Raw genomic sequence first — 55169 nt, forward strand, 5'->3', positions numbered from 1 at the left:
ACCGGGGTCCGATCCGCCTTCCTCTCGCTCTGGCTGGCCGTCCTCGCGGTCGGCCTCACCGCGCAGGACACCACGGTGGTCCTGGTCCGGCACGCGGAACGCCAGTCCCTGTTCGACGGAGACTCTCCTCTGGCCGAGGCCGGCCTGCACCGGGCCCAGGCGCTGGCGCCCGTGCTGGCGGGCTTCCACCCGGCGGCGCTCTACACGTCGGAGCTGCGGCGCACGCAGCAGACCCTCGCCCCCACTGCGGCCAGGCTCGGCCTGACGCCCCTTGTCCGGCCGAAGGACGGCAGCGCGGCCCTGGCGGCGGAGATCCTCCGTTCCCAGCGGGGGCGCACCGTGATCGTGTGCTGGCATCACGACCTCATGAAGAAGCTCGTTCGTGCCCTGGGCGTGAAGGGGCCCGTACCCTACTGGTCGCTGGGCACCTACGACCGGATCTGGATCGTCACCATCCCCGCCGAAGGCGAGGCCCGACTGGTGGAGAAGGTGCAGGAGCTAACGCCAGCTCTCGCCGCGGCGTCCTGAGGCGGCCAGCACTTCCTCGGCGGCCCGCACGCCGTGGTCCTGGGCTTCTTCGAAGAGGGCCAGGCCGCTGAGCTCCGTGTGGGCGAAGTGGACGGCCCCGAAGGGCCGGGCAAGGCCCAGGAAGGCGGGGTCCCACATCTGGCCCGGCGCCGGCCGGACCATGGCATGCCCCCAGCGCATCACGTCCAGCCGCGCCACCAGGCCTTCGAGGTCCGGATGGGCCGGGCGGAGGTCATCCATCACCATGCGGGCGCAGGCGGGCCAGTCCATGGCGCGGAGCCTCGCCCGTTCTGCATCGCAGTCGGCACCGGCGAAGGGCCGGTACCAGGTGAGCACCGTGGGCCCGTAGTCCTTCAGGCTCTGGTGCGTGGCGGCCACGTAGCCCAGGGCCTCGCTGTCGCGGAGCACGTTGTCCCAGGCCAGGGGGAAGGTGGGTTCCTTGGGGCGGGCGCGCAGGGTGAGGTTGGCCACCATCCAGGGCGCGTTCCGGATGCGGGCCGCGGCCGGGCGTGCCTCCGCCAGGCCCGCGACCACATGGCGGGCCACGTGCTGCGGCCCCGCGAAGATCACGCGCCTCGCCTTCCAGCCCATCCGTCGCTGGTTCAGGTGGTCCCAGGCGGTGACCAGGACGCCGTCCTTCTCCTCGCGGATGGCCACGGCCAACACGCCGCAACGGAGCCGGTCGCCGAGGGGCCGACGCAGGTGGTCCACGAGGAAGCCGTTGCCTTCGGGCCAGGTGAGCAGGGGCCGGGAGTCCTCGCCGGGCCCCTGCTTCCGGGCCGCGAAGTAGAAGAGGCCCGCCCAGGCGCTGGTGGTGTCCAGTCGGGAGCCATAGTCGTCCCGGCAGGCGTAGTCCAGCAGCCAGCGCAGGCGCGGCGAGGAGAGACCGCGTGCATCGAGCCAGGCGGCGAAGGAGAGGCCATCCAGGGCCACCGCCTCCGGTGCGTCCGAGCAGCGGGAACGCGGGATGCTGAAGGCCGGACGCCCCTTCGCGTCGCGGAACGCCGCCCAGCGATCGACCTCGTGGAAGAAGGCATGGTACTGGCGCTCATCCTCGGCGCTGGCCCCCGCTCGCAGGTAGAGCCCTTCCCACCACTGGCCATAGGCGAAGATCCGCTCCTCGGGCGATCGCACCGTGGCCTCCTCGGCGAAGCGCGGGTCGCCCTTGGCATCGAAACCCTCCAGGACGCCGCACTCATCCAGCAGGCGCAGCACCGCGTGGTTCCCGCGGTCCGGCACGGGCAGGTAGTGGGCGGCCCAAGGGAAGGCGCTCACGTGGTTGCGCCCCGAGCGCGAGGTGCCGCCCGGATCCCGCTCCAACTCCAGCACGCGGAAGTCGTCCATGCCCGCGCCCGCCAGGCGCCAGGCGGCGCTGAGACCGGCCACGCCGCCGCCCACCACCAGTACGGAGACCGGTTCGAAGCGCTCCGGATCCGGAAACGCCCCGCCGCGGAGCCAGTGGCCCAGGGACAGATCCGGTCCCACCAGCTCGCCCTGGAATGGGAACTCCGGCTTCCGCCGGCAGGCCAGGGCAGCTGCGGACAGAGCTCCCGCCGCGAGGAAGTCACGGCGCTTCATGGCTGTGGCCTCACGACCACCGCCGCCACTCCCGGGCGTAGAGGTGGACGAGCACCTGGTTGTCGAGGCGGTTCACTTCGGTGGGCACACGGTCCATGTCCCTGGGGAAGGCGAACATGGCGGCCGTGGTCTCGTCGGAGAGGTGGCGCAGGCCCGGCAGCACGTGCGTGGGGATGGCGAAATCGCGCTTGGAGGCCAGGGCGAAGCCCCAGACACCGAAGGAGGGCACGGCGAGGTGGTAGGGATGCACCTTCAGGCCCGCGGCCTCCATGGTGGCGGCGATGCACCAGAAAGATTCCCGGGCCATGAGGGGCGAGGTGCTCTGCACGGCGATCATGGCGTCATCGGTGAGGCGGCGCTGGAGCAGGCGGTAGAAGCGGGAGGTGTAGAGCTTCCCCAGGGCGTAGGTGTTGGGGTCGGGGAAGTCCACCAGGGCCAGGTCGAAGGGTGGGCCTGGATTCTCCTGGAGCCAGACCATGGCGTCGGCGTTGATCACCTTCACGCGGGGGTCCTCCAGGGAAGCCCCGTTGAGCTGGCGCACCATGGGCTGGAACCGGGCCATGTCGGTCATGGCGGGGTCCAGGTCCACCAGCACGATCTCCTGGACGGAAGGGTGCTTCAGTACTTCGCGCACAGCCAGGCCGTCGCCGCCGCCGCAGATGAGCACCCGCTTCGCATCGGGCTTCACGCCGAAGGCCGGATGCACCAGGGCCTCGTGGTAGCGGTACTCGTCCGCGGAGGAGAACTGCAGGTTGCCGTTCAGGAAGAGCTGGAAGCTGCCCCGGCCCCGGGTGAGCACGATGCGCTGGTAGGGGCTGTCCTTGGCGTAGACGATCTCGTCGGCGAAGACCTCCTCCTCCAGCACCAGCGTGAACTTCCCGGCGAACGCCAGGCCCACCGCCAGCAGGGCCATGACCGCCAGGCAGCGCAGGCGGATCAGCCGCGTGGGTCCCAGCTGCGTGGCCAGCAGGTAGGTGCACCAGAGGCCCACGGTGGCGTTCAGCAGGCCGAAGAACAGGCTGGTGCGCACCAGGCCCATCTTGGGCATGAAGAGCAGGGGGAAGAGGATCGAGGCGAACAGCGCGCCCATGTAGTCGAGGGTGAGCACGCCCGCGATGAGGTCCTTGAAGCGCACCTGGTTCTTCAGGATGCGCATGAGGATGGGGATCTCCAGGCCCACCAGCGTGCCCACGACCATCACCACGCCGTAGAGCACCACCCGGAAGGCGTGGGTGTGGGCGAAAGCCTGGAAGAGGATGGGCGCGGAGAAGCCGCCCACCAGGGCCACGCCCAGCTCCAGGTCCACGAAGCGCCGCGCGAGGCCCCGCTGGATGAACTTCGAGAGATAGGACCCCAGCCCCATGGCGCTGAGGTACACCCCGATCACCGTGGAGAACTGCATCACCGAGTCGCCCAGCAGGTAGCTCGACAGGGTGCCGGCCACCAGCTCGTAGATCAGCCCGCAGCTGGCGATGAGCAGCACGCTGATGAACAGCAGCGGCGCCTTGAGCGTCGGTGTGGTCTGGGGGATCTCAGGAGAAGAATTAGCCACGGATGGACACAGATGAACACGGATGGGTCATAGAGAGATGCGCTTTACGCCGACTTTGGGATGGTGGAAGTTGAGAATCAAGGCCCTGCGCAGCCCCGTGGCGCGGAGGTAGTTGATGCATTGGGCCACATGTATGTCTTCGAGGTGTTTGACACACTTCAGCTCGACGAGGACGCACTCGGCCACGAGAAGATCTGCGACATAGTCACCAACTGCGACACCCTGGTACATCACTTTGATCGGAAGCTGCTGGGCGACCTGGAAGCCGCCGGCCCTCAGCTCATGAGCGAGGGCGTTTTCGTAGACCTTCTCGAGGAAGCCCGAGCCCAGCGTATTGCTGACTCGAAATGCGGCCCCGATGATGGCTTCGCACACGGCTTCCAATCCGTGTTTATCCGTGTTCATCTGTGGCAAATCACCCATGGATCGCGGCGGCGATGATGAGGCTGATGCCCAGGATAAGGCTGCCGAGGACGATGCCCAGGGCCACGTTCTGGTCGTCCTCCATCTCCTTGCGGAGGGAGAAGGGCAGGACCTTCACGAGGAGGAGCCAGACCACGCCGAGGATGACGAGGCCGAGGACGGAGAAGATGGCGGCGACAAGGAGCTGGTGGAGCAGTTGGTCCGTGATCATCACTTACCCCCGTGGAATCCGTTGTTGTGCAGGAAGGTGCGGTAGGCGCCGGGTGTCTGGCGCACGCTGGGCGGCAGGTCTGCGCGGCGGCGGTTCCCGAAGAACTCCCGGCCGAAGAAGCCGTTGGCCACCATGAGGCTGAACCCACCGCCGAGGAAGAGCAGGTAGAGGATCCTCATCAGTCGTCACTCCCGGAGGCGCCCGCGTTCGGCGCGTACATGCTCTCCTGCCAGCGCCGGCTCTCGAAGGCGACCAGGCGGAACACCATGAGCAGAGGCACGAGCAGGATGGCCAGCAGGGCCAGGCCCGGGTAGAGCCAGCGCATGACCCCCTGGCGCAACTTCACGTCGATCAGCCGGACCGGCGGCACCTTCCCGTCCCATTGGGGCGCGAGGCGCAGCACGTAGCTTCCCGGCGGCACGGCGCTGAGGAATACCGTGTCGGCGCGGCCCCCCTCGGACCAGGACTCGCCACCATCCACGCCGTGGTACCAGCTCGATTCCACCAGGAAGAGTTCCGCCACGCCCGTGGTCTCGCTCACCAGGGCTCCCTCCACGCCCACCCAGCTATTGTTCACGGGAGCGTTGAGGGTGACCGCGAGGTTCTGGTGGCCGTCCTTGATTTCGATGGGGTCGGAGAAGAACACCGGCTCCTGGGGTTCCGCCGGGGTCGCGGGTGTCGTTGGGGCCATGGGAACCGCTGGGGTCGGTGGTCTGCGCACGGGGATGCCCGGGCCGGCGGCGCCGGGGGCCCCGGTCTGGATCCGGGCCAGGTCGTACAGGTCCAGCTGCCGATGGAACAGCTCCTCATTGCGGTGCGTGATGGACTCCGCCATCACGAGCAGCAGCAGCAGGCCCAGGGCGCCCACCAGCCAGAGGGCGGACTTCGCGAGGGCGGCCTTGTGGGGGTTGGGCTGGAAGGACGCGATGCCGATGGGTTCCGGCGGGGCGCCCTGCAGCTTGAAGGCGGACCAGACCTCCGCCGGCGCCAGATAGGTGGAGAGGCTCCAGTTCACCTCACCGCCCCCGCCCTTGTGGGTCTGGCGTTCGCGGGTGAGGCTCTGGGGCGGGGCCACGAACTCGGCCACCTCGACCCGTTCGCCCTGCTCCACCTGCCAGTAGAACTCACCCCACACGCCTTCGACGATCGCTTCGACATCCTGGAAGCGCCGCCAGGTACGGCCCTGGGCGAAGAGGTTCTTCTGGCCGTCGCGGGCCTGGGGAATCTCGCCGGGCGCCACGGCCACGGCCAGGCTCCAGTGGCCCTCGCTCTGCACCAGCCACTGGAAGCCGTGGCGGTCATCCAGCAGCAGGTACTCGTTCCAGGGATAGGTCGTGCCCTCAATGGCGCAGCTCCGGCGCAGCTGGCCGATGCAAGTGACCGGCTGGCCACGCAGATTGCCCTCCGCACCCAGCGGAATGACCACATCCTGGCGGGACTGCTGCAGGCTCTTGAGGAAGGCGAGCTTTCCGTTTTCAGCCGAGAGCAGGCTGCCGCAGCTGGGACAGCCCACCCGCTGGGTCTGGTCCGGCGCGCGCAGCGCCAGGGCTCCGCCGCACTTGGGGCAGTTGAGGGCCTGGGTGCCGACCTTTGGAGGCTTCCGCGTGCCGCCCTGGATTCCCAGCTCCGCCAGCGACACCTCGCGGCCCAGGAAGAAGAGGGGCGGCTCCTCGCCGTAGTCCAGGGTGGCGAAGGCGCCGTTGCGGCCCGAGAGGTCGGCGTAGCGGTAGGTGGCGCCCGGCTCCACGGCCCAGGGGATCTCGCCTTCGGCGCTGTGGAAGGCGGCCTCGCTCACCTCGTCCACGGTCCAGAGACCGTCCGGTCCCAGATCCGCCAGGCCGCCCGGTTGCAGGTCTGCTGGTGCGGGCAGGGCCCCGTGGGGGGCCTGGGTGAAGGTGAGGTAGAAGTGGCCCTGGGCCTCCGCCAGCCATCCCCAGCGGCCGTCGTCGAGGGCCAGGTACCACTCGTCCCACACGCCGCCGAGGGGGTGCTTCAGCTGCACTCGGCCCGCCAGGGTGAACGAGCGCCCGGCATGCCGCCCCGTGGCGCCCAGGCCCAGGGGCGAGCCCGTGTCCACCAGGTCGGCCACCTTGCCGATGAGCTCGGGATCCCGGTCGCGCCGGGCCGCCAGGGCCTTGCAGTAGGAGCAGACGGCCACCATGGTTCCGGGCCGGAAGCTCAGGGGGGCACCGCAGCTGGGGCAGGAGGTGAGGGGGCTCATGGGGATCGCCGAATTATGTCAGAGGATCGGAAGGATCCGGTCGAGGCCTTCCCGGAAGCCCGTTTCCGGCGTGAGCAGGCTCAGCACCAGGTGGCCGTCCCCCGGCAGGTCGAAGAAGGAACCCGGATGCGCGAGCACCCCCGTCTGCTCAAGCAGGCGCAGGGCGCAGGCCTCATCAGCGTCCACGGCGGGGCGACGCAGCAGGACCGACCAGCCGCCTTCCACGGGAAGCCGGGTGAGGCGGGGGTGTCGGGCGAGCGCGGCGTCCAGGGTTGCCAGGTTGGCGGAGAGCCGGGCGCGCACCTGGGAACGGATCCCGGGCGCCAGGGCCAGAAGGGCCTGTGCCGCGGCCTGGACCGGCGCGGAAACGGAAAGATACTGGTCCGCCAGGAAGGCAAGAGCCTCCAGGTGCGCCTCGGCGCCGACGCCGCGCACGGCGATCCAGCCCAGCTTGAGCTGGGGCAGGGCGGCCACCTTGCTGAGCCCCGACAGCAGGAAGACCGGGCAGGGCGGTGCGGCATCGTCCAGGGCCGTGGGGAGCCGGTCCGCCGGAGCCTCCAGGGCGTAGTCCGCGAAGACCTCGTCCACCAGCAGGGCCAGACCCCGGCGGGCACAGAGGGCCGTGAGAGCGTCCCACTCGCCCTTGGACAGGAAGTGTCCCGTGGGGTTGTTGGGGTTCACGACCACGATGGCCCGGGTGCGGGGGCTCACCGCGTCCTCCAGGGCGCCCAGGTCGAGGTGCCAGCGGTCATGGAAGTAGGAGGGCACGGGACGGGCGTGCAGGCCTTCCAGACGCGCCAGCCACTCGAAGAGCGGGTAGCTGGGGCTGGGCACCAGGATCTCGTCGCCGGGATCGCCCAGCAGCTTGAAGAGCAGGCCATAGCCCTCGCTGGTGGAGGCTGTGAGCAGCAGGTCCTCCGCCCGCAGCCCGTGCCCGTGGTGGGCGGCCACGGCCTCTCGGGTGGTACGGGTTCCCAGCGGGTCCGGATCGTAGCGCAGCACGGCCGGTGTGGAGAGCGCCTTCCGGATCTCATCCTCCGGGTAATTGAATCCGCAGCGGGTGGGATTCGACACCGTGAGATCCAGGATCTCCCGCCCCTCCGCCCGCAGCCGCCCCAGCGCCGCCGACAGGGCGTTGGGCTCGAAACCGTGCGGGAGGCGCGACGACAAGTGCATGGGGCTAGGTTAATCGAACAGCTGGCTCACCGCAGAGAACGCTGAGAACGCGGAGGGAAGAAGGGTTTCTCTGCGCTCTCCGCGTTCTCTGCGGTTGGCGGTTTGTCTTTCGCGGGATAATCGACCCACAAATCAGGAGGCTCCCATGGCGAAGACCCCCAAGGTCGCAGTGCTGCTGGCCGGATGCGGCCACCTGGACGGCGCGGAGGTGCGCGAGGCGGTGCTGACGCTGCTGGCCCTGGACCAGCACGGGGCCGCCTTCCAGTGCATCGCCCCCAACGCCGACCAGCACCACGTCATCAACCACGTCACGGGCCAGCCCGTGCCCGGCGCCACCCGCAACATCCTGGAGGAATCCAGCCGCATCGCCCGCGTGGGCCAGTGCCTGGATCTCGCCCAGGCCAAGCCCGGCGACTACGACGCCCTGGTGATGCCCGGCGGCTACGGCGTGGCCAAGAACCACTGCAGCTTCGCCTTCAAGGGCGCCGAGGCCGACGTGCGGCCGGACGTGGCCGCGTTCGTGCGAGCCTTCTTCGACGCGAAGAAGCCCGTGGGCGCCATCTGCATCGCCCCGGCCCTGGTGGCCCTGGCGCTTTCCGGGAAGGCCTCCGCCGACCTCACGCTGGGCAACGACGCGGGCTGCGCCGCGGCCGTCACCAAGCTGGGCCATCGGCACAAGGACACGCCGGATTCCCGGCAGATCGTCATCGACGAGACCTGCAAGCTCGTCACCACACCGGCCTACATGTTCGACGACGCACGGCTGAGCGATGTGTGGGTCGGCATCGAGCGCTGCGTGGCCGAAGTCCTGAAGCGCTGCTAAGAGTGCCTAACAAAACCCCCATGGGGCCGCGCGAGGGTCGCCGGGCGAGCGAGGCGAGGAAGGCGAGGAAGGCTCCGGCTCCACGAGCCGTAGGCGAGTGGGAGGCACGCAAGGCGTGCCGTCAGACGGAGGGCGAAGCGGCATCGCCCTCCACCTGGTGGGCCCTGCCCCGCAGGGCCCACCCGCTCGTTCCTCGCGGAGGTGGAGCCTCCCCGCCGGCCCTCGCCCGGAGGGAGAAAGCCAGGTGGGCGCCCCGCGGCGTCACGGCCCTTGAACGATGTCCCGCATCGCCCTGCGGGCCCTTTCTTGCGGTGCATCCCACCTGGCTTTCTCGCGGCCCCGTCGGGGTTTTGTTAGGCACTCTAAAGGAGGCCCCATGACCACCTGCCCGGACGAGCTGCTGGACGAGCGGACCCGAAGCCTGCGGGAAGAAGTCCGGACCTTCGTGAAGGCCGTGCCCCGGGACCTCCTGCTGGACATGGACGCGGAGCGGGTACGGTACCCCAAGGACTACCTGGCGGAGGCCGGCCGGCGGGGCCTGCTGGGCCTCCGCTTTCCGGAGGCCTACGGAGGGCGCGCGCTGCCCTGGACCACCGAGCTGGCGGCGCTGGAGGAGGTCGGCGTCCTGGGCACCTCGCTCGGCTGCCTCTACTCGCTGGTGTCCATCGTGGGGGAGGCCCTGGTCCACTTCGGAACCGAGGCGCAGAAGCGCCGCTACCTGGCGCCCATGATCGCGGGGACACTCGCGCCCGCGGAGGCGCTTACGGAGCCCCGGGGCGGATCGGACTTCTTCGGGGCCGCCACCCGCGCCGTCCGTGACGGGGATGCCTTCATCCTCGACGGCCAGAAGCGGTTCGTGGTGGGCGCCGAGGGGGCGGATGTCTTCCTGGTCTACGCCCGCACCTCGGACGATGGCGATCCCCGGCGGTCCATCACGGCCTTCCTTGTGGAGCGGGGCGAGGGCCTGACGGTGGAGCATGTCTACGGCCTGATGGGCACCCGGGGCGGCGGCACCGGGCGGCTCCGGTTCCGGAACTGCCGCGTGCCCCTGGCCCAGGTGCTGGGCGGCGAGGCCGGAATCGGCCAGGGGGCCGAGGTCTTCGACCAGATGATGATCCCCGAGCGCATGACCAGCGCGGGCGGGGCCCTGGGCATGGCGCGGGCTGGGCTGGAGATCGCCGCGCGCTACGCGGCGAAGCGCAAGGCCTTCGGGCAGGAGATCCGGCGCTTCGAGGGCGTCTCCTTCAAGATCGCCGAGTCCCTTACCCAGCTCGAGGCGGCCCGCGCCCTCTGCCGGGAGACGGGGCGCGCCATCGACCACGGCGGCATCGCCCCGGGGCGCGTGCGGCGCATGGTGTCCGAGTCCAAGAAGTTCGCCACGGACACGGCCTGGTCCGTGGTGAACCACGCCATGCAGGTGCTGGGCGGCATTGGCTACACCAACGTCTACCCGCTGGAGCGCCTCCTGCGCGACATCCGCCTCATCCTCATCTGGACGGGCACCAACGAGATCATGGACCTCGTCATCCAGCACGAGTTCTATCGCGAGTTCCTCAAATCGCCCCTCCCCGGCCGCGACCTGGAGGCCGATGCGGTGAACGCCGTGGCTCCCGAGGAGAAGGTCTTCGAGTGACCGGCCTGTCTGGAGGCCTCACTGACGCCTTCAGCCCTCCGGTTCCCGCCGCGGATGCACCATCCGGCGCAGGGCGGGCGTCAGGATCCGGCTGGCGGCAAGGATGCGGGCCTCCTCGTCCAGGGCCCTGATCCACGGGGCGGCATGCCCGAGGGCGAGGCCGGATTCCGGAAGGGCCAGGCTGCGGTCCAGGGCGCGCAGCACCTGGTCCGCCACGGGGCTCACCTCGCGCCAGCGCGAGGTGGCCAGAGCTTCGGCCTGTGCAGGGCGCAGAGGCGGCTGGATGAGGGCCACCAGGGCCTCCAGGCCCAGCTTGGGATTCTGGAGGAGAGCGGCCAGCACGCCCGCGTCGGGGGCCCGCCACACCAGGGCCCACAAGGGCCGCGGGGCGTGCAGAGCGAGGCTTCGGCGCTCGCCGGTGGTCATGGCCGCCCACTGCTGCTGGAGCTTTTCGATGGCCTGCTGGCGCGCCTGGGGGTGGGCCGCCGGGTCCACCGCCACTGCCGCCAGGGCCCGCCAGGGCAGGCGCATCATGAGCGAGGCGCGCAGGTGGGCGGTGGCCTTGGGGTGCTGGGCGATCCACCGGAGAAGCAGGGGACGCTTCTTCAGCTCCGGGAGGTCCGCTGCCGCCTCCAGCCATCCCCGGGGCGGCTCCGGATGCCGCAGCATCCGCAGAAACCGCGGCCAGGGCAGCTCGGGCGGCAGGGCCCAGGGGGCGGAGGAGGAACGGGGCATGGGAACAGTCTAGAGAGACTGAAGACTGAAGACTGAAGACCGAGGACCGGACCCTGATTTGCGCCACACTATCCCCATGACTCCCGAGTTCACCATCCTTGGCCGGGGCCGTGCCGGACGCGCACTGGCGGCGGCCTGGGGGCCGCGGGCGGGCCTGCTGGATCACGGCGCTCGGCCGGAAGGCTTGGTGCTCCTGGCGGTGCCGGACCGGGCGGTGGCTGAGTTGGCCCGGTCCTTCCCCGGGCGCTGCGTGCACCTGGCGGGCAGCCTGCATCTGCCGGATGTCCCCTGTGCTCATCCGCTCACCAGCTTCGACGGGCAGGCCCGGGACTGGAAGGGCACGCCTCTGGCCATCACGGGCGCGGTGCCGGACGGCCTGCGGAGGGCTTTCGGGGACCTGGGCTTCGCGGCCTTCGACCTGCCCGCAGAGCTGAAGCCTCTGTACCACGCGGCGGCAGTGCTTACCTCGGGCCACGCCGCCTCGCTGTGGCTAGGGGCGGAGGCCCTGCTGCGCGCACGGGGCGTGGCACTGCCGGGCCGGGGCCTGGTCCCGCTGGCAGAGGCCACGCTGCGCAACGTGGCAGCCCTCGGGGCCGCGGGACGCACGGGCCCGTTCGCGCGCGGCGACGAGGCCACCATCGCCCGGGATGCCGAAGCCCTGCCCGAGCCCTGGCGGGACATCTTCCTGACACTGGGTCGTAGCCTCGACTGAACCGAATCCGCCCCGGAGCCTCATGTCCCTGCTGATGACCGTCTCGATCCTCTGGGCCCTGTCCTTCGGCCTCACGGCCCAGGTGAGCGAGCTGGGGGCACCCTTCGTGACGGCCATGCGGACCCTCTTGGCGGCACTGGTGTTCCTGCCCTTCCTGGATTCCAGGGGCCTCACGCGGTGGCAGGTCCTGGCCTTCGCGGGCATCGGCGCCCTCCAGTTCGGCCTGATGTACCTGCTCTACATCGCCTCCTTCCATTGGCTGCGCTCCTCCGAAGTGGCGCTCTTCACCATCTTCACGCCCCTCTTCGTGACCCTGGTGAGCGACCTGCTGGACGGCCGAATGTCGTGGATGTTCCTCCTCACGGCCGCCTTGGCGGTGCTGGGGACGGGCATCTGCGTGTGGTCGGGACTGGGGCGCCGCGGGATTCTCCTGGGCTTCCTGCTCATGCAGGCCGCGAACCTCTGCTTCGCCCTTGGCCAGGTGCTCTACCGGCGCCTGGCGCCTGCCTCGGGCAAGCGGGATCGCGACCTCATGGGCCTGCTCTACCTGGGGGCCTCCGTGGTGGCCGTGGCCATGGCCGCGCCCTCCATCCCCTGGGTCCGCATCTCAGCCATGGACCTGCGCCAATGGGCGGTGCTGGTCTATCTCGGCGCCGTGGCGTCGGGCCTGGGTTTCTTCCTCTTCAATGCCGGGGCCCGGCGGACGGACATCGGCACCCTTGCCATCTTCAACAACATGAAGATCCCCCTGGCCATCCTGGCCTCGGGCCTGGTGTTCCGTGAAGCCGTGGACTGGCCGAGGCTCGCGGCCGGTGGCGCGGTGATCGCCTGCGCCCTTGGCTTGAACGGCCTCACTGGAGCAAGGCCATGAACGCCTTCACGCCCCCCCTGGCCCTCCGGGCCGAGACTCCCTCCGAATGGGCCGAGGCCGCCCTGGCGGACCCGGAAGCCCTGTTGTCCGACCACGCCCACTGCGAGAAGAAGGCCGCTCTCACGGCCCTCAACCTGGCCCGCCACCTGAGCGACATGGCCCGGGCCGCCGGGCTGCTGGAGCGGCTGGCGGCGGAGGAGCTGGATCACCACCGCCGGGTGCTGGAGGGCCTCCAGGGCTTCGGCTGGACCCTGCGTCCGGACCGGGGAAACCCCTATGCCCAGGCGCTCCATCGGTCGGCCTCCAAGGGGATGCTGGACCAGCTGCTCATCGCGGCCCTCATCGAGGCCCGCAGTTGCGAGCGGCTCTGGCTGCTGGAGCGCGCCGCCGCGACCCATCCGACCCTGGGGTCCGCTCCCTGGCTGGCCTTCCTGCTGGAGCTGGAACGGTGCGAGGCCGGCCACGCCCAGGCCTATCGGAGCCTGGCGGAGGAGCGGTTCGGCCGGGAGGCCACCCAGCAGCGGCTGGACTGGTGGCTGGACCGGGAGGCGGAGGCGATCCGGACCCAGCCCTGGAGGTCTGCTGTCCATTAGGGCCTGTTTTCAAAGTGGGACGCCGCCGCGACGCTGCCCAGCCGCGCTCATGGCAGGGCGGCGGCCGAAGGGCGATGCGGGACATCGTACGAGGCCGGCAACGCAGCCAGGGGTGCGGGTGGGCAGCGTCCCCCTCTCCCTATCGCAGGCCCCGCCCGGGGCCTGCTCCTGCCCGGCGGAAAGCCGGGCAGAGGGCGGAACCGGCAAGGGGCGGCGCCCGGCGCGATGCTGCGTCAAGCTCCTCGTCGATGGGTCCACCATCGCCTTCGTCGCTTTCCTTGCCTCGCTTGGGCGGCGCCCCTTGCGCGGCCACGCCCCACTTTGAAAACAGGCCCTAAGGTCTCTTAACCAGAAGTAGGCTCAACCGTGGCAGACTGGACTACCTCCGAGGCAGCCTATGTCCACAGTTCCCGACCACGGTCTCAAAGAGATGGTGCCGGTCTTCGGGCCCGACGCTCTCGGGGCCCAGGCCGGCGTGAGCTTCCACCACGCGCTGGCACGGCTCAGCGAGGGCGGCGACCTCAAGGCCCGCCTGCTGCTCTCGGCGCTCTCCCACTTCGCCGCCAAGGGCTACGACGGCGTGCAGGTGAAGGAGGTGGCCGAGGAAGCCGGCGTCTCCAAGCCCACCCTCTACTACCACTTCGGCAGCAAGGAGGGCCTCTTCCGGCAGCTCTGCCTCGTGTCCCTCTCGGCCATGGCCGTTCGCATCCAGCGGCTGGTCGAGCCGTTCCTGGCGTCACCCATCCGGGGGGCCAAGGCCATTGACGAGGCCAGCGTGAAGCTCGCCCAGGCCTATCTGGATCTGCTGCTCGAGAGCCAGGAGTTCACCGGCTTCATCCTGCGGTCCATCGCCGTGCCGTCGCCGGATTCGGGATTCCGGGACCTCATGCCCCTGGTGGAGAAGGGGCTGGCCCCGCTGGGCCTCTTCATGAACCATGTGTTCGGCACGAGCCTGGAACAGGCGCGCAAGGAAGTGCTGCTGTTCACCTCCCTGGTGGGCGCCCTCATCGAGGAGAAGCTGCGCGATCCCCAATACCAGATCACTGGGGATGAGGTGCGGTGGGTGGCCCAGCGCTGGCTCCACGGCGTCCAGGGCTGACATTCGAGGGAAGGGCACCATGGCCAAGCTCGCCCCCATCAGGGCCACCCTCCGTCCGCTGGACCTGCCCCAGCATCTCTTCGAAGTCGAGCTGGCGGTCCCCGCCGAAGCCCTGAGCTCAGGCGCGGTGGCCGCGCTGCCCGCCTGGACGCCCGGTTCGTATCTGGTGCGGGACTACGCGCGGTTCGTGGACCGCGTGCGGGTTCTGGAGGGCCGCCGGGAACGGCCCCTGGAGAAGCTCGACAAGCAGCGCTGGCGGGTGCCGGCGTCCAAGCGGGACCTCGTCCTCCGCTACCGTGTGTATGGCAATGACCTCACGGTGCGGACGAACCATGTGGACGCCGCCCACGCGCAGATCATCCCCGCCGCCACCTTCCTCTACCTGGAGGATCAGCTCGACCGGCCCGTGGAGGTCCGTTTCGAGGGCTTTCCCGGCGACTGGAAGGTGGCTTCCGCCCTGCCGCGGAAGCAAGGCGCCTGCCTGGCGAAGGATTTCGACACCCTCGTGGATTCGCCCTTCGAGCTGGGCGCCTTCCGGATCCGAACCTTCAAGACGGGCGGCACGACCTTCGAGCTTGTGTTCACCGGGCCGCACAACGGCGATGAAGGCCGCATGGCCGAGGCCACAGGGAAGATCGTGGAGGCCGCGGGCGCCATCTTCGGCGGCTTTCCCTTCAAGCGGTACGTCTTCTTCTTCACCTTCACGCCCAAGCTGCGCGGCGGCCTCGAGCACAGGGACTGCACCAGCCTCATCGCCGACAGCCATGCCTTCGACAAGCCCGAGGGCTATTTCGCCCTCTATCAGCTCGTGGCCCACGAGTTCTTCCACGCCTGGAACGTGAAGCGGCTCCACGATCCGGCCCTGGGGCCCTTCGACTACAGCCGGGAGAACCCCACGAAGATGCTCTGGTTCCACGAGGGGCTCACGTCGTACATGGAGCACGTGATCGTCCTGCGGGCAGGCGTGGTGCCCTGGAGCCACACCGCGAAGGAGCTGGCCAAGTGCTGGAGCGAGCAGGTGCAGCGTCCCGGGCGGCTGGAGCAGAGTCTGGAGGAGTCCAGCTGGGATGCCTGGATCCGCTTCTACAAGCAGCATGAGTTCAGCCCCAACAGCTCGGTCAGCTACTACGACAAGGGCGAGATGGTGGCCTGGCTCATGGATGCCGCGCTCCGGGAGGGCAGCCGCGGAAAGGCCGGACTGGCGGATCTTTTCGCCCTGCTCTGGCGGCGCCACGGCGAGGCCGGCCTTACGGATACGGATGTGCGCCAGGCCTTCCGGGAGCTCTCCGGAAATGACCCGGAGCCCTTCTGGGACGCCTACATCTCAGGCCGTGCGGAGTTGGACCCTGCGCCCCTCCAGCGCGCCTTCGGCCTGTTGATGGAAGCCCGGGCGCCTTGGGAATCCCTCGGCCCCGAAGAGGCCAAGGACCCTGCGGCCCAGCGACGGGCCCGATCCTGGACGGGCCTGGTGCTGACCCCCAATGGACCCACCATCCAGAACGTGATTCCCGGCAGCCCCGCCGCCAGGGCAGGCCTCAGCTTCGGCATGGAGATCCTGGCGGTGGACGGCTGGCGCACCACGACCGCCGCCGAGGCTCAGAGGTACCTCGCAGACCCCGGACCCGGTGGAAAGGTTGCGGTCCTGGCGGCGGACCGGGGCCGGGTGTTGGCGGTGGACGTTCCCGTGGTCGAGAGCCCTGATCGCTCCCACCGGCTGGCGGTGGATTCCCGGGCCGGCACCACGCAGCGGATCGCGTTCTTGGCGTCCTACGGCCAGGCCCTCCCCTCCGCGCCGGTGAAGCGGGGCGGGCGCCGGTGAGGATCGCCGCGATCCTCGCCGCCCACGACGAGGCGGATCACATCGGAGCGGTGCTGGAGGGCCTGAAGCCCTTCGGCCTTCAGCGTGTGCTGGTGGTGGATGACGGTTCTTCGGACTGCACCGGGTCCGTGGCCGCCGCCCATGGCGCCGAGGTGCTGCGCCTGGAGCCGGGGCAGGGCGGGGGGAAGGGGCAGGCCCTGCGGGCGGGGATCGCCTGCCTGCGCCCCGACGCCTTCGACTTCTACCTATTCCTGGACGCGGACGGCCAGCATGATCCAGTCGACCTTCAGCGCTTCCTGGATCACCTCGCCTCACACCCGGACGCAGACTTCCTGATCGGCTCGCGTCTCCTGGACCGGGCGAAGATCCCTGCCAAGCGCTGGCGCACCAACGCCCTGGGCACCTGGACTCTGGGCCGCATCGCCGGCGTCACCTGGGAGGACAGTCAGAGCGGCTTCCGCATGATCCGCAAGAAGGTGCTGGATCGGCTGGAGCTGAACTCGCGCGGATTCGCCATCGAGATGGAGATTGCGATGAAAGCGGCCGACTGGAAGCTGCGGTGGGTCCACGTGCCCATCCGGGCCATCTATCAGCCGGGACCCGTGAGGAGCCATTTCCGCGGCGTGATGGATACCTGGCTAATTGCCTGGGAATCCCTGAAGTGCTAGCTGGCTTCAACCCGGTCAGGCCTTGTCACTTGGCGCTGCCCCGTAGCGTCAAGCTCGGGCCTGATCCGGGTTGACCTGGCTGATCGCCTGGGAAGCCCTGAAGTGCTGAACGGGCGCCGGCCCTCGCGGACCGGCGCCGGGCAGGTCACTTGGCGGCGTTGTGCGCGGCTGGCGCGTGCGCCTGAACCACCTGGGCCTCGGAGGCGCCGGTCACGGGGGTGATGGCGCGAAGCAGGGCCTGGAGACGGGTCTGCATCTCCTTGTCGTCCACCTTGCCCACCCGGGCCAGATAGAGGGTGAACAAATCGGCACTGTCCGCGTTCGTCGTGCCCGGCTTCAGGAAGGCCTGGTGCACCGCGGCGATGCGGCTGGCACCCTCCTCTTCGAAGGTCCGCCGGGTGTAGGGGTGACGCTGCTTGGCGATCTCCTTCCAGCTCTTCTGATCGCCATCCGGCATGTTCGGCGTGGGGTGGAGATGCTTCAGCAGGACGAAGTAGTTGTCTTCCTCGTCTTCGGAAATGCTCACGCGGCGCAGGTCCCAGACCACATCCCCGCCCTTCCGGGAGAAGCCCATGTTCAGGATGAGAAAGGCCTTCGGGGAGAGCTCGACCTGGCTGGAATCCAGCTCGAGCCTTGTCCAGAGCGCCTGCAGGCGGAGATGCTTGCCCTCCTTGAAGTCGAAGGTCATGTCCTTCAGGGCCGAGGGCAGGCGGTCCCGGTGCTTCAGGTACTCCACCCAGTCCCGCAGCTCGCCGGCGTAGGGGATGTAGGTGTAGTCGAGAAACTTGGGAAGGTCGTAGAGCCAGGGCATGAGGCTGGACGAGTCCACGAACTTGACGGCCATGACCACGCCGCCGGGGACCAGGGTGGTGTAGGTCAGGACGCAGCCATCATCGTAGGGTGTGAACCAGATGGCCTGCTGCCAGGGGCGCCCGAGGCGGTCTACATGGGGCTGCACCTGGTAGGGGTCACCGAAGGAGGTGACCCGGATGTCCTGTCCGCCCACGGTGCGGGTGACCCGGGCTCCTTTCAGCAGCAGGTCCATGGCGACCTTGGGCTTGGCCAGGAGATCGCCAACGGCCACGTCGTCCGGATGATGGAGCATGAAGAGGTAGACATTGTCGGCCTGGGCATAGAGGAGGCGGCCGTTCTTCGGGAGATCGTTCTTCTTGTATTCCAGGCCCGAGATCGCCCAGGTCTTGGTGGTCGTGTCGCGGAAGATCACCTCGGGCTTGCCGCTGGTGGGAATGTCCCCGACGGCCGCCTCGCTGGCCTCGCCCTCGGGGAACAGCTCCCCCCGGAGACTCGCGAACAGGGCATCCATGGACTGGAGGTAGAAGGTCTTCTCCCGGGCGGCGATTTCCTGCCTGAGCTCGGAGTACGGGCGCGGCAGGGGGAGATCGAACACTCGGTCCAGCGCCTTCGATTTCTCGGGGAAGAGGGAGAAGCTGAAGGTCACCTTGTTGAAGAAGGCGGCCCTGTCGGGCTTCATGGCCTTCAGCTCGGCGGTGGGCAGGGAATAGCAGATGTTGTCCTTCTTCCCGAGGACCACGCCCACCACCCGGCCCTGGGGATCCACCAGCGGACCGCCCGAGTTGCCTGGATTCACGCCGGCGCTGCTCTTCAGCAGGTTCCAGGCGCCGCTCATGGGTTCGGGAAGGGTGCCGATCACCTCGCCGGGCCGGATCACGAGGCCTTCTCCGTAGGCGTTCCCCACGGTGAAGACCGGCTCGTTCTCGCGGAAACCGGGGCGCAGGTCCAGCCACCGGTCGAAGGTGCGCCCCTTGACCGAGAAGCGGATCACGTCCCGCTGCTCATCCAGGGCCAGGATGCGGTCCACTTCCCAGACGTTCTGCTTGGCGTCGCGGATGTAGCAGGTGGTGTAGCCCCTGGAGGCGTGGATGGACCGGAACACGTGGTGAGCCGTCACCAGCTCGTTCTTCGAGACGGCGAAGGCGGTTCCGATGGAGATGTAGGGATCGTTCCGGAGGTTGAAGGGGACCAGGTCCCAGGGAAGGTCCTTCTCATAGGACACGGGGTCCTTGGCGGGGTCGGGGCGGGCGACCACCACCTCGAAGCTGGCTTCGGTGACGCGGGCCTTCACGGCCGGGGCCAGAGCGGTCTCCTGGCCCAGGAGGGCGGTGGCGGCCAGCAGGCAAGGGAGCAGCAGTGGGATCAGCAGTCGCATGGATCTTCCTTCGTCTGGCTGGGACCTGGGTCCATCCGTGAGGGGGGATGGCTCGAGTGTATTCGAAAAAAGGAGCGCGTCCGGTGGACTTGGGATCCATTCCCTTCGGGGGTACCTTGGTCGCATGGCGATGGAATCTTTTGATCCGCAGGCGCGGGGCGGGGCCCGATGAATCCCCTGGATTGGGATCTGGGCAATGTTCCGCCGGGGGTGCCGTGGGGCGGCGTGGACGAGGCGGGCCGGGGGGCCTGGGCCGGCCCGGTGGTGGCCGCCTGCGCGGTGCTGGATGCGGACACGGTGCGGCGCTGGGCCCATGTGCTGAGGGGCGTCCGGGACAGCAAGCAGCTGAACCCCGAGAAGCGCGAGGTCATGGCGGCAGAGCTGAAGTCCATCCTCCCCGCCTACGGCATCGCCGAGATGGACCCGATGGCGATCGATCGGGAGAACATCCTCGAGGCCACCATGATGGCCATGCGGCAGGCGGCGAAGGATCTCTCCATCCGTCCCCGCATCCTGTTCGTGGACGGCAACCATGCCCCCGGGACGGGCCTGCTGGAGCGGCTGGTGGTGGACGGGGATGCCATCAGCTGCGCCATCGGGGCCGCGAGCATCCTGGCCAAGGCCCACCGGGACGCGCTCATGATCGCCATGGAGGAGCTTCATCCTGGTTACGGCTTCGGGCAGCACAAAGGCTACGGGACTGCCCTTCACCGAGCCCGGATCGTCGAGCTGGGCGTCTCTCCTATCCACCGCATCAGCTATGCGCCGGTCGCGGCCATGCAGCAGGTGGATGAAGGCCTTCGCGAGGCGCTTCGCCACAGTCTGGACGCCTGCGCCTCGGTGGCGGAGCTGCAGGCCTGGGTGCAGACGGACCTTCGGCCCGCCTACGGCCGGCTGAAGCTCGTGTGGGTGGAAACGCTCCGCCGCCGGTATGCGGATCGGCTCGCCCGGTTCGCCAGCGAAGAAGGTCTTGAATGACCGATGTGGCGCTGGCCCTGATCCAGTCCCGAGGGCGTTGGTTCCTCCAGCGCCGCGCGCCCTCGAATCCGGTGATGCCGGGGCTGTGGGAATTCCCGGGCGGGAAGGTGGAGGCCCCGGAGACACCCCTCGACGCGCTTCGCCGGGAGCTCCTGGAAGAGGTCGGCATGAAGCCCGAAGCGACCACGGCACTGCCGACAGTGGAGGGCCCCGTGCGTCTCCATCCGTTCGTGGTCCATGGGGCGGGTGCCCCCCGGACCGAGCTGGCCTGGGGGTGGTTCACCCTGGAGGAGATGGCGCGTCTTCCCATTCCGCCGGCCAACGGCGAGCTCATCGGTCGCCTCAAAGGCGTCCCATCTCCGGATGTCGCGGACTGATCTGATAGGCTGGACTCTCCCCAGGCCCGGAGCTGCCATGCCTCGATTCTTCATTCGGACCTTCCTGTGCGCCATGGCCGCGCTGACCGCGCTGACGCTCCAGGCCCAGCAGACCGAAGTGGTGTTGAGCGCATCCAGCAGCGCGAAACTGGTGCTGGGGATGACCACCCCGAAGGCCTCCGGCCTCGAGGACGGCCAGGTCGCCACGGAATTCACGGCCGTGCTCAAGCGCGATCTCGACGAGACCGGCGTGTTCGCGGTGCTGCAGGAGCAGGTGCCCGCCGATGGCGCCCCCGTGAAGGCCTGGAAGGAGGCGGGCGCCCAGTGGCTGCTGAATGTCCGTCTCACGAGGGGGGCTGCGGGGGACCTGCAGCTTGAAGCCTCCGCGATCGACACCGCCGCGGAGAAAGCCGTGTTCACCAAGCCCTACAAGGCGGATCGCATGGTTCCCCTGCGGCGAATGGCCCACGCGCTGGCCGACGACCTTGTGGCCCGGTTGACGGGCGAGCGCGGTGTGGCCTCCAGCCGGGTGGTGTTCGTCCGCCAGACAGCACCTGGAGTGAAGGAACTGTTCCAGATCGATCGTGACGGCGCGAACCTGGTGCAGCTCACGCGCCACGGCAGCCTCACCCTGTCGCCCACGGTGGCGTCCGATGGCCGCCTGGCCTATGTGACCTACAAGGGCGGGGCGCCCGAAATCTGGGGTCAGCGCCGCAGGGATGGCGCCCACGAGAAGCTCTATCCGGCGACCGGTTCCGGGGCCATGGTCTCCTCCCCGGCCTGGTCTCCGGATGGCCGCCGCCTGGCCTTCGTGCAGGGGGATCGGCGCGGCAACAGCGACATCATGGTGCTGGACCTGGACACGGGACGCGCACGGCGTCTGACCGACGGTAATGGCATCAATACTGAACCAAGCTGGAACCCCAACGGCACACAGATCGCGTTCACCTCTGATCGCGAGGGCGGCCCGCAGGTGTTTCTCATGCAGGACGATGGCTCCAACCTCCGCCGCCTGACCAGTGAAGGGTTGTACAACGCCAGCCCGGCCTGGAGCCCCAACGGCGCCATGATCGCGTATGTCTCGCGATTCGAGGGCAAGTTCGATCTTTTTATCTATAAGTTGGGGGAAGGAAAGGCCTATCAGATCACCACCGGCGTGAGCACCTCTGAATCGCCGGCCTGGTCCCCCGATGAGCGCCGGCTTGTGTTCACCAGCAATCGCTTCGGCTCCATGCAGATCTTCACCACAGATCTGTCCGGCCGCCAGGTAGTGCGGATGACCGAACTTGCGGGTTGCCAGAGTCCCAAATGGACTAGGGCGCGTTAAAAAATAAATCGCATTTACCTGAGTACTGTCCATCTATACTCAGGCTCATCCAGGAGGAACAACCCCATGAGATACGGAACCTACCTCGTCCCCGCTGCCGTCGTGCTCACGCTCGGCAGCCTCGCCTGCAAGCCCCCCAAGACCGCGGAAGAGATCAAGGCCGAGACCCAGGCGGCGTTCAACGAGGGTTACCAGGCGTTCAAGGATGGCAAGGCCCGCGAGACCAACCCCTACGTGAACGCGAAGGACGCCAAGGAGAACCAGCACAAGGTGACGGGCTGGTACGAGGGTTGGGACAAGGCCAAGGCCGACAAGGATGCCGCTGACAAGGCCGCCGCCGAGAAGGCCGCCGCCGACGAAGCCGCCCGCAAGGCCGCCGCCGAGAAGGCTGCCGCCGAGGAAGCCGCCCGCAAGGCCGCCGAGGCCGAGAAGGCCGCCGCCTTCAAGCGCGCCGCCGAAGCCGCCCTCAAGACCATCCACTTCGACTTCGACAAGTCGGACATCAAGGAGAACGATCGCGCGCTGCTCCAGGGCATCGCCGACTTCATGAAGGCCTACCCCGCCGCCAAGGTCGAGATCGAAGGCCACTGCGACGAGCGCGGCACCAACGAGTACAACCTGGCCCTCGGCAACCGCCGCGCCGCCGCCGCCCTGGCCTACCTGAAGACCCTGGGCGTGGACGAGGCCCGCTTCACCACCATCAGCTATGGCAAGGAGAAGCCCCTCTGCACCGAGGCCAAGGAGGCCTGCTGGAGCCAGAACCGCCGCGACGAGTTCAAGCTGAAGTAGTCGTTCCGAAGGACGCGAAGCGGGGGCCTCGGCCCCCGCTTTTCGTTTAGGATGAAGAAAGTCCCGGAGTCCCCATGAGCGCCCGCGCGATGCTGTTCCCCGTCCTGGCCGCGATCCTCGCCGTTGGCTGCAGTTCCGAAGACCAGCTCCGCCGCGTGGAGCAGGAAGTCGGCGACCTCAAGCTCGAGGTCTTCAAGCTGCGACAGCAGGTCGAGGACGGCAACAAACGCGCCGAGACCGAGCAGAAGGCCGCCCAGGAAGCCCGTGGCCAGGACCGCCGCTTCCAGGCCGATCTGCAGGAGAGCCTGCGCCAGGTGCAGGACACCACGCGGGTGCTGAACAACCGTCTGAACAGCATGCCCCGAGGGGCGGCGGCGCGGCCCGCAGCCACCGAGGGTCAACCCGCGCAGGTGTCCGACGAGGAGCGCGCTTTCAACGCTGCGGTGCTGGACTACAACCGCGGCAACTATCCGCTGGCCGCCGAAGGCTTCAACCTCTTCCTGAAGAACCACTCGCAGAGCGCGAAGCGTCCCGACGCCCTGTTCTTCCTCGGCCTCTCCCACTACAACCTGAGGGCCTACGACAAGGCCCAGCAGGCATTCGAGCGGATCATCAAGGATCATGCGGCCTCCTCCCAGTTCCTGCCCGCCAAGCTCAAGCGAGCCCAGTGCCTGCTCAAGCAGGGCCTGAAGCCGGCGGCCGTGAAGGCCTTCCGCGAGCTCGTGGACGGGTTCTCCGGCAGCGCCGAAGCCCGCACGGCCCAGCAGGAACTGAGCGACCTGGGACTCTGAGCGCATGAGCGTCGAAAGCTGGCGGGTCCCCGTCCGCATTGATTTCGCGGGCGGCACCCTGGATCTCTGGCCCATCTACGCCATGATGGGCGGCTGTGTCACCGTGAACGCCGCCGTGGATCTGTGGGTCGAGCTGGAGGTGAGGCGGGGCGGAGCCGGCCACCGGATCACCAGCCGGGACTTGGCGATCGATCTTGCCTTCGGCGCCTGGCCGACAGAACCGCCGGAAGGGTTGTCCTGGGTGTGGCGAGTGCTGGACGCCTCGGGTGTGCCGCCGACGGCCCTGTCCATCCACAGCCCCGTGCCGCAGGGTTCGGGCCTGGGGGTGTCCTCCTGCCTTGGCGTGGGCCTGCTGGGCACCGCCATTGGCGAGGAAGCTGGTGAAAGTCTGGCCCGCAAGGTGCCGATTCTAAGGGACCTGGAAAGTCGGGAGCTTCAAGCTCCGGCGGGCTGGCAGGACTACTATCCGGCGGCCCTGGGCGGGGCCCTGGCCCTCCACTGGGACGGCCCGGAGCCGCGCTGGGAGCGCCTGGAGCCCCATCCCGGCCTGCTGGCGGACTTGGTGGTGTTCTACACCGGCAGGCCCCACCACTCGGGCCTCACCAACTGGGAAGCCTACAAGCGCTTCATCGACGGCGACCGCCAGACCCGCCAGGCCCTGGCTGAAATCCGGGAGATCGCCTGGGACATGGCCGCGGCCCTTGCTGCGGACCCCGCCGCGGTGGCCGCCCTGCTCGAGCGCGAGGGGCAGGCCCGGGTGCGGCTCTCCCCGGCGGTGGAGACGGACGCCATGCGCGCCGTGCGCGGTCGCGGCCGTCGCGAGGGCTGGTACGCGGGCATGAAACCCTGCGGCGCCGGCGGGGGCGGCTGCTGCCTGCTGGTGGTGAAGGATGGCATGCGGGAAACCGCCGAAGCCACCCTGAGAGACATGGGCCTGCCTCCCCTGGACTTGCGGATCACGCCGCAGGGGCTGCACCGGGTTCCGGCTTCCTGATCTGGATCCGAGGCCGGGACTTCAGATCTGGCCGTCCCATCCCTCGTCGCAGGCGGCGAAGGCAGCCTGGATGGCGACCATCCGGTCCGCCGGAAGGGGCCCCTTCTCGAGAAGGCGGAGGTTGGCTTTCAGGTGCTCCGGCTTGTTGGTGCCGACGATGCAGCTGGACACGCCTTCGTGGAAGGCGGTGAAGCGCAGGGCCAGCTCCGGCCAGTCCAGGTCCCTGGGATCAAGGCCCATGGCCTTCAGGCGCACCCAGTAGACTTCGCAGTATTCCCCCGCCGGACGTCCGACCCAGCGCCAGGGGGCATTGGCCAGAGGACGCTTCGCGATGAGGCCCAGACCCTGCGTCCGGGTGACGGGAAGGGCGTCGCCCAGGACCCTCTGGTCGCAGAGGTTGAGCGAGCACTGCACCCCATCGAAGCGGCCGGAGGCCAGAGCGAAGGCCAAGGCTTCATTCTCGCCCGAATAGGCCATGGCCCGGATCTTCCCGGCGGCCTTGGCCTGCTCGAGGGCCTCGATGACGCCGCCCTGGGCGAGGATCTCCCGGGAGCAGGAGTGCAGGTGAACGATGTCGAGGTGGTCCGTGCGGAGGACCTTCAGGGCCCGGTCCACGCCAGCGGCCACGCAGGCATGGGTCCAGTCCTCCAGCCCTTCGACGCCGTACCCCACCTTGGTGGAGAGGATGAATTCGCCGCGCCGCCCGGCCAGGTGCCGCCCGATGCGCTCTTCCGAAAGCCCGTAGCCCCGGGCGGTGTCCAGCAGGGTGACGCCCGCGTCCAGCAGGCCATGGAGGAAGGCGCCACAGTCCTTTTCGCCGAAATCCGGATCGCCGATGTGGCCGGCGCCAAAGCCCAGAAGGCTCACAGCCATGCCGGTGGAGCCGTAGGGGCGCAGGATCGGCATGGGGTTTCCTCCTAGGCCTTGGACAGGTTCTGGATCAGCAGGGCGGAGTCCGGCGCCTCCTGGGGCGTCTGGCCGGGGGTGGCCAGCAGGTCCCGCAGGCGCTGATCCCGCTTTCCGAGGGGAAGGCGGGAGAGGTCGCCCACGGGGACCCAGCGCAGGCTCTTCGCGGCCTCGAAGCGTGCCTCGAGGCGCAGGTACAGGGGACTCACGGCCTCACGGCGATGGGTGTAGACCTGGGTCCAGCCGGGCCATGCGACGAGGGCCGGTGCCTCGGAGGCTACGCTGCCTGCTGGGATCGCCTCCGCATCGAGTGCCGGCCAGCGCCATAGACCAGCCAGGAGGCCACTGGCGGCGGGGGCATGGAGCAGCATGTGGCCCTCGGCTTCCATGGCCACCAGCCAGAGGGCCGAGGCTTTCGGTACTGCCCGCTTCGCCACGGGCGGGATCTCCGCCGTTCGGCCGGCCAGTCGGGCACCGCAGGTCTCCGCCAGGGGGCAGGATCCGCAGCCAGCGACGGGCGCGCAGACCGTGGCTCCCAGCTCCATGAGGGCCTGGGTCAGGCGCGAGGGACCATGGGCCACGAGGGCAGGGGCGAGCCACGTGCGCAGGTCCCCGGCCCGCGCCTTGGGATCGCCCTCGATCAGCAGCAGCCGGGCCAGGACCCGGAAGGCATTGCCATCCAGGGCGGGCGCGGGCCACTGGAAGGCGATGGATCCCACGGCGGCGGCGGTGTAGGGCCCCAGTCCCGGAAGGGCCGCGAGACCTTCCAGATCGCCGGGCCATCCCGCCGCGGCGATGTTGCTGGCCGCGGCCTTCAGGTACCGCGCGCGGCGGTAGTAGCCGAGGCCTTCCCAGGCCTTGTGGACCGCATCTTCGTCTGCCTTCGCGAGCTCGTCTGGGCTGGGGAACTGCGCCATCCACCGCGTGAAGTAGGGGATCACCGTGGCCACTTGGGTCTGCTGGAGCATCAGCTCGGATACCAGAACCGCATAGGGATCCGGATGGGGCGCGTCGAGGTCCGCGGCCCGCCAGGGCAGGTCCCGTCGGGAGGTTTCGAACCAGGGAGCCAGGGGGGCGAGAAGGGCGGGGGCGGGAGGCCAGGACATACCCAGACCCTACCATTCAGGGGCCCGGCCGCCCGGACGGTTCGCAGGCGAGACGGCGAGTTCCTGGCGGCGAAATTGGGGGTATTCGGAACGTTAGATCCGCATTAGAATCATTCTTTTTTCATGGATGAATGATGAAAACAATGGCTGAGGCATTCCGTTCGACGCTGGTGTTCCTCGGAGTGGGGGCAGGGCTGGCCACCATCTGGGCCTGCGGCGGCGGGGGCTCCGGCGCCGTCGGAACCCCGGCTCACGTCGCGTTGAAGCTCCTACCCGCCACCAGCGACATCAAGGTGGGCGGCGCCCTGCAGGTGTGGGTGGAGGACGCCCAGGGTCATGCGGTTCCGGCAGCCTTCTCGGTGGTGGAGCCCCAGGGCGGAACGGTGGACGCCAGTGGTCGCTACCAGGCGCCGCTCACGGCCGGGACCTACCACCTCCGGGCCACGAGCAGCCAGGTCCCCGGGGCCGTCGCCGAGGCACCCGTGACGGTCTCCGCGTACCTGGCCAGCCTCGTCCCGGCCGCCCCCGCCCAGTTCACCCGCTCGGACCACAGCGCCACCCTGCTGCCGGACGGCAGCGTGCTGCTGGCGGGCGGGATGGAGTCCAGCCAGCTCGAGCGGTACCTGCCCTCCTCAGGGGCCTTCATCCCGGCCGGCGACCTCGGGACCAGGCGCTGGGCCCACCAGGCCTCGGTTCTCCCGGGGGGTGGCGTGCTGCTGACGGGGGGTGTCTACGGCACGAGCGTCCTGTCCACCGCCCAGGTTTATGAGGTTGGAACCGGCCCGCGTGCGGTGGGGGCCCTGACGGCCACTCGGATGCTCCACGCGGCGGCGGAGCTGGCGGATGGGCGCGTCCTGCTGGCAGGCGGGCTGCCCGCCACGGGTTCGGATGTCTACGCCACGTCCACCTCGGAAATCTTCAACCCCGCCTCGGGTGCGTTCACACCGTCGGGGTCCATGGCGTCGCCCCGGACCGGCCACACGGCGACTCGGCTGCCGGACGGGAAGGTGCTCATCGCCGGCGGGCGGAACAGCACCTGCTGGTACGGATGCCCGGAGCTGACCTGGGCCTCCGCCGAGCTCTACGACCCCGCCACGGGCACGTTCACGCCCACAGGGAGCATGGCCCAGGCCAGGTACGGGCACACGGCGACGCCACTGCCAGATGGCCGAGTCCTGGTCGCCGGAGGGACCACGCCGGACCTGCCGGACACGGATGTGTCCTCCTCCCTGGAGATCTACGATCCAGCCACGGGAACCTTTGCCGCCGCGGGGACCATGCTCCGGCCCCGGAGCCACCACACGGCCACCCTTCTCACGGATGGGCGGATCCTCCTGGCCCACGGGCGGACCCAGGGCGAGGGCTCCCTCGCGTCGGCCACGCTCGAAGTGTTCGATCCGATCCTGGCCAAGAGCACCCTGCTGACCTCGAACCTGACCACCCGCTACCGCCACACGGCGACGCGCCTGCTGTCGGGCGACGTGCTCCTGGCCGGCGGCACCGAGGGCGGCGGCGGCATCAAGCTGACCGAGGTGTTCCGGTAGGCGTCCGCCTCCAGCCTGAAACCAAAAAAACGAGCGCCGGATGGCGCTCGTTTCGTTTGGTGCCCGCGAGCAGACTCGAACTGCTACGGCTTGTGGCCACCACCCCCTCAAGATGGCGTGTCTACCAATTTCACCACGCGGGCACGTGGAACAACCATCTTCACCCAAAGCGCGGACGCGGTCAATGCCCGGTTTCGCGCGAGGCGGACCTACTTCTTCTCGGTCGCGTGCGAGGGCGCGGGCGCGGGAAGGGGAACGGCGGGAGCGGGCGCGGGCGCCGTGGCCGCGGGCTTGTCGGAGATCTTCTCCAGCACGGAGCGGCTCCCGCGGATGATCATCACTTCGATGAGCAGCGTGGTTCCCAGGAAGCCGGCGGCCAGCCAGTACGTGGCCTTGGAGAGGAAGGGCGTGGCGCCCTGGGCGCCGAAGGCGGAGTTCGCACCGCCGCCGCCGAAGGAGGCGCCGAGGCCGCCCTTGGTGCCGGGCTGCAGCAGGATCGTCCCGATGAGCAGGACACCGAAGAGGATCAGAAGTGCGAGGGCGAGGCCATTCATGGAAACTCCGAACCTCCTAGTCTCGCACAGGGCGGAACCTACATCCAGAGCCCTGTGAGGCTGGGAGCCCGCAGGGCCTGGTGCACGGCCTTGGCCCGCTCCACCAGGCGGATGAAATCAGAGGGCAGCAGGGCCTGCGGCCCGTCGCTCAGAGCCTTCTCGGGGTTGCAGTGGGTCTCCACCAGCAGGCCATCCGCACCCGCCGCCACGCCCGCCAGGCCGCAGGGGATCACCAGGTCGCGCCGCCCCGTGGCATGGCTCGGATCCACCATGACCGGCAGGTGCGTGAGGGCCTTCGCGGCCGGGACCACGCTCACATCCAGGGTGTTGCGGGCGTGATCGGACCAGGTGCGGATGCCGCGCTCGCAGAGCACCAGGTTGCGGTTGCCCTCGCCCAGCACGTACTCCGCGGCGTAGAGCCATTCCTCCAAGGTGGCGGCGGGACCCCGCTTGAGGAGCACGGGCTTTTCGCTGCGCCCGGCCCTGCGCAGCAGGGCGAAGTTCTGCATGTTGCGCGCGCCGATCTGAACCATGTCCGCGCTGCGCTCCACATCGTCGAAGGTTTCGACTTCCGTGGCCTCGGTCACGATGCCCAGGTCGAACTCGGCCCGGACCTCCTCCAGCAGGCGCAGGCCCTCCAGGCCCAGACCCTGGAAGGCGTAGGGGCTGGTCCGGGGTTTGAAGGCGCCGGCCCGGAGGAGCTTCACGCCGGCTTCCGCCACGTAGCGAGCCACCGTGAAGAGCTGCTCCCGGCTCTCGACGCCGCAAGGACCCCCCACCAGCACCAGATCGGGCCCGCCGATCCCCACGCCACGCACGTCCACCACCGTGCGGCCTGCGGCCGCGTCCGCGCTGGCGAGCTTGTAGGGACTGGTGATGGGCACCACCCGGCGCACGCCCGCCATGGGCTCGATGCGGTCAGGCTTCAGCGCCTTGGAGGCGTTCGGCGCCACGATGCTGAGGGCCTCCGGCGTCTCGTTCACCTGGCAGCGGATACCGGCGGATTCCAGCAGGGCCATGACTTCGCCGACCTCTTCACGGGTGGCGGTGGGTTCCATGAGGATGAGCATGCGGCCTCGCAGGGAAGCTCGATTCTAGCGCCCAGGTGGGACGAGCGCCTGGACACAGGGCGCAGGCGCCCCCAGACTTGGGCGCGGAGGTCCCATGCGGCGCGCTCCCATCCTGCTCCTCGTCCCTCTCTTGCTGGCCGTTGGCTGCGTCCGCCCCGAGGTGGAGGCCTTCCGGCGACAGCCCGGTCCCGTGAGCGTGTCTGTGAGCCTGCCGTCGGGCCTGGCGGACCGGGAGTCCTTCCAGAAGGAATACGCCTCGGCGCTGCGAGCCCACCTGGCCACCCGCGTGGTGGTGGTGCCCGAGGGCGTGAAGCCGCCGGTGGGGTCGGCGGAACTCCAGGTGGATATCCGGGATGTCTCTCCTGCCCCTGGCCAGCCCAGTCCCACGGCAGTGGGCGTGGCGGTGGGGGCCTCCGTGGGCGCCCTGAGCGCCGCCTCGGGCAACCGGGGCTGGGGCGTCGTGGACGGGCTCTTCTGGGGGCTTTGGGCCGGCAGCCAGGCGGCCATGGCGCAGCAGAACACCCGGGACCGGCTGGGCTATCGTCCCCAGGTGGTCCGGGCCCAAGTCCGGCTGGTGCAGCCGGGAAACCCTGAACCGCTATGGACCGAGGCCATCGAGCCCTCCGAGGTGGTCGAGGCCATGGATCCGCTGCCGCCAGGATCGCGGGACGATGACGGCCGCATCCGCGAGGAGGAGGCCAAGGGCTTCGCCCGCGTCGTGGTGCAGAAACTGTCCTCCGAGTTCCACTGGATGCGGCTGGCGGAGCAGCGTTTCTATCAGGAGCCCGCTGCCAAGACGGATGAGCCCGCGCCTTCTAAGCCCGAACCGAAGCAGGACTGATGGAAGCCAAGGCCCTCCGCTGCCCCGGCTGCGGCGCACCGGTCCCGTCGGACGTGCCCCAGTGCCCCTATTGCCACGCCCAGCTCGCCACGGTGGCCTGTCCCGCCTGTTTCGCCTTGGTGCCGCTCTCGGCGGACCACTGCCCTTCCTGCGGCGCGGCGATGGCCCCCAGGACGCCGATCGTGGCCGACGGGTCCCCCTGTCCCGCCTGCGCGAAGCCGCTTGCCGCCAGCCAGGTCGGAGGCCTCGACACGCAGGCGTGCCTGGCCTGCGGCGGCCTGTGGCTGGATAGGACCGTGTTCGAGCAGCTGGGCGCCAGCCGGGAGCGCCAAGGTGCCGTGCTGGGAGCCCTTCCGGCGCCGCCGCTCTCGTCCGCCGCGGCGCTGGAGCCCGTGCAGTACCGTCCTTGTCCCGCCTGCGGGCAGCGCATGAACCGGGTGAACTACGCCCGGCGGTCCGGTGTGGTGCTGGATGTCTGCAAGGCCCACGGTCTCTGGTTCGACCGCGATGAGCTGCGCCGGCTGCTCGCCTTCATCGCGGGTGGTGGCCTGGACCGTGCGCGGGCACGGGAGCTGGAGGACCTGAAGGAGGCCCGTCGGGCCCAGGCGCCGCAGCCGGCGGCCGGCCTGGATCTCGAGCCGCAGACCGGTGCTCCGCCTTCATGGCTCACGGCCGCAGGGTTGATGGGGCTCGCCCTGGAGGTGGCGGGTCGCTTCCTCGATCGGGATTGATCAGCCCGCCTGCTTCACCAGGGCGCCGAACTTGGCGGGATCCAGGCTGGCGCCGCCCACGAGACCGCCGGCCACCTCGGGGATGTCCAGCAGCTCGGGGAAGTTCTCGGGGGTGATGCTGCCGCCGTAGAGGATGGGTACCGGGCCGAAATTCAGGCTCATGTGTTCAGCGATCTTCGTGTTGATGAATCCGTGGGCCTGGCGGATCTGTCCAACTTCCGCGCGGAGGCCCGTGCCGATCGCCCACACCGGCTCGTAGGCCACCCAGAGGGGCGTGGGGCCGGTCTTCGCCAGGATGGAGAGCTGGCGGCCGAGAACCTCCAGGGTCCGGCCCTGTTTCCGCTCCTCGAGGGTCTCGCCCACGCAGAGCAGGGGGAGCAGATTCCAGTCCCGGGCGGCCTTCACCTTGGCTACCAGGGCCTCGTCGGTCTCCCCGAAGAGCTGGCGGCGCTCACTGTGGCCCAGGATCACCCCCGAGCAGCCGCAGTCCTGCAGCTGGGCCATGGAGATCTCGCCCGTGTAGGCGCCCTTGGGTTCCGCGTGGCCGTTCTGCCCGAAGACCCGTACCTGGCGGCTCCGGAGGCTGTCGGCCACCGGCCGGAGGAGGTGGAAGGGCGGGGCGATGGCAGCCGTCACCGAGGGCGATGGGGCGTAATCCGCCAGGAAGGCCTCGCAGAAGTCGCGGGCCTGGTTGGACAGGAAATTCATCTTCCAGTTGGCGACGACAAAGCGCATGGAAACCTCCTGAGTGGCACAGGGCCGGTCGACGGCAGCAGGGCGCGGCAATCCGCTGGGGGAGACCTAGAGGCTACCAGTGATTCACGGACTGGGCATGTCCTGCCCTGGGGTTGTTCAGCGCTGAAGGGCCGCGACGCCGGGCAGTTCCAGGCCACTGAGGAACTCCAGGCTGGCGCCGCCCCCCGTGGAGACATGGCTCATGCGGGTGGCCACCCCGGCCTTGTTCACGGCGGCCACGCTATCGCCACCACCCACCAGCACGAAGGCCCCCTTGCCGGCGGCCTCGGCCAGCTCCTCGGCCACACTCAGGGTCCCAGCGGCGTACGAGGCCATCTCGAAGACGCCCATGGGGCCGTTCCAGAGGAGGCTCTTGGCGGCGCGGATCTCCCCGGCGTAGGTGGCCACGGTCTCGGGTCCGATGTCCAGGGCCATGCGGTCCGCTGGGATGTTCTGGTCCACGGTGATGGCGCAGTCCGCGTCCTCCTTGAACTCGGCCGCCGTCACGTGGTCCAGGGGCAGCAGCAGGCGCGTGCCCTTCGCCTCGGCCTGCTTCAGCAGGTCCAGGGCCAGCTCCAGCTTGTCCTCCTCACAGAGGCTCTTGCCGATCTGGAAGCCCTGGGCCTTGAGGAAGGTGTAGCTCATGGCCCCGCCCACGAGGATGGCGTCGGCCTTGCCCAGGAAGTTCTGGATGAGCTCGATCTTGTCGCTCACCTTGGCGCCACCGAAGATCACCACCAGGGGCTTGTCCGGGTTCTCCGTGACTTTCCCGAGGGCCTTCAGCTCCTTCTCCATGAGGAAGCCCGCGGCCACGCGGTCCTTGGGGAAGTGCGCGACCATGCCGCTCACCGAGGCGTGGGCCCGGTGGGCCGCGCCGAAGGCGTCGTTCACGTAGGTGTCGGCCAGCCTCGCCAGGCTGGCGGCGAAGTCCTCCCTGTTCTTCGTCTCGCCCTTCTCGAAGCGCAGGTTCTCCAGCAGCAGGACCTGGCCGGGCTTCAGGGCCTCGGCCTCGGCCTCCACGGCTTCGCCGTTCACGTAGCTGGCCAGGCGGCAGTCGAAGCCCTGCTCCTTCAGCCAGGCGGCCACGGGGGCGGCGCTGAAGGCGGCCTCGAAGCCCTTGCCCTCCGGGCGGCCCAGGTGGGAGGCCAGCACCACGGAGGCGCCGCCCTCCAGCAGGCACTTCAGCGTGGGGAGCGTCTCGCGGATCCGGGTGGCATCGGTGATGCGGCCCTCCTTGAGCGGCACGTTGAGGTCCGCCCGCAGAAAGACGCGATGGCCCTTCACATTGAGATCCCGCACCGACTGGAAGCCCATGGCTGCTCCTTGCTCTTGGAAAGTCCCATTCTGACGGAAGATGCGGTTGTCAGCTATCGGCTGTCAGCTCTCAGCTCTCGGCTGTCGGAAGCTTCTCGAAGAGGCCGATCCAGCGGGGGCTGTCCTCGGTGAAGGAGCCTCCGGCATAGGTGCCCTTCACGGTTCGCAACCGCAGCCCAGCGTCGGCGGCCAGGGCCTCGATGTCGGCGGGCTGGTAGAGGCGCACGCTCTCCAGGACCTGGCGGGTCTCGCCTGTGTCCACTTGCGTGATCGTCATGCGCTTCACGATGCGGCCGCCCTCGATGGCGCGGCGGCTCTGGACCCGCACGCCCGAGCGTTCCAGCGTGTCCTCGGGCACCAGCTCGCGCGCCACCAGCCCCGCATTGAGGTAGTCCATGAGGAGCGCGCCGCCAGGGCGGAGGACACGCCCGAGGTCCAGCATCAGCGCACGGTTCTGGGCATCGGAGAAGTAGCCGAAGGGGGTGAACCAGAGGCAGGCGCCGGAGAGTGCCCCGTCCTTCACCGGCAGGGCGCGCATGTCACCGCGGAGGAGCCAGGGTCGAAGCCGTGCGGCAGCCCGGCGGAGCAGGGCGGCGGAGAGATCCATGCCGAAGGCCTGCGGGTTGGTCCGCCGCAGGACCTCCAGGTGTCGGCCCGCACCGCAGCCCAGGTCCAGCACGGGGCCGTGCGCCAGCTCCGGGGCCTCGCGCAGGGCCAGGGCCACGGCCAAACTGGCCTCCTCCGCGTCCCGGTGCGCGTAGAGCAGGGCATAGTCCTCGTCGAACCAGGTTTCGAACCAGTCGGCCATCGAGGAAGGCTACCAGAGCGCGGACCTGTAGAATGAAGGAGGAAGGAAGCCCATGCAGCGCCCTGAACGCCTCGAAGACCAGATCCATTTCCTGCTGTCGAACCTCATCCAGCGCGAGCTCCGCGACCCGGAGCTCGGATTCCTCACCCTCACTGCCGTGCGGCTCTCGCCGGACCGCAGCGTGGCCAAGGTGTACTTCACGGTGCTGCCCCCCAATGGCGGCGACCAGGAGGCCCAGGACGCCCTCACCCGCAAGGCCCTCGGCCGCGCTGCCGGGTTCCTGCGCAGCCAGCTGGCCTCCCGCCTCAAGATGCGCCGGGTCCCCGAGCTGCGGTTCTTCCCGGACGGTACGCTGGAGGAAGGCAACCACATGGAAACCCTGCTGGCGGAGATCGAGAGGGAACGGGCCGCGCGGCCCGCCGATCCCGAGGCTGCGGACCCTGCGGAATCTTGAATGGTCGAACCGGGCATCCACCTCGTCCACAAGGCCGTGGGCCAGAGCAGCTTTGACGTGATCCGGGGCTTCAAGCGCCGGGCCTTCGAGGCCGGGCAGAAGAAGCTGGCCCTGGGCCACGGCGGCACGCTGGATCCCTTCGCGGATGGCCTGCTGCTGGTGATGGCGGGCCAGGCCACCCGCCTCATGGAGCTGATGCATCCCCTGCCCAAGACCTACGTGGCGGAAGTCGCCTGGGGCGTGGAGACGGATACCTGCGACCTGCACGGGAAGCCCGTGTCGGAGGCCCCGGCCGCGCACCTGACGCCTGCATCCCTGGACGCAGCCCTGGTGCCCTTCCTGGGCTGGACGGACCAGGTGCCCCCCGCCACGAGCGCCAAGAAGATCGACGGCGAATCGGCCTACAAGAAGGCGCACCGGGGCGAGGACGTGGTGATGAAGCCCTGCCGGGTCTTCCTGCTCTGCGCACGGTGGATTTCCCACGACCTGCGCCCGGGTCAGCTTGGCCGCAGCACCCTGGAACTCACCTGCCGCGGCGGCTTCTACGTGCGCAGCCTGGCCCGGGACCTGGGCCGCGCCCTGGGCTCCGGCGCCCACCTGACCGCGCTGCATCGCACGGCCATCGGCCCCTGGGCGGATCCCGGCGAAGGCCGGGAGCGCCTGCTCACCGGCGCGGACCTGCTGCCCTGGTGCCCAACGCGCCTGCTGTCTGACCTGGAGGCCGATCATCTGGCCCACGGCCGGGTCATTCCGGCCGGAGAGACGGTGCCGGCGACCTGGCCCATGCCCGAAGGTTTCCCCGATCCCTGCGCGCCCCTGCGCGCCCTGCACGCGGGCCGGCTGGTGGCCCTCCTGAGGCCCTCCGATGACGGGGGTCTCCGCACCATCGCGAACCTGCGGGGCGGGTTGTAGGCTCGAATGGTGAAGACCGCAGGAGAGGGGTTTCTCCTGCGGTTTCCCTGATCAATCCTGACGGATGGGTTCAACCAGAAGGGTCACTCCGTGCCGGGGCCGGTGCCGATGGCCCGCCTGGGCGCCGCACCCTCGGCCGACAAGTCATCGTAGCGGGAGGGGAGAACGCCGCCATTGGCCTGGCACTGGGCGCGCACGTACTTCGCGAAGGCCTCGTAGGCCTTGATCGAGGAGCCGTCTGTGGACCGGAAGAGCATCACCTGGCCGATGTTCGTCACCAGCTTGGTCCCGCCGGCGAAATCCGCCGCTGTGGCGTCCGGCAGCCAGTAGGCAAGCCCCAGGGTCTGCGCCATCAGGGCCAGATACACGTCCGTGGCCACAACCACCGGCATATAGGGATAGTCCGCGTTCAGCCAGCCGACTGGCGAATAGGTGAAATCGAAGATCGGGAAGTCGAAGGTGTCCAGGGCCGCGTGGTTGCTGGCGAAGGCGATCCGGGTGACCCTCCCCTTGGCTGGATTGCCCGGGTCCGCCGGATCGAAGACGGGACGGGAGGTGTCGAAGGTGAATGAGACACCGGAGGGCAGCACGTACTGGTCCGCGCCTTCGATGGACACGAAGGGATAGGTGGCGGTCACCTCGAGGATGGCCTTCAGCTCGATGGCGGGGATGGCCACGCGCACCAGTCCGTAGCCTGGGGTGTCGTGTCCCAGGGCATCGGGGCCCAGCCCCATGGGATAGACCCGGAAGGCGTCGGACATCGCGATGGTGCCGCTGTAGCCAAGGTGGATGCCGTCCCGGACGTTGCCGTAGGAGGTGAGGCTCACGTGGGTGGGCCCGCCGGAGGCCTCGGCCTCGGCGAGGATCGAGTCGGCCGCGAGGCGGAGCATGCCAGTCTCCTTGCGGGGCCTGGTCGTCAGCTCGAAGGTGGTGGCGCCCAGCTTCCGGAAGAACAGGTCGCCGGTCGCCTTCGAATCGTTCACCACGGGGGCGCCCTCGATGTCGCTGAGGGTCCGCTCGAGCATGGACTGGCCGGCGCCGGTCCATTCCTCCGGCGTCTCGAGGGACTGGATCGCCTCATCCACCAGGTACCTCATCCTGGGATCGGCGGGGGTGCGGTCATCCACGGGGATCAGGGTGGTCTGGTCCGCATCCATCTGGACGGTCCCGTCCTGCCTGACCTTGAGCACGAGCCGCTCCACGGCCTCCCCGTTCCAGCCGGGTTCCACGACGATCACGTTCTTCCCGGTGGTCGCGTTGGCCACCAGGAAGGGCGGAGTGGTCACATGGGCGTGGCCGCTGAGGATCACGTCGATGCCGGCGATGTTCCGGGCGATCTGGTAGCTCTCGCCCAGCTCGGGTGTGTCGGGTTCCGTTCCGGCGTGGGCCAGGAGGACCACCAGATCCACCTTCTCGGTGTTCCGGAGCTCGTCCACCCGCGTCTGCAGTTCCTGGTTGGGATCTTCCGGCACGGTGAACGAAACGGGGGCCTTGAGGGGAGCGACGGCGGCCGGGACAGCCCCCAGCGCGCCCAGGATGCCGACCTTCAGCCCGTTGGTGGCCCGGATCACCAGGTAGGGCCGGATGGGCTTGGTGGCGTCCTGGCCGGTGGGATCGTAGAGGCTGGCCAGGGCGGCGTCGGGCGCTGACGCATCCCCGGAGAAGTGGATGTTGCTGGCGATGACGGGAACCAGCCCGCCCTGGGCCTGGGCCGCGTAGAGCGCGCCGGCCAGGTAGGCGGGGCCCGCGTCGAATTCGTGGTTGCCCAGGGTGGTGGCGTCATAGCCCAGGGCCTTGAGAGCCCGGTAGTCCGGCGAGGCCGTGGTGGAGGCGGCCTGGAACAGGGTGCCCATGAGGTTGTCCCCGGAGGAGAGGGTCAGGCTGCTCTCTTGCAGGACGTCCGCGCGTTTCCGCTCCGCAGCGAGGATGGAGGAACGTCGGGCGATGCCCCCCACCAGTCTCCCTTGGGGGGACTTGCCGAGGGCCGGGTAGCCGTCGACCTCTGGGCCCACGCCGAGCAGGCGGGAATGTTCGTCCGTGGTGTGGAGCAGGACGAGGGTTCGGTTGCCTTCCTTGTCGACGCCGAACCTGCCGCCGCACGTGACGAAGGGTATCGCGGCGGCCAGGGCCAGCAGGGAGGACAGCAGTTGCTTGCGCATGGCAATGCCTCCTGAGATGGGGGTGGAAGAAGCGCAGGGACAGAACCCCTCCGGCCCGCAGGTCGCAGGCGAAGCGGCCCGGGGGCCCTGTGGGAGGTTCAGATCACGCCACCCGGAGGGAAGGGGCCTGGCGACGGTTCGAGAGCCGGGCCTTGTCGGCGGAGCGGGGCGGAGACGGTGGCGCAGATGGAAATATGCGGACCCGATGATGTCCTGCAAGTCCTTTTCCAAGACTCGCCGTCAAATGCCGCTGTTTGTCAGATCTTTGGTGTGAAAATATAGATAAGCAATGGATTCAAAAGAGGATCGTCGGCTAGGGCTGACGCCGCTTGAACTGGATGCGGCTACGGATCGAGAACGGCTTTCCCGCCTCGGCGACCTCGAAGGTCTCCACATAGGCCTCGGGGGAGATCTGTTCGAAGGTTTCCCGGGCCTTCGACGTGGCGGCGCTGTCCAGCTGAACGCTTTCGAAGACCAGCTTGGTGGGCTGGCTCTGGGTGGGGGAGAGGACGAAGGTGCCGCTGAACGCCTCCTGGCGCAGGAGGCGGAACACCAGGGCCTTCCGAGCGGTGTCGTAGGCCAGAAAACTGGCATGGCTGGCCACCGTGCCGTCGGGGTGGAGGGGCTGGGGCGGGAAGCTGGCCATGCTCCGCTCCTGGAGGAACTGGCCACTCAGGATGAAGCGGTAGCGGCGCGTGGCCGTGCCCGTGCCCTGGTCGCCCGTGATGGCGCCGTGCCATTCCCCCACCAGGAAGCGGACCGGGGCCCAGGGGTCCGAGGGCGCGCCTTGCGCCTGGACCACGGCTGCGGTTCCGATCAGGCAGGCCAGTGCCCGGGCGAGCTTGGTCATGATGTCCTCGAGGTGGATGGAGCTTCAGCTTAACCCACCTCGGAAGGCCTTCAGCCCTGGACCGGGATCCTCCCGGCCAGATCGTCGAGAACGTTCAGCATGTGCTGGCATTCCTCGCAGCTGGTGTGGGGGCTCCCGCACGGGAAGCCGTCACTCTGCATGCCCAGGCAGCGGGGCTGCTGGATGAACCGCGCCAGCTCGGCCAGGAGGCCGGACACCTTGGCGCGGAGCGGGCTGTCCGGGATCTCCCGGAGGGCCATGACGATCTTCCATTCCTCTTCGTTCAGGGTGGTCTGGATGGCGATGTCCGTCATGGCTGCCTCCTGGGATTACGGGCTTATTTGTCGAGCGCTTCCACCGACTTGATGCCCCAGGCGAAGGCTTCTTCGTTGAGGGGGATCAGGGCGCACTTGTCCTTCAGGGCCGTGCGGATCGCGCCCAGCAGGGTGTCCTTGGGGAAGATGTTCGTGGCGGCCTGGAGGGCGCCCAGGGCCACGATGTTCTTCACCACGGCCTTGCCCAGGTCGGTGGCGATGCCGGTGAAGGGTACGGGGAACATCCTGATGCTGGGATCCAGCACGGGGGCGTCGGTCACCACGGAGCTGTCGTAGATGACGAAGCCGCCCTTGCGGACCGTGGGGCCGAACTTGGCCAGGCTGGGGGCATTGAAGGCGATGAGCACCTGCGGATCCGGGGACCCGGGGTTCAGCACCTCGTCCTCGGCCACGTGGACGTCGGCGTAGGAGGTGCCGCCGCGGCTCTCGGGTCCGTAGCTGGGGATGTGGGTGGCGTCGAAGCCCTCGCTGATGGCGGCCCGGGCGATGAGCATGGCCGCCGTCTGGGCACCGTCGCCGCCGGAGCCGGCGAGCTTCAGCGAGATGTCATTGGGGGCCAGATGCGTGGGGAAGCCCTTGCAGTAGCGCTCGGGGTGCTCCGAGGTGGCCCCGGCCAGGCTGAGGATCTTCTCGCCCTTGAAGCAGGGGGTGTTCCGCTTGAACCAGGGATCGACGGTGAGGTCCTTCTTCACGCCCAGCGGATAGACGGGCTCCATGCACTCCTTGACCCACTTCTCCGTGTCCTCGGGGTTCATCTTCAGGTGGGTCGGGCACTCGGCCAGCACCTCGATGAAGGAATACCCGCGGCCTTCCATCTGGAGCTTCATGGCCTTGTGGATGGCTTTCTTGGCCTTGATGCGCTGCTTGGCGTCGTAGAGGGCCACGCGTTCCACGTAGACGGGGCCGTCCAGGCCCGCGATGAGCTCGGCCATCTTCAGGGGCTGGCCGTTGTACTCGTTGCGGCCCGAGGGGCTGGTGGAGCTGGTCTGGCCCATCAGCGTGGTGGGGGCCATCTGGCCGCCCGTCATGCCGTAGATGGCGTTGTTGATGAAGATGACGGTGATGGGGGCGCCGAGCTGGGCGGTGGCCACGGTCTCGGCGAGGCCGATGGAGGCCAGGTCGCCGTCGCCCTGGTAGCTCACCACGACGCTCTCCGGGTTGGCGAACTTGTGGCCGAGGGCCACCACGGGCGCGCGGCCGTGGGCGGCCTGGGTGTTACCCACATCGAAGTAGTAGTAGAGGAACACGGAACAGCCCACGGGGCTCACGGCCACCGTGCGGTCCTGGATGCCCAGCTCGTCGATGGCCTCGGCCAGGTACTTGTGGGCCAGGCCGTGGCCGCAGCCGGGGCAGTAGTGGGTGGCGTGGCCCTTCAGGCCCTCGCCGTGGGAGTGGCGCTCGAATTTGTCGTAGAAGACGCTGGCCTTGCTCATGCGAGCACCTCCTTCCGACCCAGGACCCGGGTCATGATTTCGCTCTGCTGGGGAAGGACGCCGCCCATGCGGCGCACGGATTCGATCTCGGGGAATTCGCGGACGCCGGCCTTGCTGAGGGCGAGGCGGATCTCGTCCTCCAGCTGCCCGGCGCTGGCCTCCACCACCACGATGCGCTGGGCGCCCTGGATGGCGGCCTTCAGTTCCTCCACGGGGAAGGGCCAGAGGGTGATGGGCCGGAAGAGGCCGGCCTTGATGCCCTGGTGCCGCAGTTCCTGGACCGCGCCCTTGGCGGTGCGGGCGGGCGTGTTGCAGGCGATGAGCACCACCTCGGCGTCGTCGCAGAGGAAGGACTCGGCGCGGGCCTCCACCTGCATGGCCTCGTACTTGGCGTTCAGATGGACGTTGTGCGCCTCGAGGTCGGACTCGGTCAGGAAGATCGACGTGATGACGTTCTTTCGGTGCATGGCGTCGCCGTAGACCGCCCACTTGGGAATGCCGGGCTTGATCATGGTCTCGGGCAGCTGCACCTTGCCGGTCATCTGGCCCAGGTAGCCGTCCCCGAGGAGGATGACGGGGTTGCGATACTTGAAGCTCAGCTCGAAGGCCAGCATGGTCAGGTCGAGCATCTCCTGGGGCGTGGAGGGCGCCAGGGTGATGGCCTGGGTGTTGCCGTGGCCGAGGCCGTGGCAGGCCAGCTTGATGTCGGACTGCTCGGGGGCGATGTTGCCCAGGCCCGGCCCGCCGCGCATGACGTCCACGAAGACGCCCGGCAGCTCCGCGCCGATCATGTAGGACACGCCCTCCAGCATCAGGCTGAAGCCCGGCGAGGAGGTGAAGGTCATGGTGGGCAGGCCCGCGCCGGCGGTGCCGTACATCATGTTCACCGTGGCCACTTCGCTGACGGCCTGGATGAAGGTGCCGTCGAGCTTGGGCAGGAACTTGGCCATCAGCTCGGCGCCCTCGGTGGAGGGGGTGATGGGGTAGCCGTAGACGTGGCGGCAGCCCGCCAGCAGGGCGCCCAGGGCCGAGGCGTAGGTGCCCTTGATGACCAGGGGCTCGGTGCGGGGCAGGGGCAGCACTTCCGAGGGCATGTCCACGGGCTCGGGCGCGTCGCTGGGCTTCACTCCGAAGAGCTTGGCGGGGTCCTCCAGCTCGAAGTCCTGGATCTCGCCCTCATGGGCGGGCCGCAGGCCGTAGGGCTCGGGGCAGGCGTCCATGCAGAGGCCGCAGGCGTTGCAGTTCGACAGGTCCAGCTCGACCGGGACCAGGCCCGTCAGGGGGTTGATCTGGTCGCTGAGGTGGATGCAATCCTTGGCGCAGGCGTCGAGACACCGGCCGCAGCCCTTGCAGTACTCCGGCAGCAGATAAGGTTTCGGTCGTTCTTTGAGGGCCATGGGAACTCCATGCAGGGACGCAGGTCCTACCACGGGGAAGTGTCATGCCCACCCCGTGTGCGCGTGGTCACAAGCGGGCTCCGGCGCAGACCGCCACCGACCGAAAGGTCAGGAATGGGCCCCGGCGCGGGCGGTCTGTGGGGGACAGACCGCTTGTCCTCTACCGATCCCCCCAATGCAGCTTCTGCTGGAGCAGGGCGAAAAAGTCCAGGCCCGGGCGCTGGAGGAGGGTGATGCGGGTCTGGGCCTGGCGGAGCCGCACCTCATCGCCGGGAAACAGACGGTGCCCCACCTGGCCGTCCAGGGTGAGGTGGGCGTCCTCGGCTTCTTCCAGGGTGATGCTGATGGGGCGCGAGGCAGGCACCACGGAAGGGCGGAGGGTCAGGGTATGTGGACAGATGGGGGCGACCACGAAGGCCTCCAGGCTGGGATGCAGGATGGGCCCACCCGCGGATAGCGCATAGGCGGTGGATCCCGTGGGCGTCGCCACGATGAGGCCGTCGGCCTTGATGGGGCCGGCATCCTCGTTGCCGACTCGCAGGTGCATGTCCATGATGCGGGCCAGGGCGCCCTTGGCCACCACCGCATCGTTCAGCACCGTCTGCCGCACCATCTGACGGCCCTCGCGCCAGAGTTCCACCTCCAGGGTCGGGCGTCGGTCGGCCGCGAGGGTTCCCGCCAGAAAGGCCTGCACGGTGGCGGCGGCTTCGGATACGGGATGGGCCGTGAGGAAGCCCAGGGAGCCGAGATTGATGCCCAGGATGGGGGTGCCCCGCATGCCCACGCGGCGGGCCGCGTGCAGCAGGGTGCCATCGCCGCCGAGCACCAGGCAGAGGTCCGCGACGGGATCCGCCGTGCCGAGATCCGGATCCAGGGCCAGCTTCACGGGGGGCAGGCCGGCCTGGGCCCAGGCCTCGGCCAGGGCCGGCTCGCCCTTGACCGCCCAGTCCCGATCGAGAAACGGCGGGACCGCCTCGCGCAAGGTGGACACCAGGTGCGGAGACTTGGCCTTGGCCACGAGGATCAATCGCTGGGGCATGGCAACACTCTACCGCTATCCTTGTCCCATGGCTTCGAACCAGGCATCCCACTCATCCCCCGCCCGGCGCTGGATCGGGCGCGCCCTGTGGGCCTTCCTGGCCCTGGCCGTGGCCGGCGCGGCCACCCTGGCGGTGTCCTGGTCCGTGCTCTCGCGGGACGCGGACAGCTTCCTCACGCTGTTCGCCCTGCGCGTGCCCAAGACCATCACCAAGGTGCTGGATCACGACGGCAACGTCATTGGCATCTTCGCCGAGGAGCACCGGGTGGTGATCCCCTACGGCGACATCCCCAAGGCCTTTGTGAGCGCGCTGGTGGCCACCGAGGACTCGGACTTCTGGAGCCACAGCGGCGTCTCCGCCCGGGGCATCATGCGCTCGGGCGTGAACTTCATCACCAGCTTCGGCCGGCGGCGGGAGGGCGCCTCCACGCTCACCATGCAGCTCATCCGCACGGTCACCGCCAAGCGCCAGAAGCGCCTGGACCGCAAGCTGAAGGAGATCATCCTCGCCCGCAAGCTGGAGAAGGCCTACTCCAAGAAGCAGATCATGGAGATGTACGCCAACGAGGTGTACTTCGGCGGCGGGCGCTACGGCATCGAGGCTGCTGCGGAGTTCTACTTCGGCAAGAGCGCCCCCCAGCTGAACGTGGAGGAATGCGCCCTGCTGGCGGGGCTGGTCCAGAATCCGAACTGGTACAACCCCTACAATCCCGACCCCAAGGCCCGCGCCGCCGCCAAGGCCCGGCGCAACCACGTGCTGCTCCGGATGGTGAAGGAGGACTACCTCAAGGCGCAGGAAGCCAGCCTGCTGATGGACAAGCCCATCCGCCTGGCCCGCGAGAACGCCCGCGAGGAGGCCGTGGCCCCCTATGTGGTGGAAGAGGTCCGCAAGTACCTCTACGAGAAATACGGCCGCGAGCAGGTCCTGAACGGCGGCCTGGAAGTGACCACCACCGTGGACAGCTACTGGCAGGAAGCCGCCAACGAGGCTGTGCGGAATGGTTTGAAGGCGGTGGATCGCCGTCGCGGATTCCGGAAGGATGCCGTGCAGTTCGTGACGGATCCCGATACGACGCAACTCAACGGATGGAAGCGCTACTTCGAGGTCGGCGACAACGTTCGGGGCGTGATCCTCGCCTGGAAGGGCGGCAAGGCCCAGGTGCGCATCGGCAAGACCACCCTCGAGGTCCCCGACAGCGCCTTCGCCTGGATCGGCAAGGATCCCCAGAAGCTGCTGCCCCGCGGCGCCGCGCCCCTCTTTCTGGTGAAGGCGGCGGATGACGGCACGCCGAAGACCCTGGAACTGGACCAGGAGCCCCAGGTGGAAGGCGCTTTGATGGCGTTGGACCCGAAGACGGGCGAGATCCGAGCGATGGTGGGCGGCTACGACTTCAACCGCTCCAAGTTCAACCGGGCCATGCAGGCGCAGCGCCAGGTGGGATCCACCATGAAGGCCTTCGTCTACGGTGCGGCGTTCACGGCCGGCAAGACGCCTGCCAGCATGGTCCTGGACGTGCCCACGCGCTTCGTCAACACGGTGGACTACATGACCGTGACCCTTCCGGACGGCACCTCCGAATACAAGCCCCTGCGCGGTGGCGTGAAGCCCTACGAGCCCAAGAACTACGAGCGGGATTTCTGGGGCCCCATCCCCATCTGGGAGGCCCTGCGGGATTCCCGGAACGTGCCCGCCGTCCGCACGCTGGAGGAGACGGGCGTCCTCAACGTCGTCGATTTCGCCCGCAAGTGCGGGCTCACCAGCAACATCCCCCCCTATCCCAGCATGGCCCTCGGTTCCGCTGACTTGACGCTGAAGGAGATGGTGCGCGGCTACGCCACCATCGCCAACGACGGTCTCCAGGCGCCGGTCCCCTTCTTCATCAAGAAGGTGGTGGACCGCAATGGCCGCGTTCTCGAAACCCACAGCGGAGCGGCCACTGAGCAGGTGCTCGACGCGCAGAGCACTTTCCAGCTCATCCAGTGTCTCCAGGGCGTGGCCACCAGCGGCACCGGCGCCAAGAGCAACGACCTGAACTGGCCCGTGGCCGGCAAGACCGGCACCACCGACGATCACACGGACGCCTGGTTCCTCGGCTTCTCCACCCGCGTGGTGTGCGGTGTGTGGGTGGGGCTGGACGAAAAGAAGACCATTTACCGTGGGGCCGACGGCGGCAAAGTGGCGCTGCCCATCTGGGTGGACTTCATGAAGGCGGCGCTCCCCACCACCCCCAAGGAGGACTTCCAGGCGCCCGAGGGCATGGAATGGGCGGACATCGACCGCTACACGGGCCTGCTGGCGACCTCCGCCACGGCCGACAAGGTGCTCCACCTGGCCTTCAAGCCCGGGACCGTGCCCAAGTCCGGCAGCGATGCCGAGGCCATCCAGAAGGTGAAGGAGGCCCGGGACAAGGCGGCGGCCCAGCCCGTGGAGAACCGTGTCTGGGGCCAGCCTCCCAAGGTCGAGGCACCCAAGCCCGTGGATCTGAACGCGACGGATCCGAACGGGTGATCCGTGGTTCACCCCCTCCAAAACAAAGGGCGCCAATCGGCGCCCTTTGTTTTGGAGGCAGGAGGATGCAAGGCTACTTCTTCTTCCACGCCTTCGCGGGCGTGGTCTTCCAGGGGCGGGGCGTGTCCTTGGGAGCGGGGCGCTCCTCCCAGGTGCGGCGCGGGCGAGTGTCAGCCTCCGGCTTGGGCTTCTGGTAAGGGCGCGGCTTCTCGTCGAACTCGCGGCGGGCCTTGAAGCTGCCGTCAGGACGGGTCTTGGAGAAGGCGGAATCCGGCCGGGGAGCCTCGCCCCGAGCGGCGCTGCGTTCCGCGTAGGAACGCTGGGGGCGGGGACCGCCCTCCTTGCGCTCGCGGGGGGTATCGAAGCGGGGCTTGGCCTTCTTCTCAGGCTCGTTCGGGATATCGAACCCCGCGGACTTCTCGGCCTGGACCAGCCCCAGGAGGCCCGCGACGAGGCGCACGGGGTCGGCGTCCTTCAGCAGCTGGGTGGCCTGGGCGAGCAGGGCGGCGCTGGCGGCGCCCTGAATGCCGTCCAGGAGCTTGGCGGCCTGGGCCTCCCGGATCTCCGCGGGCGTGGGCACGGCGCGCCAATCCAGCTTGAGTCCCCCGCGGCGGCCCCAGGCCAGCAGGATGCGGCTCTCCTTCCAGTTCACGAGGGCGAGGCTGGTGCCCTTCGCACCGGCGCGGCCCGTGCGGCCGCTGCGGTGGATGTAGCTTTCCAGCTGGGTGGGGATGCCCACGTGCACGACCAGGGGGAGGCCGCCGATGTCGAGGCCCCGCGCCGCCACGTCCGTGGCCACGAGGTAGCGCAGCTTGCCGTCCTTGAACTGGCCGAGGATGCGGGTGCGGGTCGCCTGGGCCAGGTCGCCGTGCAGGAAGGCCGCGGGGAGGCCGGAGACCGTCAACTCTTCGGCGACTTCCTCTGTCTGGGCCTTGGTCTTGGTGAAGATGAGCGCGGCACTGGGCTCGTCTTTCAGCAGCAGGTTCACGAGGGCGCGCACCTGCTGGTGGTCAGGCACCAGCACGGGGGTGTGGGCGATGTCGGCATGCACGGCGTGTTCGCCAGCCTCCGCGAGCTGGATCTGGACCGGGTCCTTGAGGAACCGCTTCGCCAGCTTGGCGATGGGGGCGGGCAGGGTGGCCGAGAACAGGTAGGTCTGGGGACCCGCGGGCACCTTGGCGAGGATGGTCTCCACATCCTCCAGGAAGCCCATGTTGAGCATCTCGTCGCACTCGTCGAGGACGATCATGCTGACGCGGCCCAAGTCCAGTGTGCCGCGCTCCAGGTGGTCCATCACGCGGCCCGGCGTGCCCACCACCACGGGCGCGCCCATGCTGAGGGCGCGCAGCTGGGGCGTGTAGCTCACGCCGCCCACGAGGGAGGCGATGGGCAGCTTGGGCACGAGGCTGTGCAGCTCAGCGCCCACCTGCTGGGCGAGCTCGCGCGTGGGCGCGAGGATGAGGGCCTGGGGATGGCGTTCGTCCGCGAGGCGGTGCAGCAGCGGAAGGCCGAAGGCCAGGGTCTTGCCGGAGCCGGTGCGGCTCTGCACCAGCAGGTCGCGCCCTTCGAGGCCCGGCTTGAAGGTCTGAGCCTGCACGGGCATGGGGGTCTCGAAGCCGCGCTTGGCCAGGGCGGCCAGCAGAGCTTCGCTGCAGCCAAGGGCTGCGAAGGTCAGGTCGTTCACAATGTCTCCCGGGGCTGTTCCCGCAGAAGATGGCAGACAGCGCCAGCCGGGAGAGGCCCAAACAGGAAGGTTCTCACGAAATCCAGTAATTTCCAAGGGATATTCCAATTCTGTATCGACAACCTTCCGCCATACTGGTCCATGGCTGATCCCGAAGACCGCATCCTCACCGTCCCCCTGGGTTCCGATCCATCCCTGCGACGGCGCTACATGGTGCTCGACCAGGACCTTCCGGCCAACGTGCGCTTCGGCCTGATCCTCGAGGTGCTCGACAAGGTCGCGGAAGAGTGCGCCCTCGACTACGTGCGCCGCACTCATCCCCAGGCCCGGGTGGTGACGGCGGCCATCGACAACATCTTCGTGCGCAGCGCCGCGGACGTGCACCGCGACCTGGTGTTTCGGGCCCGGGTCAACTTCGTGGGGCGCACCAGCCTGGAGGTGGGCATCCGCGTGGAGCACCCGGCGGAAGCGGGTCTGCCCGCCGCCCACATCGCCTCCTGCTACTTCACCATGGTGGCCCGCAGCACGGCCAGGGCCGGGGCGGAGAGTCTGGTCCTGCCTGGCTTCGAACCCGGCGATGCCCTGGCGGTCCGGCGCTGGGAGCGCGCCATCGCGCGGCGGGAAAGCTACCGCCAGCAGCTGCATCAGGCCCAGGAGCCGCCCAGCCGCGAAGAATATGCCCTGCTGGCGTCCCTGCACGCGGCCCAGGATGCCCCCGGCTTCCAGGGGCTGATGGCGGCGGAGTGCGTCACCAGTGGCTGGGAGCGCACCTATCCGGAGCACGAGAACGTTCCCACCAAGATCTTCGGGGGACATCTCATCCGTCAGGCCTTCGAACAGTCGGCCATCTGCGTGGAGCAGGTGGCGCCCCATCGGCCCGTCATCGTGGCCGTGAACCGGATCAACTTCGTCCAGCCGGTGCGCATGGGTGACAAGCTGCAGTTCCTCAGCCGGGCCGTCTACTCGGGAAGCACCAGCGTCTGCGTGGAGACGGACATCATCCGTGTGAGCCGCGACCGGACCCAGACGAACCTATCCAACAGCTGTATCTTCACGTTCGTGAATGTCGATGACGACCTCCGCCCCCAGCCGGTGCCGACCATCCACCCAGCCACCTACGCGGAGGACGCCCGCTACCTCGCGGCGCACCGCCGCCGGGAATCACGGCTGGTGTGGAAGGCGTCGCGGGGGAGGTAAGATCACGGCATGACTTCAATCCTCCTCATCCGTCACGGCATCGCGGAGGATGCCCGGCCTGGCCAGCGCGATGCGGACCGGGCCCTGACCCGGGAAGGCTGGACCAGGACCCGCGCGGCGATGAAGGGGCTTGTGACCCGCGGCCACCGTCCCACCAGGGGATTCAGCAGCCCCTACCGGCGCGCCATGGAGACCATGGGCTGCCTCCAGGAAGCCGCCGGAGTCTTCCCCATGGAGACATCCCTGCTGGTCGTGCCGGAAGGCAACCCTCCGCAGGCCGATCTCTGGTTGCGCGGGCTGGCGGCCGAAATGCCGGGCGGTGTCCTGGCGCTCGTCAGCCACCAACCCTTCCTCGGCGAGCTGATCTTCCACCTCACGGGCCGCAGCCTCGAGGTGAAGAAGGCCAGTTGCACCGTCGTCCGCTGGGAGGACGGCGCCTGGCGCTTCGAGGCGCAGTACCAGCCATCGGAGCTGAGGAGCTGATGCGACCCCAGCCCACGTTCGCCATCCTCCCTTCGGGGCTGAAGCTCCACTACCGCGTCCAGGGGAATCCCCATGGCCCCTGGCTGGTGCTGATGAACGGCCTGTTGTCGGATACCACCATGTGGGCCGGGACCCTGCCTGGCCTGGTGGACCGCCATCGCGTCCTCACGTTCGACAGCCGGGGGCAGGGGAAATCCGATGCACCCGTCGACGGGCCCTATCCCACGGCCCAGGTGGCCACGGACGCCTGGGACCTGTTCGGGGCCTTGGGCGTCGAACGGCCCTGGCTGGTGGGCCTCTCCAACGGCAGCGCCATGAGCCTGGAACTGCTCACCAGTCACCCCGGCGCCTTCGCCGGCGCGGTCCTCACCAGCGCCATGCCCCGCATCGACTTCGCCATGGCCCTCAAGGCCGAGCACTGGGCCCGGTGCCTGGAGGTAGGCGGGCCCCTCATGCAGTTCGATGCCGTGGCGCCCTTCCTCTGGGGCGACGCGTTCCTGGAGGCCAGACATGGCGTCCTGCGGGCCTACCACCAGGTGGTAACGGGCGGCGCCGGGAAGCCCATGCACGGCAACCTGCACCAGATCCGGGGGATCACGGGCTGGGACATCCGTGAGCGTCTGAGTCTCATCCAAGCTCCAGTCCTGGTGCTCTCCGGGGCCGAGGATCTCCTCACCCCCCCCTGGAAATGCCTGGAGACGGCCCAACGCATTCCCGGCAGCCGCTTCGAGATCGTGCCGGGCATCGGACATGCCTACCCCGTGGAGGACCCCAAAGGATTCACGGCCAGAGTTCGAGGCTTCATGGATAAAGTCGATGCCGGGTTTGGCCGATAAGGGAAACTGGCCTACCATACAACCTTCCCCGAGCCACTTCCGACTCGCCCTGCCCCTGAGGTGACCTATGGCCACCCCTTCTCAGTCCCCGGCCGTCCTGAGCTTGCAAGAGCTCAAGGAACTCTCCATCGGCAAGCTCGCCGAACTGGCGAAGGACCTGCAGATCGAGAACCCGCTCGCCATGCGGAAACAGGAGCTGGTGTTCCGGGTGCTCCAGGCCCAGGCCGAGCGTGAGGGCCAGTTCTTCGCCGAAGGCGTGCTGGAAGTGCTGCCCGAGGGTTTCGGCTTCCTGCGCAGCCCCGACCAGAACTACCTGGCGGGTCCCGAGGACATCTACATCTCGCCCAGCCAGATCCGCAAGTTCAACCTGCGCACCGGCGACACGCTCTCCGGCATGATCCGCGCGCCCAAGGAGGGCGAGAAGTTCTTCGCCATGCTGCGGGTGGATGCCGTGAACTTCGATCCGCCCATGGTGGCCAAGGACCGCGCCCACTTCGATGACCTCGTGCCGCTCTATCCGAAGCACCACCTGCGCATGGAGCGGGACGCCCAGGAGATCAGCACCCGCGTCATGGACCTGATGACGCCCCTGGGCAAAGGCCAGCGCGCCCTCATCGTGGCCCCGCCCCGCACGGGCAAGACCGTGCTGCTGCAGAACATCGCCAACTCCATCACCGCCAACCACCCGGAAGTCTTCCTCATCGTCCTGCTCATCGACGAGCGGCCCGAGGAAGTCACCGACATGGAGCGCAGCGTGAAGGGCGAGGTGGTCTCCAGCACCTTCGACGAGCCCGCCACCCGACACGTCCAGGTGGCCGAGATGGTCATCGAGAAGGCCAAGCGCCTGGTGGAGCACAAGAAGGACGTGGTGATCCTGCTGGATTCCATCACGCGCCTGGGCCGGGCCTACAACACCGTGGTGCCCCCCAGCGGCAAGGTGCTCTCCGGCGGCGTGGACAGCAACGCCCTCCAGCGCCCCAAGCGCTTCTTCGGGGCGGCGCGCAACATCGAGGTCGGTGGGTCGCTCACCATCATCGCCACCGCGCTCATCGAGACCGGGTCGAGGATGGACGATGTGATCTTCGAGGAGTTCAAGGGCACCGGCAACAGCGAGATCGTGCTGGACCGCAAGCTCAGCGACAAGCGCATCTTCCCTGCCATGGACATCCAGAAGTCCGGCACCCGCAAGGAAGACCTGCTCATCGACGCCGCCAAGCTGGCCAAGATCTGGGTGCTGCGCAAGATTCTCAGCGCCAGCGGCCCCAGCGAGAGCATGGAGCTGCTCGTCGACCGCCTTGGCAAGGCCAAGACGAACGATGAGTTCCTGGCGAACCTCCAGGAGCCCGCGCCAAGGCGATAGCCAGGCGGGATGCCCAGGCCGGCGCTGCCGGTCCTCGGCCCCGCCGACCCAACCAGGCGACGGGCCGGCTATCATGTGGCGGTCTCCTGGGGAATTGATCCCGGCCGGCCCGCGCCTTCCGGTACGCAGTCCCCTCTCATCACAGGTCTCACCAGGTTCTTTCGCAGTCGCATCAGGCAGTCCGGCATTTCGTCACGCCCACCTCGAGTGGGATCCACGAACGAGGAGAGCCCATGAGACACATGCGAGTCGTTGTTTCCCACTACGGCGGGCCCGAGGCCCTTCAGGTGATCGAGGAGGCTTGCCCCGAGCCGGAAGCCGGTGAGGTCCGGGTGAAGGTGCTGGCCGCAGGGGTCGCCATGCCAGACATCATGGCGCGGGAGGGCATCCACCCCGAGACTCCCCCGGTACCCTATACGCCAGGCTGGGACTTGATCGGAGTGGTGGATCTGCCTGGCCCCGGGGTCACAGGAGTGACGCCAGGCGAGGTGGTCGCTGCGATGCCGATCCATGGCGCCTACGCAGAGTTCGTCTGCCTGCCGCAGCGGGAACTCGTCCCGGTGCCTTCCGGGTTGGATCCTGCAGAGGCCGTGAGCCTCGTCCTCAACTACATCACCGCCTATCAGATGCTGCATCGTTCCGCGAAGGCCAAGCCTGGACAGCGCGCACTGATCCATGGCGCGGCTGGCGGGGTGGGAACCGCGCTCCTGCAGCTCGGGCGCCTCGCCGGCCTGGAGCTGTACGGCACCTGCTCCCAGCGCTCCGCGTCAATCGTTTCAGGGCTGGGCGCGACAGCCATCGATTACCGGGATCAGGACTTCGTGACCGAAATCCGGCGCCTCACCGGCGAGGGCGTCGACGCTGTCTTCGACCCCATCGGGGGGGCCCATCTTTGGCAATCCCGAGAGGCCTTGCGGCCTGGAGGAAGGGTGGTGGGGTACGGCAATACCACCACCCTGCGCGGTGAGGGATTGGATGCCGGCCGTGCCGGCCGTCGCAACCGGCTCCATGGAATCCCCATCTACCTGCTCTACATCCTCGGGGGTTGGGTCCTGCCGGGTCGCAAGCGGGTGGTCCCCTACAGCATCCAGACCCTGAAGCGGCTGCGACCGGCGCAGTTCCGTGAAGATCTCACCACATTGCTGGATCTGCTCAAGCAGCAGAGGATCAAGCCGCTCGTTGCCCAGCGCTTGCCGCTTTCCGCCGCGAGGGAAGCCCAGGAGCTGCTGGGGAGGGGGGGAGTGATCGGGAAGGTCGTCCTGGTCTGCGACGATTCGAGGATGTGAAGGGGACCCTCCCTCCCAGGGCGAGGCCTCTGGCTCCGAATTTGGCCCCAGGCTGAATCCGGAGCCCCCGTTACACTGGAAGGTCGGACCGGCCATGACTTTCCCCCATTCCCCCTTCCACATCCGCGATATCGAGGTGCCCAACCGCCTCGTGATGGCGCCGCTGCATGAAATCACCGACCAGCCCTTCCGCAAGTTCATCCGGGAGATCGGCGGGGTGGGGCTCACGGTCTCGGAGATGATCAGCAGCGAGGCGCTGATCCGGCACGCGGTGAAGGCGGAGCGCATGATGGCGGCCACCGGCGAGCGGCCACTCTCCATGCAGATCTCCGGCGGGCGGCCCGAGGCGCTGGCGGAGGGTGCGGCGCTCTGCCAGGCTGCGGGCGCCGATCTGGTGGACCTGAACATGGGCTGCCCGGCCAGCAACGTCACCAAGGGCGGGGCTGGCTCGGCGCTGCTGAAGGACATCCGCCTAGCGGAGCGCTGCGTCACGGCGATGGTGAAGGCCGTGAAGGTGCCCGTGACGGTGAAGATGCGCGCCGGCTGGGACGCGTCACAGAAGGAGCGGGGCGAGTTCCTGGACTTCCTGCGCATGTTCGAGGCCGCGGGCGTGCGGGCCCTGGCCATCCACCCCCGCACCCGGGCCCAGCAGTACGAGGGCCACGCGGACTGGAGCATCATCGCCCGGGCGGTGGAGGCGGGCACCTCGTACCCGATCATCGGCAACGGGGATGTGAACGCGAGGGAGGACGCCTTCCGCATGGTGGCGGAGACCGGCTGCGCCGCCGTGATGATCGGGCGCGGGGCGCTCTACAACCCGTTCCTGTTCCGCCAGATCCTGGACCCGGAACTCGTCGTGACCACGGACATGCGGATCGACGCCACGCTCCGCCTCTTCCAGATCCTGCTGGACCTGCTGGAGCCTCGCGAGGCCCTGCACAAGATCAAGAAGATCGGCGCCTGGTTCACCAAGGGGGTGCCTGGCGGTCACGGCTTCCGCCAGAACCTTCACGCCGCCAGCGACCCCCAGGCCCTCCTGGCCGCCATCGACGCCCTGAGGCACCAGGCGGCCTGATCAGCGGCGCCGTCCACCACCGCCGAAGATGGATCCCATGACGCCTCGGATGATCTGGCGGCCGATGGAGCTGCCGGCGGCGCGGATGACGCTCTTGCCGAAGGCCTCCATCATGGAGTCGCTGCGACGGGCGGGCTCCTTGTTGGCCTTCGCTTCCGCCTGGGCCTGGGCCTCGGCGGCTTCCTGCTGCATGGCCTGGTCGGCGCGGGCTTTCAGCTTCTCGAAGGCGCTTTCCCGATCTACGGCCTGTTCGTAGTGACCCGCCAACAGCGAGGTCTTGATGACCTGCTGCCGCTCCTCCGGGGTGATGGGCGAGAGCTGGCTCTCCGGCGGGCAGATAAAAGCCCGCTCCACGACGCCAGGCCGACCCTTCTCGTCCAGCAGGGACACCAGGGCTTCGCCCACGCCCAACTCGGTGATGGCCGTGGCCACATCCAGCTGGGGGTTGGCGCGGAAGGTCTCCGCGGCGGCCTTCACGGCCTTCTGGTCGCGCGGGGTGAAGGCGCGCAGGGCGTGCTGCACGCGGTTGCCCAGCTGGCCCAGCACCTTCTCGGGGATGTCCAGGGGGTTCTGGCTCACGAAGTAGACGCCCACGCCCTTGGAACGCACCAGGCGCACCACCTGCTCGACCTTGTCGAGCAGAGCGTCGGGCGCGTCGTTGAAGAGCAGGTGGGCCTCGTCGAAGAAGAAGGCCAGCTTGGGCTTCTCGGGGTCGCCCACTTCGGGCAGGCGCTCGAAGAGTTCCGACAGCAGCCACAGCAGGAAGGTGGCGTAGAGCTTGGGGGCGTTGATGAGCTTGTCCGCCGCCAGGATGTTGATGACGCCCCGGCCCTTGGAATCGGTCTGCATGAGGTCGTCGAGGTCCAGCGCCGGCTCGCCGAAGAAGACCTCGCCGCCCTGGCTCTCCAGCTCCAGCAGGCCGCGCTGGATGGCGCCGATGCTGGCGGCGGAGACATTGCCGTACTGGGTCTTGAACTCGGCCGCGTGGTCGCCGACGAATTGGAGCATGCTGCGCAGGTCCTTGAGGTCCAGCAGCAGCAGGCCGTTGTCATCGGCGATCTTGAACACCAGGTTCAGCACGCCGCCCTGGGTGTCGTTGAGGTTCAGCAGCCGTGCGAAGAGCAGGGGGCCCATGTCGCTGACGGTGGTGCGCACCGGGTGCCCCTGGTGTCCGTAGAGATCCCAGAAGGTCACCGGGAAGCCCTGGTACTCGAAGCCCTCGAGCTTCAGCTGGCCGACGCGCTCGACCACCTTGGGGTTGTCGCCGCCGGGTTTGCAGAGGCCGGGCAGGTCGCCCTTCACGTCTGCCAGGAAGACCGGCACGCCGATGGCGGAGAACCGTTCGGCCATCGTCCGCAGGGTCACGGTCTTGCCCGTGCCGGTGGCGCCGGCCACGAGGCCGTGGCGGTTGGCCATGCGGGGCAGCAGGGCGAGGTCGGACGGGCCTTTGGCGATCAGGAGGGGCTCGGACATGGGGGCCTCATGATGATGATGGAGAAGAGTCTAACGGCTCAGGCTGGCCCGGCGGCCGTGGCCTCCTCCAGGGCGAAAACGGCATCGCCGGTGTGGGGGGCGCGTCGGATGGCGCAGGCTTCTGCCGGGCAGCGCTCGCAGTACAGGCGGCCGCAGGGATCCACATGCGTGTGCACTTCGCCTTCGATGTCGGCCCCTTCCAGCGCGCGCTTGCCGAAGCCTTCGCAGAGGTCGTGGGCCTGGCGCACGGGGTAGTACTCGGGCACCACCATGTGCACGTCCACGTGGGTGTAGCGGCCCGAGCGGAAGGTGCGCATCTCGTGGACAGCGATGATGTCCCAGGTCCGCACGCGGTTCATGGCGGCCAGCACCTTTGCCAGCACCTCGGGGTCTTCCATGTCCAGCAGGGCCTGGGAGGATTCCTTCACCAGGCGGAAGCCCGTGCGGGCCAGCAGCAGACCCACGACCATGGCCATGACGGGGTCGAGCCACTTGATGCCGGTGAGCTTCACGGCCAGCAGGCCCGCGACGATGCCCACCGTGGTCCAGAAATCCGACAGGATGTGGTGTCCATCCGCCTCCAGGGCCTTGGACCGCGTCTTGCGGCCCTGGGAGAGCATGAACCAGCCCAGCAGGCCGTTGAGGGCGCCGGCAGCCAGGTTCACGACCAGGCCCAGGCCCAGGTTCTTCAGTTCCACCCCGTGGATGAGCCCGTTGGCGGCCTCGAAGAGGATGAAGGCCGCGGCCAGGGAGATGAGGCCACCCTCGAAAGCGGCGCTGAAGTGCTCGATCTTGCCGTGCCCGTAGGGGTGTTCCTTGTCCGCGGGCTTGCCGGCGAAGACCACGGCGCCCAGGGCGAAGATGGCCGCCACCACGTTCACGACGCTCTCGATCGCGTCAGATTTCAGGGCCACCGAACCCGACAGGAGGAAGGACAGGTACTTCAGCCCCAGGACGGCCACGCCCGCCGTGATGGACAGGAGGGCGACGCG

The 55169-nt window shown here is 68.7% G+C and carries 52 protein-coding genes and 1 tRNA gene (2 of these 53 running past the window's edge); 27 read left to right on the top strand and 26 right to left on the bottom strand.

All coding sequences use genetic code 11. From position 1 onward, the window contains the following. Nucleotides 1–528, top strand: partial view of a SixA phosphatase family protein gene (locus MLJ35_RS03445; protein WP_243382992.1) — the 3' portion only. It extends 3 nt beyond the left edge of the window; the window shows 528 of its 531 coding nt (coding positions 4–531); its start codon lies beyond the left edge, outside the window; it ends in the stop codon at nt 526–528. On the opposite strand, the gene MLJ35_RS03450 is transcribed toward MLJ35_RS03445, so the two are convergent. The 7 genes from MLJ35_RS03450 to MLJ35_RS03480 are packed head-to-tail and all read right to left on the bottom strand — an operon-like array spanning nt 499 to nt 7689. Then, on the bottom strand, nt 499–2106 hold the full coding sequence (locus MLJ35_RS03450) for an FAD-dependent oxidoreductase (RefSeq protein WP_243382995.1): 1608 nt from the start codon (nt 2104–2106) through the stop codon (nt 499–501). The genes MLJ35_RS03445 and MLJ35_RS03450 overlap by 30 nt on opposite strands. A gap of 10 nt (nt 2107–2116) precedes the next feature. Beyond that, nucleotides 2117–3658: a polyamine aminopropyltransferase gene (locus MLJ35_RS03455; protein WP_243382997.1), complete on the bottom strand. Its 1542-nt coding sequence runs from the start codon at nt 3656–3658 to the stop codon at nt 2117–2119. A gap of 27 nt (nt 3659–3685) precedes the next feature. Next, nucleotides 3686–4063 (bottom strand): GxxExxY protein, encoded by a 378-nt coding sequence (locus tag MLJ35_RS03460; RefSeq protein WP_275976367.1) that lies wholly within the window; start codon nt 4061–4063, stop codon nt 3686–3688. 10 nt (nt 4064–4073) lie between these two features. Next, nucleotides 4074–4292 (bottom strand): DUF350 domain-containing protein, encoded by a 219-nt coding sequence (locus MLJ35_RS03465; RefSeq protein WP_243383002.1) that lies wholly within the window; start codon nt 4290–4292, stop codon nt 4074–4076. Beyond that, nucleotides 4292–4471, bottom strand: coding sequence for a hypothetical protein (locus tag MLJ35_RS03470; protein ID WP_243287879.1), 180 nt, complete (start codon nt 4469–4471; stop codon nt 4292–4294). The genes MLJ35_RS03465 and MLJ35_RS03470 overlap by 1 nt, the downstream gene beginning before the upstream one ends. Continuing rightward, nucleotides 4471–6513, bottom strand: a complete 2043-nt coding sequence (locus MLJ35_RS03475) for a DUF4178 domain-containing protein (RefSeq protein WP_243383005.1) — start codon at nt 6511–6513, stop codon at nt 4471–4473. Before MLJ35_RS03475 ends, MLJ35_RS03470 begins: the two co-directional genes overlap by 1 nt. Before the next feature lie 18 nt (nt 6514–6531). Further along, entirely contained in the window at nt 6532–7689 is a 1158-nt protein-coding gene (locus tag MLJ35_RS03480) for a pyridoxal phosphate-dependent aminotransferase (protein ID WP_243383009.1), read from the bottom strand. 145 nt (nt 7690–7834) lie between these two features. Here MLJ35_RS03480 and elbB point away from each other — a divergent pair, with 145 nt between their 5' ends. Further along, the gene (gene elbB / locus MLJ35_RS03485; protein ID WP_243383012.1) at nt 7835–8512 is read left to right on the top strand and encodes an isoprenoid biosynthesis glyoxalase ElbB; all 678 of its coding nucleotides are present in this window, start codon (nt 7835–7837) and stop codon (nt 8510–8512) included. A gap of 376 nt (nt 8513–8888) precedes the next feature. After that, nucleotides 8889–10145: an acyl-CoA dehydrogenase family protein gene (locus tag MLJ35_RS03490; RefSeq protein ID WP_243383013.1), complete on the top strand. Its 1257-nt coding sequence runs from the start codon at nt 8889–8891 to the stop codon at nt 10143–10145. Between the two features lie 30 nt (nt 10146–10175). Here the strand turns inward: MLJ35_RS03490 and MLJ35_RS03495 are convergent, their stop codons facing one another. Beyond that, complete coding sequence (locus tag MLJ35_RS03495; RefSeq protein WP_243383015.1) at nt 10176–10880, bottom strand: hypothetical protein; 705 nt, start codon at nt 10878–10880, stop codon at nt 10176–10178. A 58-nt stretch (nt 10881–10938) separates the two neighbouring features. Between MLJ35_RS03495 and MLJ35_RS03500 the strand changes: the two genes are divergently transcribed. The 6 genes from MLJ35_RS03500 to MLJ35_RS03525 all read left to right on the top strand — a co-directional run bounded on the left by MLJ35_RS03500 (nt 10939) and on the right by MLJ35_RS03525 (nt 16642). Next, nucleotides 10939–11592 carry a DUF2520 domain-containing protein gene (locus MLJ35_RS03500; protein ID WP_243383017.1) on the top strand — a complete coding sequence of 218 codons (654 nt, stop codon included), beginning with the start codon at nt 10939–10941 and terminating at the stop codon, nt 11590–11592. Between the two features lie 22 nt (nt 11593–11614). Then, entirely contained in the window at nt 11615–12463 is an 849-nt protein-coding gene (locus MLJ35_RS03505) for an EamA family transporter (RefSeq protein ID WP_243383019.1), read from the top strand. Next, nucleotides 12460–13056: a tRNA isopentenyl-2-thiomethyl-A-37 hydroxylase MiaE gene (gene miaE, locus MLJ35_RS03510; RefSeq protein ID WP_243383021.1), complete on the top strand. Its 597-nt coding sequence runs from the start codon at nt 12460–12462 to the stop codon at nt 13054–13056. Before MLJ35_RS03505 ends, miaE begins: the two co-directional genes overlap by 4 nt. Nucleotides 13057–13453: 397 nt before the next feature. Next, nucleotides 13454–14155 carry a TetR/AcrR family transcriptional regulator gene (locus tag MLJ35_RS03515; RefSeq protein ID WP_243320654.1) on the top strand — a complete coding sequence of 234 codons (702 nt, stop codon included), beginning with the start codon at nt 13454–13456 and terminating at the stop codon, nt 14153–14155. Nucleotides 14156–14174: 19 nt separating this feature from the next. Then, complete coding sequence (locus MLJ35_RS03520) at nt 14175–15974, top strand: M61 family metallopeptidase (protein ID WP_243383023.1); 1800 nt, start codon at nt 14175–14177, stop codon at nt 15972–15974. Beyond that, nucleotides 15971–16642, top strand: coding sequence for a glycosyltransferase family 2 protein (locus MLJ35_RS03525; protein ID WP_243383024.1), 672 nt, complete (start codon nt 15971–15973; stop codon nt 16640–16642). The genes MLJ35_RS03520 and MLJ35_RS03525 overlap by 4 nt, the downstream gene beginning before the upstream one ends. A gap of 145 nt (nt 16643–16787) precedes the next feature. Here MLJ35_RS03525 and MLJ35_RS03530 read toward each other — a convergent pair whose 3' ends face one another. Next, complete coding sequence (locus tag MLJ35_RS03530; protein ID WP_243383025.1) at nt 16788–18830, bottom strand: S1 family peptidase; 2043 nt, start codon at nt 18828–18830, stop codon at nt 16788–16790. Between the two features lie 168 nt (nt 18831–18998). On the opposite strand from MLJ35_RS03530, the gene MLJ35_RS03535 reads away from it, so the two are divergent. From MLJ35_RS03535 to MLJ35_RS03560, 6 genes are all read left to right on the top strand, one after another. Continuing rightward, a complete protein-coding gene (locus MLJ35_RS03535; protein ID WP_243383027.1) occupies nt 18999–19808 on the top strand; it encodes a ribonuclease HII in 810 nt (269 codons plus the stop codon). Then, nucleotides 19805–20185: an NUDIX domain-containing protein gene (locus MLJ35_RS03540; protein ID WP_243383028.1), complete on the top strand. Its 381-nt coding sequence runs from the start codon at nt 19805–19807 to the stop codon at nt 20183–20185. Before MLJ35_RS03535 ends, MLJ35_RS03540 begins: the two co-directional genes overlap by 4 nt. A gap of 37 nt (nt 20186–20222) precedes the next feature. Beyond that, nucleotides 20223–21512 carry a hypothetical protein gene (locus tag MLJ35_RS03545; RefSeq protein WP_243383030.1) on the top strand — a complete coding sequence of 430 codons (1290 nt, stop codon included), beginning with the start codon at nt 20223–20225 and terminating at the stop codon, nt 21510–21512. 66 nt (nt 21513–21578) lie between these two features. Further along, on the top strand, nt 21579–22301 hold the full coding sequence (gene pal, locus MLJ35_RS03550; protein WP_243383032.1) for a peptidoglycan-associated lipoprotein Pal: 723 nt from the start codon (nt 21579–21581) through the stop codon (nt 22299–22301). Between the two features lie 74 nt (nt 22302–22375). Continuing rightward, nucleotides 22376–23092: a tetratricopeptide repeat protein gene (locus MLJ35_RS03555; RefSeq protein WP_243383034.1), complete on the top strand. Its 717-nt coding sequence runs from the start codon at nt 22376–22378 to the stop codon at nt 23090–23092. A gap of 4 nt (nt 23093–23096) precedes the next feature. Next, a complete protein-coding gene (locus MLJ35_RS03560) occupies nt 23097–24086 on the top strand; it encodes a GHMP family kinase ATP-binding protein (protein ID WP_243383035.1) in 990 nt (329 codons plus the stop codon). A 21-nt stretch (nt 24087–24107) separates the two neighbouring features. On the opposite strand, the gene MLJ35_RS03565 is transcribed toward MLJ35_RS03560, so the two are convergent. Both MLJ35_RS03565 and MLJ35_RS03570 read right to left on the bottom strand, forming a co-directional pair. Further along, entirely contained in the window at nt 24108–24992 is an 885-nt protein-coding gene (locus MLJ35_RS03565; protein ID WP_243383036.1) for an aldo/keto reductase, read from the bottom strand. Nucleotides 24993–25003: 11 nt separating this feature from the next. Beyond that, nucleotides 25004–26098 (bottom strand): A/G-specific adenine glycosylase, encoded by a 1095-nt coding sequence (locus tag MLJ35_RS03570; protein WP_243383037.1) that lies wholly within the window; start codon nt 26096–26098, stop codon nt 25004–25006. Nucleotides 26099–26241: 143 nt separating this feature from the next. On the opposite strand from MLJ35_RS03570, the gene MLJ35_RS03575 reads away from it, so the two are divergent. Continuing rightward, nucleotides 26242–27642 carry a Kelch repeat-containing protein gene (locus MLJ35_RS03575; RefSeq protein ID WP_243383038.1) on the top strand — a complete coding sequence of 467 codons (1401 nt, stop codon included), beginning with the start codon at nt 26242–26244 and terminating at the stop codon, nt 27640–27642. 57 nt (nt 27643–27699) lie between these two features. Here MLJ35_RS03575 and MLJ35_RS03580 read toward each other — a convergent pair. The 3 genes from MLJ35_RS03580 to aroF form a co-directional block, all read right to left on the bottom strand. Beyond that, nucleotides 27700–27785: transfer RNA gene (locus MLJ35_RS03580), tRNA-Leu, on the bottom strand. Between the two features lie 66 nt (nt 27786–27851). After that, nucleotides 27852–28196, bottom strand: a complete 345-nt coding sequence (secG, locus tag MLJ35_RS03585) for a preprotein translocase subunit SecG (RefSeq protein WP_243320678.1) — start codon at nt 28194–28196, stop codon at nt 27852–27854. Between the two features lie 38 nt (nt 28197–28234). Then, nucleotides 28235–29266 carry a 3-deoxy-7-phosphoheptulonate synthase gene (gene aroF / locus MLJ35_RS03590; RefSeq protein ID WP_243383039.1) on the bottom strand — a complete coding sequence of 344 codons (1032 nt, stop codon included), beginning with the start codon at nt 29264–29266 and terminating at the stop codon, nt 28235–28237. Between the two features lie 94 nt (nt 29267–29360). Between aroF and MLJ35_RS03595 the strand changes: the two genes are divergently transcribed. Beyond that, on the top strand, nt 29361–30107 hold the full coding sequence (locus MLJ35_RS03595; RefSeq protein ID WP_243383041.1) for a hypothetical protein: 747 nt from the start codon (nt 29361–29363) through the stop codon (nt 30105–30107). Continuing rightward, nucleotides 30107–30838, top strand: coding sequence for a TFIIB-type zinc ribbon-containing protein (locus MLJ35_RS03600; RefSeq protein ID WP_243383042.1), 732 nt, complete (start codon nt 30107–30109; stop codon nt 30836–30838). Before MLJ35_RS03595 ends, MLJ35_RS03600 begins: the two co-directional genes overlap by 1 nt. On the opposite strand, the gene tpiA is transcribed toward MLJ35_RS03600, so the two are convergent. The 3 genes from tpiA to MLJ35_RS03615 form a co-directional block, all read right to left on the bottom strand. Next, complete coding sequence (gene tpiA / locus MLJ35_RS03605) at nt 30839–31573, bottom strand: triose-phosphate isomerase (RefSeq protein ID WP_243383044.1); 735 nt, start codon at nt 31571–31573, stop codon at nt 30839–30841. A 117-nt stretch (nt 31574–31690) separates the two neighbouring features. Continuing rightward, nucleotides 31691–32887 carry a phosphoglycerate kinase gene (locus MLJ35_RS03610; protein WP_243383045.1) on the bottom strand — a complete coding sequence of 399 codons (1197 nt, stop codon included), beginning with the start codon at nt 32885–32887 and terminating at the stop codon, nt 31691–31693. A 70-nt stretch (nt 32888–32957) separates the two neighbouring features. Beyond that, the gene (locus MLJ35_RS03615; protein ID WP_243383046.1) at nt 32958–33695 is read right to left on the bottom strand and encodes a class I SAM-dependent methyltransferase; all 738 of its coding nucleotides are present in this window, start codon (nt 33693–33695) and stop codon (nt 32958–32960) included. Between the two features lie 52 nt (nt 33696–33747). On the opposite strand from MLJ35_RS03615, the gene rbfA reads away from it, so the two are divergent. Both rbfA and truB read left to right on the top strand, forming a co-directional pair. Further along, entirely contained in the window at nt 33748–34149 is a 402-nt protein-coding gene (gene rbfA, locus MLJ35_RS03620) for a 30S ribosome-binding factor RbfA (RefSeq protein WP_243320693.1), read from the top strand. Then, nucleotides 34150–35061, top strand: coding sequence for a tRNA pseudouridine(55) synthase TruB (gene truB, locus MLJ35_RS03625; RefSeq protein WP_243383047.1), 912 nt, complete (start codon nt 34150–34152; stop codon nt 35059–35061). 83 nt (nt 35062–35144) lie between these two features. Here the strand turns inward: truB and MLJ35_RS03630 are convergent, their stop codons facing one another. The 6 genes from MLJ35_RS03630 to MLJ35_RS03655 form a co-directional block, all read right to left on the bottom strand. After that, nucleotides 35145–37220 (bottom strand): bifunctional metallophosphatase/5'-nucleotidase, encoded by a 2076-nt coding sequence (locus tag MLJ35_RS03630; protein WP_243383048.1) that lies wholly within the window; start codon nt 37218–37220, stop codon nt 35145–35147. A gap of 313 nt (nt 37221–37533) precedes the next feature. Beyond that, nucleotides 37534–38070, bottom strand: coding sequence for a hypothetical protein (locus tag MLJ35_RS03635; protein ID WP_243383049.1), 537 nt, complete (start codon nt 38068–38070; stop codon nt 37534–37536). Between the two features lie 50 nt (nt 38071–38120). Further along, nucleotides 38121–38384: a hypothetical protein gene (locus MLJ35_RS03640; protein WP_243383050.1), complete on the bottom strand. Its 264-nt coding sequence runs from the start codon at nt 38382–38384 to the stop codon at nt 38121–38123. 23 nt (nt 38385–38407) lie between these two features. Next, nucleotides 38408–39838, bottom strand: a complete 1431-nt coding sequence (locus MLJ35_RS03645; protein WP_243383052.1) for a 2-oxoacid:acceptor oxidoreductase family protein — start codon at nt 39836–39838, stop codon at nt 38408–38410. Further along, on the bottom strand, nt 39835–41235 hold the full coding sequence (vorB, locus tag MLJ35_RS03650) for a 3-methyl-2-oxobutanoate dehydrogenase subunit VorB (protein WP_243383053.1): 1401 nt from the start codon (nt 41233–41235) through the stop codon (nt 39835–39837). Before vorB ends, MLJ35_RS03645 begins: the two co-directional genes overlap by 4 nt. Before the next feature lie 160 nt (nt 41236–41395). Continuing rightward, nucleotides 41396–42274: an NAD(+)/NADH kinase gene (locus MLJ35_RS03655; protein ID WP_243383054.1), complete on the bottom strand. Its 879-nt coding sequence runs from the start codon at nt 42272–42274 to the stop codon at nt 41396–41398. Here MLJ35_RS03655 and MLJ35_RS03660 point away from each other — a divergent pair. Beyond that, nucleotides 42273–44783, top strand: a complete 2511-nt coding sequence (locus MLJ35_RS03660; protein WP_243383056.1) for a penicillin-binding protein 1A — start codon at nt 42273–42275, stop codon at nt 44781–44783. The genes MLJ35_RS03655 and MLJ35_RS03660 overlap by 2 nt on opposite strands. A 73-nt stretch (nt 44784–44856) precedes the next feature. On the opposite strand, the gene MLJ35_RS03665 is transcribed toward MLJ35_RS03660, so the two are convergent. Further along, nucleotides 44857–46467 (bottom strand): DEAD/DEAH box helicase, encoded by a 1611-nt coding sequence (locus tag MLJ35_RS03665; RefSeq protein ID WP_243383057.1) that lies wholly within the window; start codon nt 46465–46467, stop codon nt 44857–44859. A 141-nt stretch (nt 46468–46608) separates the two neighbouring features. Here MLJ35_RS03665 and MLJ35_RS03670 point away from each other — a divergent pair, with 141 nt between their 5' ends. The 6 genes from MLJ35_RS03670 (at nt 46609) to dusB (ending at nt 52704) form a co-directional block, all read left to right on the top strand. Then, on the top strand, nt 46609–47664 hold the full coding sequence (locus MLJ35_RS03670) for an acyl-CoA thioesterase (RefSeq protein ID WP_243383059.1): 1056 nt from the start codon (nt 46609–46611) through the stop codon (nt 47662–47664). A 9-nt stretch (nt 47665–47673) separates the two neighbouring features. After that, nucleotides 47674–48147 carry a SixA phosphatase family protein gene (locus MLJ35_RS03675; protein WP_243383060.1) on the top strand — a complete coding sequence of 158 codons (474 nt, stop codon included), beginning with the start codon at nt 47674–47676 and terminating at the stop codon, nt 48145–48147. Then, nucleotides 48147–48983 carry an alpha/beta fold hydrolase gene (locus MLJ35_RS03680; RefSeq protein WP_243383061.1) on the top strand — a complete coding sequence of 279 codons (837 nt, stop codon included), beginning with the start codon at nt 48147–48149 and terminating at the stop codon, nt 48981–48983. The genes MLJ35_RS03675 and MLJ35_RS03680 overlap by 1 nt, the downstream gene beginning before the upstream one ends. A gap of 97 nt (nt 48984–49080) precedes the next feature. Continuing rightward, nucleotides 49081–50343 (top strand): transcription termination factor Rho, encoded by a 1263-nt coding sequence (gene rho / locus MLJ35_RS03685; protein ID WP_243294560.1) that lies wholly within the window; start codon nt 49081–49083, stop codon nt 50341–50343. Nucleotides 50344–50576: 233 nt separating this feature from the next. Next, entirely contained in the window at nt 50577–51629 is a 1053-nt protein-coding gene (locus MLJ35_RS03690; protein ID WP_243383062.1) for a medium chain dehydrogenase/reductase family protein, read from the top strand. A gap of 94 nt (nt 51630–51723) precedes the next feature. Next, nucleotides 51724–52704, top strand: coding sequence for a tRNA dihydrouridine synthase DusB (gene dusB, locus MLJ35_RS03695; RefSeq protein ID WP_243383063.1), 981 nt, complete (start codon nt 51724–51726; stop codon nt 52702–52704). On the opposite strand, the gene MLJ35_RS03700 is transcribed toward dusB, so the two are convergent. Further along, nucleotides 52705–54177, bottom strand: a complete 1473-nt coding sequence (locus tag MLJ35_RS03700; protein WP_243383064.1) for a helicase HerA-like domain-containing protein — start codon at nt 54175–54177, stop codon at nt 52705–52707. It abuts the gene before it with no gap. A 38-nt stretch (nt 54178–54215) separates the two neighbouring features. Next, on the bottom strand, nt 54216–55169 hold the 3' portion of the coding sequence (locus tag MLJ35_RS03705) for a cation diffusion facilitator family transporter (protein WP_243383065.1). 36 nt of this gene lie beyond the right edge of the window; only the last 954 of its 990 coding nucleotides appear in the window; its start codon lies off the right edge, out of view — the gene reads right to left on this strand; the stop codon is at nt 54216–54218.

The organism is Geothrix alkalitolerans (genome assembly GCF_022808885.1).
Lineage (GTDB): Bacteria > Acidobacteriota > Holophagae > Holophagales > Holophagaceae > Geothrix > Geothrix alkalitolerans.

Bases quoted from the DNA above. Each gene is read 5' to 3' on its own strand.
- MLJ35_RS03630 (WP_243383048.1), bottom strand. From the start codon at position 37,220: ATGCGCAAGCAACTGCTGTCCTCCCTGCTGGCCCTGGCCGCCGCGATA.
- MLJ35_RS03640 (WP_243383050.1), bottom strand. From the start codon at position 38,384: ATGACGGACATCGCCATCCAGACCACCCTGAACGAAGAGGAATGGAAG.
- MLJ35_RS03480 (WP_243383009.1), bottom strand. From the start codon at position 7,689: ATGCACTTGTCGTCGCGCCTCCCGCACGGTTTCGAGCCCAACGCCCTG.
- secG (WP_243320678.1), bottom strand. From the start codon at position 28,196: ATGAATGGCCTCGCCCTCGCACTTCTGATCCTCTTCGGTGTCCTGCTC.
- MLJ35_RS03490 (WP_243383013.1), top strand. From the start codon at position 8,889: ATGACCACCTGCCCGGACGAGCTGCTGGACGAGCGGACCCGAAGCCTG.
- MLJ35_RS03530 (WP_243383025.1), bottom strand. From the start codon at position 18,830: ATGCGACTGCTGATCCCACTGCTGCTCCCTTGCCTGCTGGCCGCCACC.
- MLJ35_RS03560 (WP_243383035.1), top strand. From the start codon at position 23,097: ATGAGCGTCGAAAGCTGGCGGGTCCCCGTCCGCATTGATTTCGCGGGC.
- MLJ35_RS03655 (WP_243383054.1), bottom strand. From the start codon at position 42,274: ATGCCCCAGCGATTGATCCTCGTGGCCAAGGCCAAGTCTCCGCACCTG.
- MLJ35_RS03460 (WP_275976367.1), bottom strand. From the start codon at position 4,063: ATGAACACGGATAAACACGGATTGGAAGCCGTGTGCGAAGCCATCATC.
- MLJ35_RS03475 (WP_243383005.1), bottom strand. From the start codon at position 6,513: ATGAGCCCCCTCACCTCCTGCCCCAGCTGCGGTGCCCCCCTGAGCTTC.
- aroF (WP_243383039.1), bottom strand. From the start codon at position 29,266: ATGCTCATCCTCATGGAACCCACCGCCACCCGTGAAGAGGTCGGCGAA.
- MLJ35_RS03495 (WP_243383015.1), bottom strand. From the start codon at position 10,880: ATGCCCCGTTCCTCCTCCGCCCCCTGGGCCCTGCCGCCCGAGCTGCCC.
- tpiA (WP_243383044.1), bottom strand. From the start codon at position 31,573: ATGCGCTTTGTCGTCGCCAACTGGAAGATGAATTTCCTGTCCAACCAG.
- MLJ35_RS03670 (WP_243383059.1), top strand. From the start codon at position 46,609: ATGGCTGATCCCGAAGACCGCATCCTCACCGTCCCCCTGGGTTCCGAT.
- MLJ35_RS03450 (WP_243382995.1), bottom strand. From the start codon at position 2,106: ATGAAGCGCCGTGACTTCCTCGCGGCGGGAGCTCTGTCCGCAGCTGCC.
- MLJ35_RS03470 (WP_243287879.1), bottom strand. From the start codon at position 4,471: ATGAGGATCCTCTACCTGCTCTTCCTCGGCGGTGGGTTCAGCCTCATG.
- MLJ35_RS03505 (WP_243383019.1), top strand. From the start codon at position 11,615: ATGTCCCTGCTGATGACCGTCTCGATCCTCTGGGCCCTGTCCTTCGGC.
- MLJ35_RS03680 (WP_243383061.1), top strand. From the start codon at position 48,147: ATGCGACCCCAGCCCACGTTCGCCATCCTCCCTTCGGGGCTGAAGCTC.
- MLJ35_RS03565 (WP_243383036.1), bottom strand. From the start codon at position 24,992: ATGCCGATCCTGCGCCCCTACGGCTCCACCGGCATGGCTGTGAGCCTT.
- MLJ35_RS03615 (WP_243383046.1), bottom strand. From the start codon at position 33,695: ATGGCCGACTGGTTCGAAACCTGGTTCGACGAGGACTATGCCCTGCTC.
- MLJ35_RS03520 (WP_243383023.1), top strand. From the start codon at position 14,175: ATGGCCAAGCTCGCCCCCATCAGGGCCACCCTCCGTCCGCTGGACCTG.
- MLJ35_RS03700 (WP_243383064.1), bottom strand. From the start codon at position 54,177: ATGTCCGAGCCCCTCCTGATCGCCAAAGGCCCGTCCGACCTCGCCCTG.
- MLJ35_RS03540 (WP_243383028.1), top strand. From the start codon at position 19,805: ATGACCGATGTGGCGCTGGCCCTGATCCAGTCCCGAGGGCGTTGGTTC.
- vorB (WP_243383053.1), bottom strand. From the start codon at position 41,235: ATGGCCCTCAAAGAACGACCGAAACCTTATCTGCTGCCGGAGTACTGC.
- MLJ35_RS03555 (WP_243383034.1), top strand. From the start codon at position 22,376: ATGAGCGCCCGCGCGATGCTGTTCCCCGTCCTGGCCGCGATCCTCGCC.
- dusB (WP_243383063.1), top strand. From the start codon at position 51,724: ATGACTTTCCCCCATTCCCCCTTCCACATCCGCGATATCGAGGTGCCC.
- elbB (WP_243383012.1), top strand. From the start codon at position 7,835: ATGGCGAAGACCCCCAAGGTCGCAGTGCTGCTGGCCGGATGCGGCCAC.
- MLJ35_RS03645 (WP_243383052.1), bottom strand. From the start codon at position 39,838: ATGAGCAAGGCCAGCGTCTTCTACGACAAATTCGAGCGCCACTCCCAC.
- MLJ35_RS03515 (WP_243320654.1), top strand. From the start codon at position 13,454: ATGTCCACAGTTCCCGACCACGGTCTCAAAGAGATGGTGCCGGTCTTC.
- miaE (WP_243383021.1), top strand. From the start codon at position 12,460: ATGAACGCCTTCACGCCCCCCCTGGCCCTCCGGGCCGAGACTCCCTCC.
- MLJ35_RS03575 (WP_243383038.1), top strand. From the start codon at position 26,242: ATGGCTGAGGCATTCCGTTCGACGCTGGTGTTCCTCGGAGTGGGGGCA.
- MLJ35_RS03595 (WP_243383041.1), top strand. From the start codon at position 29,361: ATGCGGCGCGCTCCCATCCTGCTCCTCGTCCCTCTCTTGCTGGCCGTT.
- MLJ35_RS03535 (WP_243383027.1), top strand. From the start codon at position 18,999: ATGAATCCCCTGGATTGGGATCTGGGCAATGTTCCGCCGGGGGTGCCG.
- MLJ35_RS03690 (WP_243383062.1), top strand. From the start codon at position 50,577: ATGAGACACATGCGAGTCGTTGTTTCCCACTACGGCGGGCCCGAGGCC.
- MLJ35_RS03465 (WP_243383002.1), bottom strand. From the start codon at position 4,292: ATGATCACGGACCAACTGCTCCACCAGCTCCTTGTCGCCGCCATCTTC.
- MLJ35_RS03675 (WP_243383060.1), top strand. From the start codon at position 47,674: ATGACTTCAATCCTCCTCATCCGTCACGGCATCGCGGAGGATGCCCGG.
- MLJ35_RS03635 (WP_243383049.1), bottom strand. From the start codon at position 38,070: ATGACCAAGCTCGCCCGGGCACTGGCCTGCCTGATCGGAACCGCAGCC.
- rbfA (WP_243320693.1), top strand. From the start codon at position 33,748: ATGCAGCGCCCTGAACGCCTCGAAGACCAGATCCATTTCCTGCTGTCG.
- MLJ35_RS03570 (WP_243383037.1), bottom strand. From the start codon at position 26,098: ATGTCCTGGCCTCCCGCCCCCGCCCTTCTCGCCCCCCTGGCTCCCTGG.
- MLJ35_RS03660 (WP_243383056.1), top strand. From the start codon at position 42,273: ATGGCAACACTCTACCGCTATCCTTGTCCCATGGCTTCGAACCAGGCA.
- pal (WP_243383032.1), top strand. From the start codon at position 21,579: ATGAGATACGGAACCTACCTCGTCCCCGCTGCCGTCGTGCTCACGCTC.
- MLJ35_RS03600 (WP_243383042.1), top strand. From the start codon at position 30,107: ATGGAAGCCAAGGCCCTCCGCTGCCCCGGCTGCGGCGCACCGGTCCCG.
- MLJ35_RS03610 (WP_243383045.1), bottom strand. From the start codon at position 32,887: ATGGGCTTCCAGTCGGTGCGGGATCTCAATGTGAAGGGCCATCGCGTC.
- truB (WP_243383047.1), top strand. From the start codon at position 34,150: ATGGTCGAACCGGGCATCCACCTCGTCCACAAGGCCGTGGGCCAGAGC.
- MLJ35_RS03545 (WP_243383030.1), top strand. From the start codon at position 20,223: ATGCCTCGATTCTTCATTCGGACCTTCCTGTGCGCCATGGCCGCGCTG.